The organism is Legionella antarctica (genome assembly GCF_011764505.1).
GTDB lineage: Bacteria > Pseudomonadota > Gammaproteobacteria > Legionellales > Legionellaceae > Legionella > Legionella antarctica.
In genome coordinates, this window is record NZ_AP022839.1 from 1,564,711 (window position 1) to 1,622,381 (window position 57,671).

Sequence of the window (57,671 nt, forward strand, 5' to 3'; positions counted from 1 at the left end):
TCCTATTCTGTATAAAGCCACCGGCGGAGGTCAGGCTGAGTTTAAGAAACAGGCAATGATCGCCAATAATTTGGCGAATGTTAATACGCCTGGTTTTAAAGCAGATTTATATCAAGCACAAACCATGTATATGAATAACAATGCTTCCAATGCAGGTAGTCAAACCTTTAATGTCCAGGGGCCTAATGGGATAGATCTAAGCCCTGGTGGAATAATTACTACAGGCCGTGATTTGGATGTCGCTGTTGATGGAAATGGATGGATTGCACTGAAAGACACTCAAGGCCAGGAAGTATATGCACGAGGAGGGAGTTTGCGTGTAGGGGTCAATGGCCAGTTAACTACTGCTTCTGGTAAGGCTGTCCTGGGGGATGGTGGGCCTATTTCCATCCCGCCCGCGCGATCTGTTGAGATAGGATCTGATGGAACCATTTCCATAATTCCGCTAGAGGGCGATGTCAATGAATTGGCAATATTAGACAGGATAAAGCTAGTTACCCTTGATAAAAATAATATAATTAAAAATGATGAGGGTATGATACAACTTAAGCAAGGAGCGAATGCACCTGCTGCTGATGGATCAGTCAAATTAATTAATGGCGCTATTGAAGGCAGCAATGTTAAGGCTGTAGAGCAAATGGTAGAAATGATCAGCTCTGGTCGAGAATTTGATGCCCAAATGAAAATACTATCAACAGTAGATGATAACTCTCAAAAATTGGCACAAATATTGCACGAGTAGTCCCATTATAATCAAGTATTATTGTAGGAGGCTTTAATGGAACCAGCATTATGGGTCAGTAAATCTGGCTTGGAAGCTCAAGATCAAACTATTGCGACCATTGCAAATAACCTGGCTAACGTTAATACGACAGGTTTTAAAAAAGGCAGAGCTATATTTGAAGATTTAATCTATCAGAACATGCGTCAAGCAGGCGCACAGTCTACTGCCAATTCGCAAATTCCTACCGGTATTAATATGGGAACCGGGGTGCACTTAGTCGCCACCGAGAAATTATTTGCTCAAGGTGGTTTGCAAAATACGCAAAATTCTTTGGATGTGGCTATTCAAGGGGCTGGATTTATGACCGTCATCATGCCTGATGGCACTTTGGCATATACTCGAGATGGTAACTTAAAATTAGATAACGCGGGTCAGATAGTAACCAGCAATGGCTACTTAATCCAACCCACGATGGCTATTCCTGCTCAGACTGAGAATATCACCATAGGTAATGATGGAACAGTGAGTGTTACGGTAGCAGGAAACAACGCACCTTCTGTACTGGGAAACATTCAATTAACCAATTTCATTAATCCAGCAGGATTACAGCCTGTTGGGCAAAACTTGTTTTTAGAAACTCAGGCAAGTGGAAATCCCTTGACCGATAATCCTGGTAACTCCGGGTTAGGTACTTTATTGCAAGGAAACCTAGAGGCCTCTAATGTCAACGTGGTTGAGGAATTGGTTAATATGATACAGGCGCAAAGAAGTTATGAGATTACTGCAAAGAGCATACAGACTGTGGATAGTATGTTGCAATATTTAAACCAAGCACTTTAAGCGGACTATAGTAATGAGATTATTTGATTGTGCCGTACTAACCTTGATTGGAGTTCTTTTAAGCGGGTGTGAGGCTTTAAATCCCCCAGTCCCTGGAGCAAGTCCCGATTATGCTCCTACTTATCCCGATACACCAGACCCAAAGCAACTCAGGAAGGTGAGTGGGGCAATATACAGCAACGAAACGGCCTTACCCCTTTTTGAGACGCCGAGAGCAAGGCATCCGGGTGATATATTGACCGTATTTTTGGTGGAAAAAACCAATGCGCAAAAGAATGCCTCCACTGTTCAAAGGAAAAATGATCAGGAGAAAATCGTTAATGCAGCTTTTTTAGGTAGACCCATTAGCCTGGGTAGTGGGTACAGCATGGACTTTGATTTAAATAATCAACGGCAATTTACCGGTCAGGGACAGTCGTTACAAAATAATCAAATGACGGGAAGTATCTCTGTTACAGTAGCGAAAGTATTTCCTAATGGGAATATGGCGGTACAAGGTGAGAAGTGGATTAACATTAATCAAGGAAAAGAATTTATCCAATTATCTGGTATCGTTCGTCCTCAGGATGTTAAAGCGGATAATTCGATTACTTCTGATCGAGTGGCTAATGCCAGAATTTCTTATGGTGGTACTGGTCAAGTGAATAATGCAAATGCTCAAGGTTGGTTAGCACGCTTTTTGTGGAGTCCGTTATTCCCAACTTAAATTGGATTTAGGCTATGGATGCATCCAGGTTTCATAGACTCAGGCTTGGATCCACCGTCATTGAGAGCCTGCGAAGCAATAAAGAGTCATTGTTTGGTTGTTGCTTGAAGTTCACAATGACGAGAGATTATATAATATTAGTAAATAGTTAACTCGAAATAACAGGACTGAAAATAATAACTTCTACAAGGACAGTAATGCGGCGACAAAGGCTGATTATTACAGGGTTTTTAGCATTATATTTGACTATCGGTCAGGTTTTTGCTGAGCGGATTAAAGATATTGCTACTCTGGCTGGAGTGCGTATTAACCAGTTAGTTGGCTATGGTCTGGTAGTCGGGTTAAATGGCACCGGGGATAAGTCCGGTACGAAATTTACGGAAGACAGTTTTGCCAATATGTTAACTCAGTTAGGGGTAAACATTCCTCCGGGACTCAAACTCAATTCAAAAAATATTGCTGCGGTAATGGTTACTGCAAGTTTGTCCACTTTTATGAAAAAAGGGCAAAATATGGATGTTAATATTTCATCTGTAGGTGATTCAAAAAGTTTATTAGGCGGCACATTACTGCTTACTCCACTTAAAGGAGCTGATGGTCGGGTTTATGCCATGTCTCAAGGGAATGTGGTTGTATCGGGGATAAGTGCTTCTGGAAGTGACGGTTCAAGCGTTACTGTAAACGTACCTAGTGGGGGGCGAATTCCAAATGGAGCTACCGTAGAAGCAGATATTCCCAATCCTTTTTATTTTTCAAAATCACTTACTTATAATTTGCATAGCCCTGATTTTACGACTGCCAAACGGATGAGTGATGCCATAAATGAATTGATGGGACCAGGAACAGCAAGAGCTATGGATGCTACTTCTGTCGTAGTGACTGCCCCTAAAAAATTGAATCAACGGGTAGATTATGTCTCCGTTCTTGAAAATATAGAGTTTAAACCGGGAGAGCCAAACGCTAGAATAATTATTAATGCACGAACGGGAACTATCGTGATATCAAGTAATGTGATCGTGAAATCTGCTGCAGTATCGCATGGTAACCTGGTAGTTAGTATTACGGAGACCCCAGTGATTAGTCAGCCTAATGCTTTTGCAGGAGGTCGAACAGTTCAGACACAGCAATCACAAGTTAATGTGGACCAAAAAAATAATCACGCATTCGTGCTCCCCAAAGGAACCACATTGAAAGATATAGTCAGAGGAATTAATGCTGTAGGTGCTACTCCAGCCGACGTGATATCCATACTTGAAGCACTGCAACAAGCAGGTGCATTAACTGCAACGTTAATAGTTATTTAAAGGTGATAAATATGAAGTTTCAAAGTATTGCTACCAGCGACTTTCAAGGTTTAAATGAATTAAAAGTTCAGGCAAAAAATGATGCAAAACAAGCTCTGCCAGAGGTTGCAAAACAGTTTGAAGGGATTTTTTTACAGTCAATGCTTAAAACTATGAGAATGGGACAACATTTTCTTGATGAATCCAGCCCCTTTAGTGGAAAGAATCAGGCAACATTTCAAGAAATGCTGGATGCACAATATGCTAGCAATATTGCTAATTCTAAGGGTATAGGTTTTGCTTCCATGCTTGCAAAGCAGTTACAAGGGTATGTCGGTGGGGACGATCATAAAACCTCAGATACTGCCCAAGCGAATGTCCCAAATACTTCCTTTCTTAACAAGGCAACAGAAGCAACAGATTCATCCATTAAGGGTATTGATGACTTTATCAAAGCTATTTGGCCTAAAGCAAAAGAAGCTGCATCAGTGATGGGACTTGATCCAAAGATTTTGATTGCTCAAGCAGCCTTGGAAACAGGGTGGGGCAAGTTCATTGCTAAAGATGCTGATGGATCGAGCAGTAATAATTTATTTAATGTTAAAACTGGGAATAATAAAAATCTTGAATCGATTAAAGTTAAAACAACCGAGTTTATTGCCGATACACCTATTAACATGACCGAGTCTTTTAGAAAATATTCATCAATAGAACAAAGTTTTAATGATTATGTTTCCCTAATTAAAGGAAGCGAGCGTTATCAAAGTGCCCTGGCACATGCTGGAAACCCGGAACTTTATGTCAATGAATTACATAAAGCGGGCTATGCCACAGATCCAATGTATGGCAATAAGATCTTATCGATTTATCATGGAGATGATTTGAATCAAGCAATGCAACGATGCGGGATATCAGAGCAGGTTTGATCATTTAAAACTAAATACTTGGTTTAGGGAGTGAACGAATATGTCCATACTGAGCATAGCCAATTCAGGATTGAATGCCTTTCAAACCGCATTAGCTGTAACTGGCAATAACATAACAAATGCTAAAACCAGAGGTTATTCCAGACAAACTATTAATTTTAATCCAAGTCTTTCTCAACGTTACTCCAAATCCTTTATTGGTACTGGGGTAACAGTGGCTTCAATTTATAGGAATGCTGATCAATTTGCTAACTTTCAAGTCAGAAATACTCAAAGTTTTAAATCGCAATATGAAGCTTTTTATCAACAGGCTTCACAGATTGATAAATTAATTTCTCAAGATGGGACCAATGTTTCCGCATCATTACAATCATTTTTTGATGCCCTGAGTCAACTAAATAATTCACCTGATACAGCGGCTTCCAGGGATGTTGCTTTGAAACAGAGTCAATTATTGGTGCAACAGTTTAACTTTTTACAAACGAAACTGGATGAATATCAAAATAATTCGACTGCTCAAATTTCACAAGCCGCACTTCAAATAAACCAAATAACACGGGGTATTGCGGCTGCCAATCAGCAGCTAATGGGATCAGCTAACTCCCCTGAGTTACTCGATCAACGAGATGAGTTATTAAAAGAATTATCCCAATTTGTTGATGTAACCACCTTTGATCAGGGGGATGGAACAATCAGTGTGGGTATTGCCACTGGGGAAATGCTGGTATCTGGAACTCAACAACGAGACCTGGTTGTTTCTTCTGAGCAATCAAATGTATTAGGTACCAAGGTTCTTTTGGGCAATGGTGCTGGTCAACTGGATATTACCTCAAAATTAAACTCAGGCATGATTGGCGGATTGTTGAATTATGAGCAAACCGTATTAGGACAGGCCAGCCAAATGCTAGGACAAATGGCTATAGGTTTGTCGCAGACCTTTAATGCCCAACATCAGTTAGGCATGGATATGAATAATCAACTGGGACAAAATTATTTTACTGATTATAACTCAATTTCCCAACAGTTAAATCGTTCCATTCCTTCAGGCATTAATACGGGCACGGGAGTGCTGTCTGTAAATATCTCGGATATAGCACAAACTCAGTTAAGCGATTATGAGTTGGTAGTTAGTGATGTACTTACAAATCAGATAAGGTTAGTGCGTCAATCAGATGGCACTTCAACGACACTTAACTGGTCTAGTAATCCCCCCGCACCTCCTGCAGGGCAAGTAGTTATTGATGGGATGACCATAACTGTAGATGATATTGCCAACCTTGCCAATAATGATACTTTCAAGCTTACCCCCACTCGTGGTGCGGCGAAAGACTTGGAGTTACAAATTACAAATGCCCGCCAAATTGCCATGGCTTCACCAGTCCGTACCTCGGCTTCCTTAAGTAATTCTGGCATAGGGGAGATCTCTTTAGGAACAATATTTAATACATCGGCGGTATCGAATCAATATAGAATTGAATTTATCTCGGATACTCAATTTAATCTTGTGGATGTAACTAACAGCACGACTACAGGACCGCACCCCTTTGTTCCGAACACTGAAAATACCATCCAGATACCAGATTCTGTTAATCCCTCCTATTCAGTGGTTTTATCAGGCCTGCCAAAAGCAGGAGATGAATTTTCCTCAAATTACAATACTGGAGGAATTGGGGATAACCGTAATGGTTTATTACTTGCCGGCATACAGGGAAATAAATTTTTTTCTGGGGGTACTGAAAGTATTTTTGATAGATATTCCGATTTACTTGTAGATGTAGGTGGTCAAACCAAACTGGCAAAAAATAGTTATGATGCCTCCGAAATATTGTTTCAACAGGCTGTTGGTTATCAGGAAAGCATTAGCGGGGTTAATTTAGATGAAGAAGCAGCGAATTTATTAAAATTTGAACAAGCCTATGAAGCGGCTGGGAAGTTAATGAGTGTTGCCAGCCAGATGATCAATGTTCTATTTGATATGATGAGGTGATAAATGCGTATTTCAACGAACCAGATTTATCAACGTGGATTAAACAGTTTATTAGTACAACAAGAAAAAGCATCAAAACTGCAAGAGAGGCTGGGAAGCGGACTAAGAGTAGAATCACCTGAGGATGATCCTATTGCTGCTGCTCAAATTGAACTGATGAATCAACGAATTAGTACTACTGAATCCTTACAAAAAAATCGACAAAATGCAGTTAGTGCGCTTAGTTTGGAAGAGGGTATTTTAGGAAATACGGTTAATGCGTTACAGCGTTTAATGGAAATCCAGGTTCAAGCCGGAAATGCGGCTTTATCTGAAGCCGATCGGAAGTCTTTAGCTGTTGAAGTCACTAATCTCTTGAGTCAACTTAAGGATTATTCCAATACAAAAGATATCAATGGCAGTTATATGTTTAGTGGCGGCCAATCAGCAACCCAACCCTTTTCTATAAATGGTTCTGGACAATTTATCTATAATGGAGACAGTTCACAGCGCTATCAGGCGGTAAGTGGGAATTTACACATTGCAATCAGTGACACTGGGGATGACCTCTTTATGCGGATACCTGATGGTAATGGGCTGTTCTCTATTTCCCAAACAGTCGCTCCTCCCAACACAGGCACAGCATCGGTGAGTTCTGGGGCAGTAGTGGATACAGCTGCTTATGTACCTGATGATTATACTATGAGTTTTGCTCTCAACACCCAGGGAAATCTGGTGGTCATGGTTAGTGGCACTGCAAGTGGTAATGTAATCCCACCCTCAGGATTACCTGATGATGCGCCATTATATCAGGATGGTTCAACTGTTAGTTTTAATGGTATGGAAATGACCGTGAGTGGTGTGCCACTTCCCGGTGATTCATTTTCTATTAATCCTGCGCAAAATCAATCCATTTTTACAACGGTACAGAACATGATTGCCAATTTGAATCTGCCTTTTGGAACTGCAGTGGAAAAGGCAGCCACATTAACAGAAAACAATCAATTACTCGCTCAGTTAAACAGTGCAACCAACAATATTTTATCATTTCAATCAGATGTAGGAGCCCGCTTAAATCAACTGGATCTGGTGGACGATATAAACAGTAATTTACTCTTGGTAAGTCAAGACGCACGGAAAAAATTAAGAGAGATTGATCCAACAGCTGTAGCAACAGAATATAATATGCAATTAATTAATCTGCAAGCCGCACAACAGAGTTTCGTGCGTATCCAGGGGTTATCTGTTTTTAATTATATATAAAAAGCTCAGTTTTCGTTTGGTTTTGCGTAGGCACTCATTTTTTATCCTGATTTTTAAGCTATTCTATATATGTTAATATAATAGCGTTTGAGTTATGTATGAAAACGGACGCTTTAATTGGTTATAATACCTCAAGCTTTGATTAAATTTAATAGGAATAAAAAACAGGAGAAAGGATATGAGTAACCAACCTGTAGTAGAAACACTAAAATCAGTTTTAGCTGATACTTACATGCTGTACCTTAAAACTCAGAATTATCATTGGAACGTTGATGGGCCTCGCTTTAAAGATCTGCACATGATGTTTGAAGAACAGTATAAGGAACTTGCCGAAGCCATTGATACCGTAGCCGAGTTAATTCGTGGACTTGGCGAGAAAACTCCAGGTACATTTGATGCCTATAATAAGAAAACCATCATTAAATCCGGGGACGAAAGTGCCACTGCTGAGCAGATGGTAAAAGAATTATTGGACGATCAAGAGGCAATTCAGAAAACGTTACATAAAGCTCTTGATGCTGCACAAAAGACAAACGATGAAGTGGTTGCCGGTTTTCTGATTGAGCGGTTAACTGTCCATCGTAAAACTGCCTGGATGTTAAAAAGCAGCTTGTAATAGGAACTTCATTATCTCCATGAACCAGTCGTTTTACGCACTAATGCGTTCAACTGGCGTCCCGGGCAGGATTCGAACCTGCGACCTGCCTTAGGATGGGGATTTACTAAACCAATCACTGAATTTATTCGTTATTAAATAGTATTGAGGGATTTTATTCTAAAATAATAGGTTCAATAATTAGTTGTACATCATAATGCTCTTTAATTTGTGTTTGTATCCAATCAGCAAATTCCAATAACTCTGAATGATGAGCACCACCATAATTTACCATAATCAATGCATGCTGCTGGTAAATGCCAACATTACCTTGTCGCGATCCTTTCAGACCTAAATTATCAATAAGCCATCCTGCTGATAGTTTAAGTTTATCGGGATTGGGTGTGGGGTATATAGGTAAAGTAGGGTGTTGAATACATAAATTCTGCGCCATTTTCTTTGATATAACGGGATTATGGAAAAAACTACCTGCATTACCTAGCTCGTTGGGGTCGGGCAATTTACTTTGACGAATTTTTATAATTATATTACGCAAATCATATGGTGTTGGATTAGTTAAAGATGAAATTTTTTGCGCAACATCACCATAATGTACATTAATATTAGCCTCCGCTGATAAAGTAAACGTGACGTTAATAACGATAAAACGCGAATTATTTTTTAAAATACTGTTCCGATAACTAAATTGGCATTCACTGTTGCTAAGATTAACCAATTTTGCAGTTTGAAGATCAAATACCAAAACATTTTTTATAAAATCTTTAACTTCGATTCCATACGCGCCAATATTTTGAATTGGCGATGCTCCCACCGTGCCGGGGATTAAGCTTAAATTTTCTAACCCAAAAGCACCATGAGTATTACAATAAGCTACAAGCTCATCCCAGTTCTCACCTGCCATTGCTGTAACAATTTGTTCTTGCCCAACCGTATTAATTGTAATGCCACGTAACTCATTATGAATAACTAAACCTTGATATCGAGTGGGTACAATTAAATTACTGCCTCCTCCCAAGACAAAGAATTTTGGAAAATTAGAAATAACTTCTCTAATTTCAGCTAGCTGTTGGATTTTATTTAAGACAACATAGTGAGATGCTGTTGATTTTAAGTGCAATGTATTTAAGGGAGTTAAATCTATATTCTCTAGTATGTTCAGCATCGGTTGCCAGTCAGTGTTTATTAATTATCTATTATCGCGAGTTTAGTTTTGAGGTGCAATGGGATTCTGATGTACAACTCACGAAAATGTTATGCATTTAAAAGCATAAGAAGTGACGTGGTCAATGAATTTGGACACACCAGTTAAGAGATAATGACTTAACTGGAGAGAACAATGGCTAGGAGAAAAAAATATTTAAAAGAGTTCAAACTGGATGTGATTAGTCTGGTTACCAACCAGGGTTACAGCCGCGCAAAAGCAGCGCGCAGTTTATCCATTAACCCCACTCTTCTGAATCGCTGGATAAAAGAAAACGAATCGGATGATGAGCAAGCCTTCAGGGGGCATGGGAAATTAACAGCAGATCAGCTTGAAATACGCCGTTTACGCGAAGAAAACAAAAGGCTCAAGCTGGAGAAAAAAAATCTTGCTAAAATTACACTTTATTTAGGTCTTCCATAATAGGATTATGAGACTTTTCCAAGCTCTCTTCATCTAACGTTGATTATTTCTATTGCATACGCAATTGCTGAAGGAATAGTATCAAAATCACACTACTTGCAAACTAAAATTTGACCTATACAGTTGAACTCTGTCTAAAATTCATGATTTTGTCTTTTTTTGATGTTTGCATCAGCAGTTACCTATTAATCTTAGTAACTGTATATTTTTTAAAGCAATTTGCTCTCGTTCATTTTTTTTTAATTACATTAGTGCTACGATCATGCCCAAAATTAACTATTTAAATTAAGGAAAATATATGGCAACTAGTACAAAAGAGATGATGAAGCTATTGGCACAAATGCACCTGAATTCTTACTCCGAAACAACTACTATTACTTATGAAAATGGAAAAAAAATTATTGTAACTCAACGTAGTGGCATTCATAACAACATATGGGAGAGTAATGGTTATCGCTATTCATTAGATGATCCAACAGCAGCTAATTGTATGTCAGGAAAAGACAGGGAACAATTGTGGGCTATATGTGATGATAAAGCTAAAGATTCGGAATTATATCGTAAGTATGCGCTGGAACGACTAGCAATAGCAAAAATTGATTTAGAAGATTTGTATTATCCTGAATTAAAGCTCTTAGTAATGTAAGCGCCAAAGCAACCCCATCTACACAGGACAAGTGAATTAACTCAAACTCCTTTAAATTACAAACAAAGGAGACATGAGTATGAGTTCAAATCGACAGGCCTATTGGTCAGAGCAAAACAGCCTCTGGGAATCAAGTGGATTAGCGCAACCAAAATTTTGTGAACAACAAGGTCTGGTATATAAGCAATTTGTTTATTGGCGCGGAAGACTTAATAAAAAGATCTCCGGGAACGCTGAGCCGAAGCTGTTGAAGGTATCAACGACCCCAGCACGTGAACTATCCCAAGTTAAAGCTGCGCCGACATCCTGTCTGGAAGTTATCCTACCTACGGGTATTAAATTGCACATTAAAACTGAAGCAGACATCAGCAAAGCCAGTGCGCTTATCCAGCTATTAGGCGATGCACGATGATATCATTTGACCAGCAGCAGATTTATTTATACAGCCAGCCCATAGATATGCGCAAATCAATTAACGGCTTGAGTTATATTATTAGTGACCTATCGAGCCATATAGTACAAGATGGTTCACTGACTCTATTCTATAATCGGGCTCGTGATAAAGTGAAGTTGCTGTACTGGGACAAGAATGGCTTTGTCCTGATTTATAAACGTCTGGAAAAAGGCCGGTTTAAAATCATAAAATATGATGAAAATATGGATGTTGCAACACTTGATAACAAGCAATTAAGTTGGTTATTGGCAGGCCTTGATTATGACCTGATGGCTCAGAATAAAGCCCTTGATTACAGTGGTTTTTATTAATGAAACGTGTTGGTTTTATTGGTGTCATGGGTCACGATTACTAGCCCACCCTCTGGCCACTCAAAGTAGCCCACTTAGGGTAAATTTTTTTAACTCACTTGTCATCTACTAAATTAAATTTCGGTATAAATTTTTTCCTGTATGACTCCCCATCAAGAACAATTCGATAAGCTTTATTTACGATACGATCTAATGCTGCGTTTGCCATAACCGGATCATAAAATAGCTCCATCCATCCTTCTATTTTACGGTTAGTAGTTATAATTAGCATAGAGTTTACATGGATAGCTGCTATTAAATCATACAGATCAGTGGACTGTTCTGGCGATAATGCTTTCAGCCCGAAGTCATCTAAAATAAGCACATCGTATCGTGAGTAACGTTTAAAAAGCGCAGTCCATGTTTCATCCGCTCTTGCTTGGTGGAACTGATTTAACAGTTCATTCGCTCTTATAAAGCAGACTTTTTTATGTCGTTGACATGCCATTAGACCCAGGGCTTGAGCCAGGTGAGTCTTTCCGGTGCCAACAGGTCCCATGATGATGACATGGTTTTTTTCTTTGATAAACTTCCCTGTCATCAGGGTGCGGATGGCTTGTGTGACTTGTGTTGAATATCGAGCCAGTTCAAAATTTTCAAAACACTGAGGCTCCTCAAATCGAGCTTGCCTTACACGCCCAGCAAGCAATTTTTGTTGACGAGCCTCATCCTCATCCTGAAACAACATTGAGAGCAACTCTTCATAAGAGAGGGACGCTGCGCGAGCCTGTTCTACTCTTGCTAGCAGTGTGTCTGGGATCCCTGTCAAACGTAGTTTTTTTGCAAGCTCTAACATATTGATATCACTCATAATGAGCCTCCATCGTTGAGCTGTAATCACTTGCTGCGCGAATATAGGCAAAGTTCTCATGATTGGCCGAGCGCTTAGTGGAGAATGTTCTCGTGTCTTTTTTATCCAGGCCTTCCGTGAGGATTTTTTTCAATGATTGATGAGTATAATTATCAAATAAAATCGCGCGTAAACATGCATTTTCAAGGCGCTCATTACCGTATTCCTCAACCAAGCGGATGATAGCCTGGGCTTTTCTTAAGCTCGTTCTAGAGCCTTCAGCCAGTACCTTTGTGACCATTTCCTCCGTTGCCTGACCAATTGCTTTGGCCGCTTCAATACAAACGCCAGCAGTATTTTCTAAGTAATACTTTGCAGAATTATGGTAGTCATTGGGATCCGTTTCCCACTGTCCACGCCCGTAGTTACGAATATGGGTCTTAATCAAAGCATGATTCACATAGGCCTGAACGGTCTTCAAGCCAACTCTAATTTTAACCTTTGTCCCGATATGTATCGTTGGCACAGAATAAAAATTACCAGCAACAACAAAATGATGGTCACGATGAACTTGAGCATCCATCCAAATGGGCATATCAAAAGCGCCTGCTGGCAGTGGGTTTAATAAATTAAATTCTTCATTTTTAAATACGTCAATTGGCTTTTCACCAGTGGTACTGCAGATGACGTGCGATACCTTATTAGCGCACCAATCACGTGCAAAGGCGTTCCGATAGTGTCGCTAAGCTCGTGATTGATTTTAGCCATCCATGGCTGAAATCGACTCGCAAACGCGACAAGTATGCCTCCGGCGGCCCTGGCCGTCCTGTGTCCGCTTGTTTTTTCACCCCATTCGGGGTTCAAAAACAACGCTACCCCAATGACTGACGCCTTTTCGGATGCCTTATATTTTGCCTGCGGCAAAACATCCGGCTCTAAGGCTACCAGGGACTACCAGCCTCGCTCGTTCCTCGCTTCCTTGGCTGGCAGCGATCGAGGCCAAATCATCATAGGTTATCCCCGCGATAACCTGTTCTTTTACCAATTGAACACTACGCTCAACCTTCCCCTTGTGCTCGGGCGTTCGAGCCTTCGCCGGATCGGCTATAAAGTCATAAAAGCGAGATAACTCTGCATAGGTTTCATTGACCGTTGGATCATAAATATGTGCTTTAATAATTCCCGATTTCAAATTGTCTAAAAGAATGCAGTTGGGCACGCCTCCAAAAAAATGAAAGGCATTGATATGGCTTTGCGCCCATGATTGCTGATTTTGAGAATGTACAAACTCAACATATCGATACCGACTATGTGATAACGTCATAATAAAAGCGTATGTTTTTTTATTATTGATAAACCCAACAAACGCATAGTCAACTTGTGCTTCATGCCCAGGCTTTGTTAACAAATGTACCGTAGCCTTAGGCAACGAGGGGAAATGACGTTCAATATAACGACTAAGACTTCTTCGACTGCTAACAAGACCATTATCGCTTAAAATTCGGTGTATCTGCATATGGGTAATCCACTTCTCAGTGAGGAGTGATGCTATTTTTTCGTGATGCGCCTCAAGTTCTTTTTCTGATTTATTGGGTCTGTTGTTGGCTGTAGTATTAACGATTTTATTATGTATCTGCAAAGCGATAACTTCGAGCTCATCATTGGAAATATCCTCCTGATAACCCAAATCCTTGGCCATTGAAACGTACTTGCGTATGCTCATTCGTGAAACGCTTAGAGACTTTTCAATATTGCGTTGAGTCATCCCTTTTTTGTGCTGATATAGCACCTCTCTAATTTCTGCCATTGTTTTAATCCTCATCTCATAACAAATCCGTTAGTTATTGGTAATGACCAAACTAACACTGTTTATTTGCTACTCAAAGTGGGACTCAGAGATGGCCATGGAGTGGGCCATTAATCGTGGCCAAACCCGACCTTTAGTGGGCTAGTAATCGTGGCCCATGACAATTGGGTCAAATGATGGTTTGGCCACTGGTTTTTTGGTATAATAAGCCCATGAAAAAGACCAATTACATCACTCAAAAAGACTCCAAAACCATGGAACAAATGGTGGCTGATTTACAGCTGAAATTGGTCGAGTCCGAGAAAAAACACCAAGAACATATTCAATCAAAAGACATTATTATTTCTGCGCTGCACCATCAGCTCTTTGTATTAAAAAACGCTAAATTTGGCCGAAAAAGCGAGAAGCTTGAAGAAGACAAACAGCTGGATTTAGGCTTTGATGAAGCAGAACTGTTGAGCTCACAAGATGTTACATCTGAAGAAGTTATTGAAACCAAAACCATTACGATTAAAAAGAAAAAACCTGGCCGCAAGCCACTCCCCTCAAACATGCCTTATATCGAGCACATTCATGACATCAATGATGCAGACAAACACTGTGCTTGCGGTTGTGCCTTAACACACATTGGCAATGAAACCAGTGAGCAACTTGATGTATTGCCTCAAGTCACTTATCGCGTGATTCACATCAGAAGAAAATACGCCTGCAAGTCATGCGAAGATACTATTAAAACAGCCAAGCCACCTAAACAACCTTTTCCAAAGAGCATTGCCACGGCAGGTCTTGTGGCAGCGGTCATTGATGCTAAGTTCAACCGTCATTTACCTCTATATCGCCAAGAGGATATGTTTAAAAGCATGGGCGCTGAGATTAGTCGTACTAATTTGGGTAACTGGGTGGTAAAAGCTGCCGAGCTGCTCAAGCCCATCGTTGATAAAATGGTGACACAAATACAAAGCTATGATGTAGCCTATGCTGATGAAACCGTACTTCAAGTCCTTAATGAACAAGGCAAGTTATCAACCAGCACCTCCTACATGTGGCTTTTTGGTGGGGGTCCACCAGATAAGCGCTGTTTTGTTTATCAATATCATTCGAGTCGCCAAGATGCGATTGCCAAGCAGTTCTTTGATTCGTTTGAAGGCTATCTTCATGCCGATTGCTACAGTGCTTATGTAAATCTTGATAAGTCGCGCATTAAGCATGTTGCTTGTATGGCGCATGCCAGACGTTACTTTGTTGATATTGTCAAAGCCACTAAAAACAAACCCGGTATTGCTAAATCAGCGGTTGAGTGGTTCGCGAAACTTTATGCTATTGAAAAGCGCTTAAAAGAAGACAAGGCAACAAATGAGCAAGTTAAACAGGCACGAATGACTGAAGCCAAGCCGATTTTAAGTGAGTTCAAGCAGTGGTTGTTAACACAACAAAAAACCACCTTGCCAAAGTCGCCACTCGGAAAAGCACTTTTTTATTCAATAAAGCACTGGGATAGTCTCACGCAATACATTAATGATGGTCGGCTTGAAATAGATAATAATCGTTCTGAACGCGCCATCAAACCCTTTGTGATCGGGCGGAAAAATTGGTTGTTTAATACATCAACTAAAGGTGCTGATGCTTCGAGTATTCTCTTTTCTCTAGTGCAAACATGCAAAGAGCATAGCGTGGATGTCTTTGCTTACTTTAAATTCGCGCTTGAGAGTGTCGCCAAATGTAATAATGAGCATGATATTCAACTCTTATTGCCCTACAACGTCAACCCAGAGTTACTCAAGGATCAAAGAATCATTCCTGTTTTACAGTATGAAGACAAGTAGGTCTTTGGTTTGGCGCTTACTTAGTAATCAATAATGCAATATCCTTAGAAGCATTAGCACAATATTGTTTATCGCAAGGATATACGAACTGGTTAAAAGATCTTACAAATCAAGACAAGAAACAGTTAGAAGAAGTAATAAAATATTCTGAACAAATAAAACAATTGCTAGAAGGCCTAAAGCGTTTAGGTTATCAAAATCCATTACTGCAAATAATGCAATTAGACAAAGCTCACCATGAACATTATGAAATAATGCTTAATGATTCATATAATACCGTTGAGACTTTAAAGGGGTTAAAACAACTTGGTTATATGGACCCTCTTTCAACTGCAGTTGAAATTAGCCCCCCTACATTTAAAGACTTTTTGCAAAATCACTACTATACTTTCGAAACGGTCAAAGGTTTATCCAAGTTAGAATATAAAGAAACATTAAAATTATTCCTCTCATTAGAGCCTGAACAAATAAAATTACTAAGTGATATGGGTCCGCATGTCTGGAACAAAATTAAGGAAAAATAAGAGCTATTCATCCATCATTTATAGTTAAAAATTCACTCAAATTAACCTATTTAAACCTACTCAATACCGTATGAATAGTGATTGCTACTACGAATTGTCTTAGGTCATTTTACCACAACTCTATCAGAATGACTTATCCACAAGTCCACAGGTCAGGAGAGCTTCACTTTCTCGTATAGGCCTGTGGGCCTTGTGGGTAAGTCATGACGCTCTCATTTAGGGTTTATGGTCTTTTCCGGCCATAATACACCTCTGCGGGCGTTAAATAATTAAAGGACTGGTGAAGCCTTCGGTTATTATAATACTCAAAATACTCCGTTAAGGCCAGCTCAACCTCTTCAATTGTATCAAAATCATACCGGTAGATTTTTTCTTGCTTAACACTACGCCACAATCGCTCGATAAATATATTATCTAAATAACGTCCTCGCCCATCCATGCTGATAGAAATGTGGTGAGATTTTAGCGTATTTATCCAATCTTTTGAGGTAAATTGAGAACCCTGATCCGTGTTAAAGATCTCACAACGCGAATGCAGCAAAGCGTTTCTAAGCGCCTCAATACAAAATTCAGCCTCCATAGTAGGTGAAATAGCCCATCCAATCACATAACGACTATACCAGTCCATAATAGCTACTAAATACACATGCTTTCCTTTCATGCGGATGTAGGTGATATCTGCGGCCCAAACCTGATTTGGTTTGGTGATATCCACCTCTTTTAATAAATAAGGGAACACCTCATGCTCCTTATTGGGAACGCTTGTATTTGGCTTTGGGTAAACAGTCGATAACCCCATCATTTCCATCAACTTTTTTACTCGACGTTTACCAACAGGATAGCCTACTTCTTTTGACAGCCATCTTGCCCGCTTAATTTTACCTTCACATGGATACTGCAGATAGTGCTCATCAAGTAGCGCCATAAGCGCTTCATCTTCGACAGAAATGGGCTTGGCACTATAATAATAACTTGAAACAGGCAAGTCTAATAGCAAGCATTGTTCACGAATGGTGAGCTCGGCAAGAGGATCAATCATGACGCGCTTTTCATCCAGACTAAAGTTCATGCTTTTTTTTTAGCCAAGATAGCTGCGCTTGAAGTCGACCAATTTCTTGATATAATGCCTCAACAAGCTGCTCTTGGGACTTGGCTTCTTTTTCATTAGCCCCAGAGAATAAATCGTTAATGGCTTTGATGGCCGATTGCTTCCAAGTTTTTACCTGCGTTGCGTGAACACCGTATTCACTGGTAATTTGCGCTTGTGTGAGTTTCCCCTCAATCGCAGCTAGCGTTATTTTTGCCTTCTTGGCCGCCGTATAATAAGCTCGCTTTTTAGACATTTTATTCTCCTCTTTGTATTAAGAAGAATAGCTCTTAAAAAACCTTTTTTTGTGTCCAGAAAACCGCGCCTATATTAAAGAGATAACAGCTACTACAGTTTAGAAGTAATGCAGGGACTCCAGAAAATTGGCCATAAATCCCCTCTAAATACATTTTTAGCATTAGATCCTGTTAAGAGAAAAACACTTTTAAATAATACTTATTATTCATTCGAGTTAATAAAATTCTTCTCAAATAATAAATACCCCGATCCTTTAAAAACTTTTTTAAGTATCCCAGCATCTTCCCTAGTCTTACTTCTTAACAATACTTATTATACGACTGAAGTAATGAAAGCATTAATTTCTCGTGGGAAATCTGATCCTATCTCTTATTTGGAAAAACTTGGTAATGATGCTTTCATTACTATAATGAGTTCACCTGAAGAATACACGAACAGAATAAAGAGAGGAGTCAATTTAGAAGATGAATTTTTACCACCTCCTGTAGATAATGAATTTAGTACTACTCTTAAAGCGTTTATTCAATTTGTTCAACAAAAACCTGAAAATACCTCACGCTTAATTTCCTTATCTATTAGTAAATCACTATTGGAGCAGTTTAAAGATGATAAGACAGGAACAATTTGTAATATTCCTGTAAGACTGGATGGAGACCTATTTGATCTAAATACATTAGAAAGCTTAACACCTAATCGTGAGGGGTATAGAACAAATCCTTTAACAAATGAACAATTCTTATTAAGTGCTCTACAACCAGCTAAAGATATTCAACGTAATATTGAAAAGTTGATTCAATCTACATCATCTGATAAACCTGTCAAAGAGCTAACAAACTTTGCGTTTAATTAATAATTAGGTTATAGGAGCTTATTGCTCCTATAATTCCTATCTAATATGAATTAGTTACAAATTAGTAACTAATTCAGTAGGTATATTCAAGGTAGTGTTTAGATATTCTATGCATAATTGGGCGCCTATTGTATATAAGATCCAAATTTTCTTCGATGGAAGATTGGATTTAGAGTTGAGATGAATCAGAAGCTAACACAGTTAAATGAACACTCTTCTGCAGAACTAGGGATTTTATTGTTTAGACAACCAATCGTTAATGTAGGTACAAGATTCTTCAATGGTCTTAACTGCTTGATGATATAATTGATTGAATAACTTACGTTCGCCTGTTTTCCAATACCGCTCAACATATTGGCAGGCGTATTTTATGCGTGTGAGACCAAGATAAACACAACCACCCTTGATTTTATGAGCTATTTTTTCTATTGTTGTAAATTCCTGTTTTGAGAAGGCCAATTTCATCTGTTCTAAATCAGAGAGCAATTCTTGCGAAATCATCAAAGTGAGCATTTCTTTTAACAAAGATTCATTGCCTCCACAGTTTTTAATACCTTCTTCCCAGTCTAAAAGTGCAAACTGCTCTAATTGAAACAATTCTGCTTCTGTTGGTGGGAGATCGGTTCCTAAAGATGTGGGTGCTTTTTCCACGGTTTCATTCTTTGGCAATGAAGGGTTAGAAAAATAGGTTTCAATTAACGTGTGAATGAGTTGTAAATTGGCGGGTTTTGTAAATACATCGTTCATTCCTGATGCGATGCAGTCGTTGTATATAGTGGACCCCAAAAATGAGACAGTGGTGTAAAATAGAAACCATTGTTAAACGGGGTACCAAGTGGCTAAAAAAAAATTTACATCTGACTTCAAAGCAAAGGTAGCAATTGAGGCATTAAAAAGTCACAAGACGACCAATGAATTGGCATCTGAATTTGAGGTGCATGCAACACAAATCAATCTGTGGAAAAAACAATTACTGGATGGAAGCAAGCAATTGTTTAGCGGCAAGCATGACAAAGACATGGACTCCATCATACAAGAACGAGATCGATTATACACGCAAATAGGCCAGCTAGCGGTTGAGTTAGACTGGCTTAAAAAAAAGACCGGTCATCTAAGTTGAGCGTGCGGGAGAAGCGAGCCATGATTGATGTCAATCACCCTACACTCAGCATCGTACGCCAATGTGCATTGGTTAATTTGTCACGCGCTAGCTACTATCGCACTGCTGGCGAAGGAATATGTACCGAGAGCCCAGAGAATCTGGCTTTGATGGTCTTGATTGATGAGGAATACATGCGCCATCCTTTCTATGGAAGCAGAAAGATGCGTTCTTATTTACGTCGCCTTGGCCATGACGTTAACCGTAAGAGAGTGCAGCGTTTGATGCGGATCATGGGTCTGGTTTCAGTGGCACCAAAGCCGAATACGAGTAAAAAGAACAAGGAACAAAAGGTTTATCCCTACTTGCTACGTGGTTTAGTGATTGATCGACCCAATCAGGTTTGGTGCACCGATATTACCTACGTTAGGATGCAAGGAGGCTTTGTATATTTGGTGGCAATAATGGACTGGTATAGCCGCAAGGTGCTCTCTTGGAAGGTATCAAACAGCATGGATGATGACTTTTGTGTAAGCGCGTTGGAGAGCGCCATCAGGCTCCACGGCAGGCCTGATATTTTTAATACGGATCAAGGCTCCCAGTTTACCAGTAAGGCGTTTACCGATGTTTTAAAAGACCATGACATCAAAATTAGCATGGACGGGAAAGGTCGATGGATGGATAATGTGTTCATTGAACGGCTATGGCGTTCAGTCAAATATGAAGATATTTACATAAAAGAATACGGAACAGTTTTAGCACTACGAAATGGTTTAAGGGTGTATTTCAAGTTTTATAACGACGAAAGACCTCATCAATCATTTGGAATATACACGCCGTCAGAGGTTTATGCTGGCCTATATGAGGCTGCAGCGTAATGGAATGCCTGTGGATATGTGGACGCGTCCTGCGGATCAGCCATCGCCCTTCGGGACATGTGGACAAGCCATGGATAACAAAAAGACGTTATCCACCGCTTGACCACACTCGATGGCTTCGCGCCCACATACCCACAGGCTCAATAACAGGTGTTTCATTAACTGCTATTGTGGTTGACTCGTGTGCTACGCACCCTCGTCAACGAAAGAAAGTAGAATTAAAGTTATATCTTAAATTAAACGGATCGCTGTCTTGACAATGGGGTCCACTGTAGTATGCTGCATCGCGAGCATGTCCCGTTAATCCGATTATCGGTCGTTGTGTTAGATTTTTTTCTTTTTCAAACGCACGCGTTAACGAACACAATTCGGTACCAGAAATCCCGGGAAGACCAATATCAGTTATTATCAGATCGAAATGAGTAGACTTTATGAGATTTAATGCGTCTTCTCCACTTGTTGCCGATAGATAAGCGCATCCTGTCTGAGAGACAAAAGATTCCAACACGATGAGCGCTGTTGGATTATCTTCTATTAATAGACAATAGGGTAATGGTGTTTGGGGTTTATTGATTATTTTGACAGGGGAAAAAGATACGTCCTCTTCACCTTGTTTTAATGAAGGAATGATCTCCTCATCAGGTGTTTTACATTCAAGATCAAACAGGAACGTACTTCCAATTCCTTCGTTACTTATTAAAATAATCTGTCCACCCAATAAATGGACATAGTTTTTTGCAATGTGTAGTCCTAATCCATGACCCTGATAAATCCCTTTGTAAGAGGGAGAGGAACGATAAAACCGCTCAAATACTTTAGTGTGTAGTTCTTTCGGAATGCCTATTCCGGTGTCAGACACACTAAATTGTAGTTTTATCATTTCATTTTTTCGCTCAACACATTTTATCTTAAGGGTAATATGGCCAGATTTGGTAAATTTAATGGCATTACCTAATAAATTTAAAAGAATACGGTGAATTTTTTTCCGATCGCTAATGATTTTTCGAGGAACTGTATCATCTATTTCTGCAAACAACCCTAAATGATTTGCCGTGGTAGTAGGGCGTTCCAGTTTAATTAAATCATCAACACATTGATATAAATCAAAGGATTCCTGGTGTAATTCCAGATCATTGATGCTTCCTGCTTTGATATCATCCAGGATGTCATTGAGCATTGAAAGAAGCTCTTCACCACTATCGTGAATAATGTGAGCCTCTGTTTTATGCTCTATGTTATCTAAAGCGTTTTCTAAAATGTCTGCCATCCCAATCACTCCAGTAAGTGGAGTTCTCAGGTCATGCCCCATGTTCGCTATGAACTCTGTACAGTGGACCCCATTGTCAAGACAGCGATCCGTTTAATTTAAGATATAACTTTAATTCTACTTTCTTTCGTTGACGAGGGTGCGTAGCACACGAGTCAACCACAATAGCAGTTAATGAAACACCTGTTATTGAGCCTGTGGGTATGTGGGCGCGAAGCCATCGAGTGTGGTCAAGCGGTGGATAACGTCTTTTTGTTATCCATGGCTTGTCCACATGTCCCGAAGGGCGATGGCTGATCCGCAGGACGCGTCCACATATCCACAGGCATTCCATTACGCTGCAGCCTCATATAGGCCAGCATAAACCTCTGACGGCGTGTATATTCCAAATGATTGATGAGGTCTTTCGTCGTTATAAAACTTGAAATACACCCTTAAACCATTTCGTAGTGCTAAAACTGTTCCGTATTCTTTTATGTAAATATCTTCATATTTGACTGAACGCCATAGCCGTTCAATGAACACATTATCCATCCATCGACCTTTCCCGTCCATGCTAATTTTGATGTCATGGTCTTTTAAAACATCGGTAAACGCCTTACTGGTAAACTGGGAGCCTTGATCCGTATTAAAAATATCAGGCCTGCCGTGGAGCCTGATGGCGCTCTCCAACGCGCTTACACAAAAGTCATCATCCATGCTGTTTGATACCTTCCAAGAGAGCACCTTGCGGCTATACCAGTCCATTATTGCCACCAAATATACAAAGCCTCCTTGCATCCTAACGTAGGTAATATCGGTGCACCAAACCTGATTGGGTCGATCAATCACTAAACCACGTAGCAAGTAGGGATAAACCTTTTGTTCCTTGTTCTTTTTACTCGTATTCGGCTTTGGTGCCACTGAAACCAGACCCATGATCCGCATCAAACGCTGCACTCTCTTACGGTTAACGTCATGGCCAAGGCGACGTAAATAAGAACGCATCTTTCTGCTTCCATAGAAAGGATGGCGCATGTATTCCTCATCAATCAAGACCATCAAAGCCAGATTCTCTGGGCTCTCGGTACATATTCCTTCGCCAGCAGTGCGATAGTAGCTAGCGCGTGACAAATTAACCAATGCACATTGGCGTACGATGCTGAGTGTAGGGTGATTGACATCAATCATGGCTCGCTTCTCCCGCACGCTCAACTTAGATGACCGGTCTTTTTTTTAAGCCAGTCTAACTCAACCGCTAGCTGGCCTATTTGCGTGTATAATCGATCTCGTTCTTGTATGATGGAGTCCATGTCTTTGTCATGCTTGCCGCTAAACAATTGCTTGCTTCCATCCAGTAATTGTTTTTTCCACAGATTGATTTGTGTTGCATGCACCTCAAATTCAGATGCCAATTCATTGGTCGTCTTGTGACTTTTTAATGCCTCAATTGCTACCTTTGCTTTGAAGTCAGATGTAAATTTTTTTTTAGCCACTTGGTACCCCGTTTAACAATGGTTTCTATTTTACACCACTGTCTCATTTTTGGGGTCCACTATACTGTTTTAGCACGGTCAGCTGCCTCAGCTGCTTCTTTTGCTTGTTTGAGATCATACTCCATTTTTTTTCGTTCTGTAATATCGGTAGAAATGCCAAGCATGCCCATCACATTGCCATTATCGTCATGCAAAGGCACCTTCTTTGATAAATAAATAAGTTTTTTACCATCTGGTTGGTATAAAGGTTCTTCCAGGCTTAATGAAATACCCTGTTCCATCACTGATTTATCAGCTTTTTTATAAAATTCAGCGGATTTTTGGTCATATAAGTCTGCATACGTTTTTCCCACAATCTCATGGCGTGAAGACAAATGGAGTAATTTAGCCATGCTGTTGCTGCATCCGAGATAAACATAATTTCTATTCATCCAATAGACACTTACTGGAATTTCTGAAATGATGGCTTCCAGATAATGGAACGTGTCTTTATTGTCGTTTTGGTTTGATTCTTTAAGTTTCTCAAATTGCTGTATTTCACTAAAATCGGGTTTTATCTTATCTTTTTCAGATATCACTTGAACGATTAAAACATAACAGCGATAGGGCTTTTTCTTTACAAGGAGGTTAATCAACTCTGGATTGGCTTTTCCTATTTTTTTTAATTCATTGTTCGAGCAAAGATGAGTTAATGAAGTGCCAACAATAAGATTTTTCTTAAGACTTAACTTTTTTTCAGCGCTTTGATTGATATCCAGGACAATATACTCTTCAGATACTGCAAGAATTGGTTCTTGAGCCATGTGTAGAAGCATCGAGAATGCTTGTCCATCTAAAGTGGTCAATTGCATAAATATTCCATGATGTTGATATTATTTAGTATAACAACTATCAAAATCTTTATTCTAGGGCAGCCCTGTTTATCGTGTTTAAACTTTCATTGAGTCTCTCAGCTAAAATACTAACGTGTGGCTCAGAAAACATAGTTTCATGATTACCAGGAACTAAATAACAGATAATTTCCTCTGACATATAGTTATCCCACCAATTTAAAGGGGCATCGTAGTTAAAAAGATTAGTCAATGTTTTTGCTTTGAATAAAATTAATTTTGATTTAATCTGGGGTAATTTATAGTGCATAAGCATTTTTTCTCTATGCCATTGCAGTTCTAATAGATTGTCTGAATGCTTAATATCGTGGTGCAGGTGCTGCTCTAATATTCGCGCATTTTGCTCTCTCATCAGCTCTTTAAAATGTTCTTCATTTCTTTGCAGAGCAGGATATTCAGCCCATCCATCCAGTGAGATAATGGCCTTTACTTTCTCATTCATTTCTTGAAGTTGTTTGGCGATTTCAATAGCAACAGTGCTTCCGAAGGATGCTCCTCCAATGATATAAGGTCCATGTGGTTGGATCGTTTGAATCGCTTTTATGTAGGTGGATGCCATCTGTTCAATGCTTTTAAAAAACAACTCATTGTGTTCCAGGCCTGGATCTTGTAGCCCGTATAATGGCACCTCTTTTTCTAGATACATTTCCAGCGATTTATACCAAAAGATGCTTCCTCCAATAGGATGAATGAAGAACAACGGGGTTTGTCTGCCCGATTCTTTAATTGGAATGATAATGCGTTCTGAAAGCGATACTTCATTGGAAAATCCCTGCTTGGTTTGCAGTAACTGTTCTATGTCAATCGCTAAAGAGTGAATCGTAGGAAAATCAAATAACTTTCTCATGCTAAGCTTAATTGAAAAGTGCTCTTGCACACGCGAGATGATGTTCATTGCGGTTAAGGAGTGACCTCCCATTTCAAAGAAATCATCATAGATGCCTAGGTCTTGTGTTTTTAACACAGAGCACCAGATGTCATGCAGTGCCTGCTGTATATCATTCTGAGGAAGAAGATGTTCTTTGCTGGAGTAGAGTTGTTTTAAAGGTACAATAATACTTTTTCTATCTAATTTTCCGCTGGGAGTCGTTAGCAGTTTTTCAACCACAAAAAAGCGGGTTGGGATCATATAATCTGGGAGTTCATTTTTTAAAAAAGAGCGGATATCGGTCGCCGATACATGCTCGTTTTCCAGGAGTATCATATACGCCGACAACGATAATTCCCCATTGGGGGTTGCTTCGGGTTTTACGAGGCATTGATAAATGGCAGGAATTTTATCCAGGCACGATTCAATTTCACTAATCTCTATCCTAAATCCACGAATCTTTATCTGATTGTCACGACGCTCATGATATTCGATGATTCCATTGTTTTGCCATTTCACCAAATCGCCAGTTTTATAAACCCGTTCGTCTTTTTGTGTGCTAAATGGATTAGGTAAGAATTTTTGTATCGTGAGTGCTTCATTATGGAGATAGCCTTTGGCTAGCCCATCCCCTGTGAGATAAAGCTCCCCTATTATTCCTGTAGGAACCAGCTGCATGTGATCGTCTAAAATATAGGCTCTCGTATTTGCAATGGGTTTTCCTATTCGACTGACGTGGTATGTAGCGTCTTGTGGTGAACAGGTGAGGGTCAGTGCATCAATGGTTGCTTCAGTTGGACCATACAAATTATGCAAGGCACATCCAGAAACGTAGTGTTCAAAAAATGCATGAATGGTTTCGGGTAACAAGACTTCGCCACCGCAAAATACATGTCTTAAAGAGGAGCATGATTCAAATTTTGGTGTTAAGGTCATTTCTCGAAGCATGGATGGAACCATTTGGAGTATGCTTACCTTATTTTTTATAACCAGAGCAATTAATTCTTTTGGACTTGCATGAGCATCATCTGGAGCTATCACTAACGTGCTTCCCACCAAAAGAGGCATAAAAAATTCCCAAACTGAGGCATCAAATGAAAAAGGTGTTTTTTGCAAAAACACATCGCGTTCATTAAAATCGTATGCATCTCGCATCCATTCCATGTGATTACACGCTGCTTGGTGTGGAATAGAAACACCCTTTGGTGTCCCCGTAGTTCCTGATTGTCAATCAGCATCCAATTTTGACCCTCAAACCGCATCCAAAATTGACCCTCAAAAACATATCACATTGATTATTTACTTTACTGTTTTAGCTTCGATTTTTAAAGCGATAACTTTCATTTCCAGTCTCAACAATAGAGCAATGATGAGTCAATCTGTCCAGCATGGCTGCGGTCATTTTTGTATCACAAAACACCTTTGGCCATTCACCAAAATTTAAGTTTGTTGTAATGATTAATGATGTTTTTTCATATAATTTGCTAACTAAATGAAACAACAGAGCTCCGCCCGCTTCAGAAAATGGTAAATATCCAAGCTCATCCAGGACAATAGCATCAAAATTTTGCAGGCGATTAGCTAGCCGTCCTGTATTAACTTGTTTTTTTTCTTGTTCTAATTTGTTGACCAGATCAACAACATTATAAAAACAAGCCCGCTTTCCTTGCTTAATTAAATTAGTTGCTATAGCAATAGCTAAGTGCGTTTTACCAGAGCCCGTGCCACCCACAAAAATAATATTGCGCCCAGCATCAACAAAGCTCCCTGCGTGCAATAAACTTATTTCTTCTTCATTAACAGGATGTTGCGTAAAATCAAATTGGCTTAAATTACGATTGACCGGGAATTTTGCGACACTCAGTTGATAATTAATAGCACGCGTTTTGCGTGTTATTTGTTCTGCTTCTAATAGCATAGATAACCACTCATAATGAGTTAGTTTCACCAAAGGCTTCGACTCTTCATAGGCTAGCAACCTATCTAACATGCCTTGTAATTTTAATATCTTAAGCAACTCAGATAATTTAGTGAATGGCATGATTTGCTCCCGTTAAGAGTAAATTATATTTATGACAATTACTTGTGGGTTCTTCCTTTAAGATTAATCCAGCGGGCATTGTCGTTGCTTGAGGAAGTGCTGTAGGCCGTAATCGATGCAACGCATTAAGAATATAATCACGGCTAACCACCTGCTCTGTTAGCGCTAATTCACAGGCTACACTCACCGCCTCAATGCCATGCTCACTCATTGCCAACAGCACCTCAACGCATTCTCTGTCACCACCACGGCGCTTCATGAGAATGCTTTTGATTTTTAAAATGGCTGGTGGTAATTGCCAGTCTTTGAATGGAGCACCATTGCGTAATGCCCCTGGCTTGCGCTCCAGTAAAGGTAAATAATGCCATGGATTAAACAGTGTTTTATTGCGGCCAAAGGTGCGTTGGTGGCAACCGATGGACTCATTACCTGAAAATACCTCTATAGTTAATGCGTATATCCTGAGCGTCACCATCTGGTTGGCATAGGCACAATCAACGCTATAACGATTTCTATCGCAATGAATCAAGCAGGTTGAATGTACTAGAGTTGAAACTTCTTTATACCCATCAAATGGATGATTTAACGCTCTAAAATGAGTTCTTTCTTCTTGAAATACAGCGTCAACAGTTAGTTCTTGTTGTTCTGGGTGATGCCTTTTCTCGGCCAATAATTGGCATTGCTGCTGAAGATGTTCATTTAATAACGACAAGGTTTCATATTTAAGACGTGGTTTAAATACCCAGTCACGTACATTATCAACTTGATTTTCAATCTGCCCCTTTTCCCATCCGGCTGCGGGATTGCAGGCTGTAGGTTCAATTAAGTAATGATCCATTAATGCCAAAAATCGCCGGTTAAAAGCACGCTCCTTACCCTTGAAAACACTATCTACCGCCGTTTTCATGTTGTCATAAATACCTCTTAGCGTTAAGCCACCAAAAAATTTGAAGGCTAAATTATGCGCATCAAATAACATTTCTTGAGTTTCTCGAGGATATGCTACAAGAAAAAATTTACGGCTGTAGCTTAAACGAAATTGAGCTACTTTGATTTTTTGAACAACGCCTGCAAGCTCTACAGTTTCTTCACTCCAATCAAACTGATAGGCCTCTCCGGGATGATAGTATTGTGGAATATAGGCTTTTAATGACTCTCGACTCGTACAGCGCCATACTTTAACAAAACGCTGGACACTATCATAAGAACCGCAATAGCCACTTTCTTTTAGTTGAGTGTAGTACTTCATTGCACTACGGCGTTCCTTTTTCGATAACTTGTGGTCGTTGTTCAACCATGATACCAACGTCTCTTTGAAGATATTCAGTGCAGGTAGTGGTTGAATGGAGCGTTGATAATTTTTCCCAGACTTTTCTGCTCGGATTACCCGTCTAACTGTATTACGCGATAATCCTGTTGTGCGAACAATTTCCGCAATAGTTAATTTTTGCACATGAAACATGCGCCTAATTTTTGCTTCTGTTTCCATGATCAACATCCTCTAATTCCCTCTAGATTATTAAAATCTAGAGTACACGTTTTACTCGATTTTAGAGGGTCAAAATTGGATGCTGATTTACCCTAAAAGGGGGTCATTTTTGCATGCTGATTTACAGACAAGGCCAAAAGCCATCTTTTGCTTGAAGAATTCAAGCAATCCTGCCGTAACTTTGAGTCAAGAATGAGTGCAGGGCTTCAGCTTGAAAGATTGGGAAGCGTAATAGAGGCTGATTCAATTGTTCAGGATAATTTTTTAAGGCATCTGCAATTGTGCATTACAGGGCTTAATCATCCTGTCAATTTGCCAAAAAATCCGATTTATCTTGATGCCCTGCTTGGCGGGCAGGAGTTGGTGACAGGGATTACCCCTAAAATTGGCCGCAAGTTTATTCAATGTGTGGCGATTGAAGGCTTTCCTTGTGTGTCTTACCCGGGAATTTTAACAGCACTCACCCAATTGCCGGTTGAATACCGCTGGAGTTCTCGTTTTATCTTTATGGATACCCATGAGGCAGTCGCCCATTTCACCAAGTATCGTAAAAAATGGAAACAAAAAGTCAGGGGCTTTTTTGATCAGGTTTTTAATACTCACTCAGGCGTGATTGATGAAGATGCCCTGGACATGGTCAAAGATGCTCAATCAGCGATTGCTGAAACCAATTCAGGCATGGTTGGACAGGGTTATTACACCTCGGTTGTCGTCTTGATGGATGAAGACCGGGCTTTGGTTGAAAAGGCAGCCCTAATGATTGAGAAGAATATTAACGCTTTGGGCTTTGCCGCCAGAACCGAAACTATTAATACGCTTGATGCTTTTATGGGTGGCCTGCCCGGCCATGGAATTGAAAACATCAGACGGCCTTTGATTAACACCATGAATCTGGCAGACTTACTTCCTACTTCCAGCATTTGGACTGGCGAGAATAAGGCACCTTGCCCCTTGTTCCCAGCATTGGCACCGCCCTTGATGCACTGTGTCACTAGCGGTAATACGCCTTTCAGACTTAATCTGCATGTCAGAGACTTGGGCCATGGCATCATGTTTGGCCCAACCCGTTCAGGTAAATCAACCCATCTGGGATTAATTGCTCTGTCCTGGCGGCGGTATAAAGAGGCTCGGATTTATTCTTTTGATAAAGGCATGTCGATGTATCCAACCTGTAAGGCCACAGGTGGCGAGCATTACACCATTGCCGATAAATCATCAACACTTGCCTTTGCGCCTTTACAGTTTTTAGCGACCAAAGCAGACAGGGCTTGGGCTATGGAATGGATAGATTCCATACTGGCTTTAAATGGTTTGAATACAACACCAGCTCAGCGCAATGAAATTGGCCATGCCATTGTGAGCATGCACCAGAGTGGCTCTAAAACCTTGTCGGAATTTGTCATGACCATTCAGGATGAGCCTATTCGTGAAACTCTGAAACAATACACTATTGATGGCCTGATGGGGCATTTACTGGATGCAGAAAGTGATGGTCTGGGCTTGTCGTCTTTCATGACTTTTGAAATCGAGCATCTCATGGGTTTAGGTGAGAAATTTGCCTTACCCGTGCTTTTGTATTTGTTCAGACGGATTGAAACCTCCCTCGATGGCAGGCCAACTCTTATCTTATTAGATGAGGCTTGGTTGATGCTTGCCCATCCTGTATTCAAAAGCAAAATCGCCGAATGGTTAGATTCCATGGCCAAGAAAAACTGTGTGGTCTTTATGGCAACCCAGCATTTATCACACGCCGCCAACTCTGGCATTCTCGATATTATCGTTGAATCCACCGCCACCAAAATCTTTCTACCCAATCTCTACGCCCGAGATCCTGAGACAAGGGCTATTTATGAGCGCATGGGCTTAAATCCCCGTCAAATCGACATCATAGCAACTGCCCAGCCTAAGCGTGATTACTACTATGTCAGTGAAAAAGGGCAGCGCCTTTATCAATTGGCTTTGGGGTCTTTGGCTCTCGCCTTCGTCGGGGCAACCGATCCTGATTCCATCGCGCGAATGAAGCAACTTGAGCAGCATCATGGTGAACATTGGGTGGATTATTGGCTCTTGGAAAAAGGTCTCTCAATAAATCAATACGGAGAAGCAGCATGAATAAAATCAAACAATGGCTAAGGCCGGCTAAAAGGGCAGGGTTAACTGATAACCCCTATCTCAACGCCAAAAGAGCCTGGAATACCCACACCGCAGGATTGATGAAGTCAGTACAAATCTGGCAGTTAGTAGGTCTTGGTAGTTTGTTAGTGACCCTGGCTGCAGTTGGCGGATTGATTGCAATTGGCAGCCAGTCGAAGTTTATCCCCCTGGTCTTTCAGCAGGATTACAGCGGCAACACTCTTTCAGTAACACGGGCTGACCGAGTTGGGCAAGCAAACATTGATGATTACCGCAGCACGGCTGCCCATTTCATTGAGAACTTGCGCATGGTGAGTGCGGATAGCGAGCTGCAGAAAAAGGCTGTATTTCAGGTTTACGCCTATTTGAGCCAAAACGATGCAGCACTGGCTAAAGTTCAGGAATTCTATAATGACAAACAACAGGCCAATCCTTTTGAAAGAGCGGCTCATGAGCTGGTTAGTATTGAGATTCGATCAGTGTTGCAAGAGTCTCAGGATACCTGGCAGGTTGATTGGGTGGAGACCATCCGCAATCGCGATGGCACCTTGAAACAAAAGCCTGTGTTGATGAAGGCCATGGTGACCATGTATCAGGAAAATGAGATCAATGACATTGCAAGCGAATCACTCTTAAAAAACCCACACCTGATTTATATCCGCGATTTTAACTGGTCTTATGACTTAAAACATGGGGAATAGTTATGAAAAAATTACTGCTTTCATTGGGCTTATTGCTGCCGCTGTCTGGCTTTGCCCAAGACAATAACGAGCTTGCCAATCTTTATTTTTCTAAAAATATGCCGGAATTCTCCAGCAAAGATAAGTTGGCTTTAAACATTGCTGAGCGCTTTCAACAAGGTGATAAAACCAGCAAGCCCTTTCAATCCTCAGATGGCTCAGTCAGCTTTGTTTATGGTTCTGGTCAAATCAGAGTCGTCTGCGCACCCTTGCAGGTTTGTGATATCGCCTTGCAAGCTGGGGAAGAATTTAACGACATGAATGTAGGCGATCCCCGCTTTATCGTTGAGCCTTCGATTACAGGAGCTGGCCTTAATCAACAAATTCATCTGCTGATTAAGCCAAAAGATGCGGGTCTTGATACCTCGTTGGTGGTGACCACTGACAGAAGAACCTACCATTTTCGCCTAAAGTCTGACCGCTATGACTTTATGCCTTATGTCTCCTTTACCTATCCTGATGAAGCAAAGGCCAAATGGCAGATGCTCAAACGCATGCAAGCAGAAAAGCAAAAGGAAAATACTTTTACTGAAACCAATGAGTATCTTGGCAATCTGAATTTCAATTACCGGATAGGGGGCAATGCCAGATTCAAACCGGTTCGTGTCTATAACAATGGCGTTAAAACCATTATTGAAATGCCGGCAAACATGTCGCAAAACGAAGCACCAGCTCTGCTAGTCTTGCGAGGCGGCGGACTTTTTAAAAAGCCGGAATCGGTAATGGTCAATTATAGACTCCAAGGCTGTCGCTATATTGTAGATAACGTGTTCGATAAAGCCATGCTGGTAATTGGCAGCGGTTCTTCTCAAGAAAAAATTACCATTACGAGGTGCTGAAGATGAAAAAATTATATCTCTTACTCTGGACTTTGGCCATTTTCCAAAACCTGCTATGAGATAATTTAAAACCTCAAGCAATATATCGAACCCAATTCTACTCACCTCGCCTCAACCATAGCATGGAATTCGAAATGATAAATATAAATTCACTATGTACTTTTTTTGTGATACTGGTTATAATATGTGAATTATTATTAAGAGAGAATGGGTATGAAAAAATCAATCTACGATTTACCTTCAGAGATAGGAAAGGAAATTTCGGGTCACCTACCTTCGATAAAAGCCAAAACGAATGCTATATTAGATAAACATACCCGAACCTTATTTCAACCCCCTGCCATTTTATCCAAATTCCTGGAGTTTGTGGCTCATGGAAAGCAAGACCATGCAGAAAAAATATTTACAATAAGGAAAAAAAATCCCCACCAGCTCCAGGAGTTATTACTTGAACGAGGCACAGTGACCGACTATTCAGGTCGAACCTTTACCAATATTTCAGCGTATGAATACGCTTATTGGGCAAAGGACAAGCATATGTGCCGGATGCTTGAATCGCATATGGACGAGAATACAAAAGCGGCGATGCTAAAGCGCTGCGAAGCGATAGAGAGCAATGGGTTAACCTATAAGCAACATGGGGTCGAGGTTAAGAATTCAAAGCATTTTGACTTAACCCCACTCAAAACAGCACTGAACAATTATATTGATGGTTATGATAACTGGGAGAGCTCCCAGAATTGTGACGCCATGAAGGCGGCATGGATGGAGGTTGGAAAAGAGCAGCGCGATGTTCCAGTCCATGTGGCTAATGAATATTGCCGTAAAGACCGCTCGTTTGACCCAACACCTCAGTTTAATGAGGACAAATTACCCCGTAAGTTAGCGTTCCACAATTATAATACAAACAAAGGCGAATCGTGGTTCCCCTTGGTTATTTCTGATTCTTCCGGGCTTGCGGTTGATTTTGCATTAATTAGGGCGGGGCGTGGGGTGGGCGCGGCGGGGCCGTGGGGGTTGGACGCTTTCGGCGGCGCCGGATGATTTGGCGGCTATAATCCGCCTTGATGAAGTAAGAACATTAGATCTCACGCAGTCGCGTAAAAACCTGGAGCCGACAAAACCTGGGCTTGAGATTGATAACCGTATTTTTTAATGGCGTGCGTGAGCAGACCGGCGGCATAGGCCGCCGGGCTAAAATCCCAGCACACATTTAAAAACCATTCAAGTAGCTCCTGGTACTGCCAACTTTCTGTTGTTCTTACCCACCACATGACCCAGAGATGTAGGTACCTTCTGATCTTTTTGGGAGACACCCCATCTTTGACCATAAGATTAATCTGCTCTCGTGCTTTTCGTAACGTCCTTGCGTGCGGGACAATAGTGTCAAGCCCAGGCGTTTGATGATTAATTGCAATCTCTGTACCCCCCCCCACAATGAGGTTAGATTTTGCGCAGTACCCGCCGGGATAACTGCTCTATCATTTGCCTGTATCACATGGGTGTTATCCTGGGTTTGCGTCCCAGGATAGTGTATTCCGAGAAAGTGGAATCCTTTCTCAATGTTGCCTATGCGTGTCTTTTTGCGCGATAAACTGAGCCGTCTTTCATGCAACACCTCCATCATGCGCTGTTTGCAACGGTTAAGCTGACGGCTGGTTTGGCACAGAATAAGAATGTCATCCTGATACCGGATATAGGTTACATCCATCGAATTGAAGGCATCATCCAATGGCTTTAAATAAATGCCACTAAAAAACTGAGACAGCGGCCCACGTAGCGCAATTCCCTGATCGGGATTTTTATATCCGCGAGGGGTTTCAATGGGATTGATAATAATTTGTTCTAGCATGGATTGGACATTGAGATCGTTATAGTGCTTTTTGATATCTTGAATCAATTGGTGATGCGGGATGGACTTGTAAAACGATTTGATGTCAGCGCGGATGATGTATTGTGGTTTTTTTTCCAAAAGCACTTGCCGGATACGCCGCGTGGCAAGCCGTACACCACTTGGTCCATGAAGATGGTAGCAATTGGGGTTCATCACGTAAGGGAAGGTAGGTTTTATTTGTTTGAGCAAAATATTTTGGAAAATCCTGTCCGATAAATGCAGCTGATCAACCATTTCATCTGGAAAATAATGGCGCTTAAGATGGCGCGGTGTATAGCTGCCATTCACCATGGATTCAACACCCCGCACCAGCCAATCATCTATTTCTCGTGCCATGAAATGCACGTCGTGATTAGGGTTTGCATGATGTTTTTGTTTGTGAATTTTGGCGAACAACTTGCGGCCAATATTCACCATGTCGGCAATACTCCATCGTTTCATGTTGATTTTTGTTCTGTATGTTCGTGGTGTGAGGCCAAGAGCGGGATGACTCCTATTTAAAAAAATTGCTAAAGCGGATAAAGCGAGTATCTTGATGTTCGCAAAAACAATAAGGTACAAGGAGTTGCTCAACAATGACACCCGAGATTATATCCGTTTTAGCTGCTTTTGCACCTTTATTTACACGTCCTACCTGGAACAATATCAATACGCTTTTCATTGGTGCCATCCTTTGTCGAGGGGCAAGGCGTATTACGAGTATTTTACGTGTTATGGGCTTAAGCGAGGTTAAAAATTTCTCAAAATATCATCGTGTATTGAGTCGTACACAATGGAGTGGTTTAACTGCCAGCAAAATTTTATTTGGTCTTTTAATCACACTGCTTCCTGAATCATGGCCCAAGATTGTTGCTGTTGATGAAACACTGGAGCGCCGACGCGGAAAGAACATCAAAGCCAAAGGAGCATACCGTGATGCTGTTGCGTCCAGCCAATCACGGGTGGTTATTTGTTTTGGTTTGAAATGGGAATGCATGACCTTGATAGTACCGCTTCCTTGGTGTAAAAGACCATGGGCTTTGCCTTTTATGGTTATCCTTTCACCATCAAAAAAGTCAGATGAGGCCTCAGGAAAAAGACACAAAACATCGATAGACTGGACCATACAAATGGTGCGTTGTGTCAGCCGATGGTTGCACCGTACCCCTTGGATTTTGGTTGGTGATGGCGCCTATGCTTGTATGGCCCTTGCAAAAGTCTGTATAAAAAATGGTGCAACACTCATATCCAGAGTACGAATGGATGCGCAGTTATTTGAATTTCCTGAGGTCAAGCCAGCGGGAAAGCGTGGAAGAAATCAAATTAAAGGACAGCGTATCCGGCTCAAGGAATTACTAGTAGATACTAAGACATGGGATACACTTCAGGTAAAGTGGTATGGTGGTGAACAAAAAACTATTGAGTGCTTAACCTTTGAATGCCTATGGTATCATGCAGGCGTTCCACCAATAAGGCTACGCATAGTGCTTGTTAAAACACCCGATGGTAAGAATGAGGCGGAGACATTTTTCAGCACCAATACGGAAAATTCACCGACACAAATTATTGAGTGGTTTGTTTTACGCTGGAACATTGAAGTTACCTTTGAAGAAACCCGTGCCCACTTAGGCATTGAAACACAGCGTCAGTGGTCAGATAAGGCTATTGCAAGAACTACCCCTCTGCTTATGGGACTACTTTCGATATTGGTACTGGTTGCCATTAAAATGCATGAAACTAAAAAATTGTTAGTGCAAGAAACTACATCATGGTATGACAAAAAGGGCGAGCTCACCTTAGTCGACATTATTACAGCCATAAGAAGATCAATCTGGGTGAAGATGTATTTTTCAATGTCTAAAAATTACGAAAATAATACGGATTCTTTAAAAATAACCGAAAAAACTGCTAACTTATTGATTTATCAACTGGCTTTGGCTGCATAATTGGCTAAAGTCGAGTTACTACTGGTTACTCTATTATCAAGCTGTACGACCATGCGGTATGGCAATTTCACCCAGCCATCACAAGGGCGGGATACTTATCTGGTTCAGGATGCAGTAAAGCAATTAACCCGGACTTATCCGCCAGCGCAGAATACCTTTTGCATCAACCAAAAAGTCAGTGATGGTTTTGGCGTGACTCTCCTGCATGAGATGCGAAAAAAAGGTTATGGCGTAATTGAAAACGTCCAGCCAAGGCAAAAAGCCAATTTTTTCTATGTAGTGGATGAGGTAAAACCCGGCCAATTGGTTCGGGTCAGCCTTTATATCAACACGCAGGCCTTGAGCAGGCTTTATGCCAACAACAAGAACCAGTTCGCCCCGGTTAGTGCCTGGTCACATAAGGAGTAATGTTAATGAAGCCGAATAATGATTTGCTCTCGCCTGATTCTTCGCCCCAAAAACTGAATACTGCAGGAGTGAAACGAGTCAATAATTTACCCTTGGTCATTGCTATTGGGGTTCTGACTGTGTTTGTCCTGCTCATTGCCTTGGTTGCGCATAAGCGTGCCAATGCGCAGAATCAGCCGATAGAGCCAGTAAAAATAGCAAGTGCCAAGAAAAACACACTTAATCTCGCCAATGAAGTCGTGGGCAATCACCACCCTGGAGTCTTGCCTGCTCTGGTAGAAACTCAAACTGCATCTCCCGCTATCCAATTACCTGAGCCCCTGCCAAAGCCAAAGGATATGGAAGATCAAACTGTTTCAGACACCGAAATAGAGCGCATTCGTCAGGAAAAAGCGCAAGAGTTTGAGGAAGCAGTCAAAGCCAAAACCGCCATCATGGTTGATAACTCCCGATTGAACAATAAAGAACGACCAGTCAATCAAGGTGTTGGCGCGGATATGGATGTAGCCTCAACCTTTAAAGTACAACTACAAGCCTTACAACAAAGGCAAAACGCCAAACCTGTCGCGTTGAATCTGGGTGGTGAAGAAAACGAGATGCGCTGGCATTTGAACTCAAAGCTTGAAAATCCCAATAGCCGATTTGAGTTGCGGGCAGGTTCTGTGATTCCCGGGGTTATGATTAGCGGTATTTCCTCGGAGTTGCCCGGGCAAATTATTGGTCAGGTCTCACAGAATGTGTATGACACCCCAACTGGCAAACATCTTCTCATTCCTCAAGGAACGAAACTGATAGGCGTTTATTCCAGTGATGTGAGCTTTGGTCAAAACTCGGTACTGGTTGCCTGGCAACGCCTCGTTTTCCCCGATGGTAAAGCACTGGATATAGGCTCCATGCCCGGGGCGGATAGTGCAGGTTATGCTGGCTATCGTGACGAGGTTAATAATCACTATGCAAGAATTTATGGATCAGCACTCCTGATGTCTGGCATTGTAGCTGGGATTACCTACAGTCAAAACATCAACCAACCCAATCAATACGGCTTTGCGCAACCAACCGCTGGCAGTGTATTAAGCCAGGCTTTAGGCCAGCAATTGGGTGAAGTGACTTCGCAGCTGGTTTCAAAAAATCTGAATGTCGCACCAACCATCAATATTCGTCCTGGTTATCGTTTCAATATCATTGTAGTGAAGGATTTAACCTTTAATCGGCCTTATCGCCAATTTGCTTATTAATGCGGGAGAAATGTTATGAAATTTAAAATCTTGCTTGTTTATCTCTGCTCGCTTTCTGCTTTAGCAACCGGTGCGCCTGTTTTTGATATTGCCAACTGGATTCAAAACGGGCAAATGATCATGAATCAGGCCAGTGAATATAAAACACAAATCGATCAATATGAAAATCAAGTTAACCAGTACCAAAATATGCTGGACAACACCAAGTCACTGAGTTCATTCGAATGGGATAATGCCAACTCAGTGATTAACAATTTGCTTGAATCGACCAACACCATTGATTACTACAAGCAGGAAGCAGGTAGTTTACAAAACTACCTCGACCGATTTCAAAGTCAGGAATATTACCAAAAGACCGCCTGTTTTAACGGCAGCGGTCAATGTACAGCCGAGGAACTTAGAAAAATCAAACAAACAAGATTGGCAGCATCAGTTGCCGAGAAGCGTGCCAATGATGCCATGCTCAAAGGCATCGATAAGCAGCAACAGAGCTTAAAAACTGACTCAACTAAACTTCGCACCTTGCAATCCCAGGCGCAGACTGCCGAAGGGCAAAAGCAGGCACTACAAGCTGCTTCCCAATTGGCCAGTCAACAAAATCACCAACTCATGCAGATTCGGGGTTTATTAATGGCGCAACAAAATGCCCAAGCGGTGAAAGATGCAGCAAGTGCTGACAAGGAGGCCATTCAAGCGGCTGGAGATGAGCGTTTTCGTGCAGGGAGCTTCCACAAGAGTTCAGGAAAAAAATGGTAATTCAATTTAAACAACAAGGAGAAATAATGAAGAAATTAGGTCTATCTATAGCAATTTTGGCTTGCTTGCTGTCTGGCTGTGACAGCGCAGAAACAAAGGCCAAAAAGAAAGCCGCGCATTTGGCCTCGCTCACCTGTGAAAGCAGTAGAGAAGATCGAAGCACTGAGGAACTGCAAGCCATTGGGGATGCCTGCTTCAAGCGAGGCTCTTATACCAAAAGTTCCGGTCATAAATGGTGATCTTATGAAAAAAACGACAATCACTTGGTTAATCACACTCTTTCTCTTAAGTTTTTCAATTAATAGTTATGCCCAGGGAGGTGGTTTAGATAGCCGGGATTTGCTGGACAATATTTTATTTCGATTTTCCAGCACTGCATCTATGTGGAGCCAGACCTTACTGAGTTATGCCCGATACCTCTTTTGGTCTTTGGCCTTAATCAGCATGGTCTGGACTTATGGGCTTATGGCCTTACGCCGGGCTGATATTCAGGAATTTCTGGCTGAAACGGTACGGTTTTTTGTGGTTGTCGGCTTTTTCTATTGGCTATTGGACAATGGGCCTGCCATTGCCACGGCCATCATGGATTCCATGCGCAAACTCGCTGCCAATGCTTCTGGTATTGATGCGCATGTGTCGCCTTCTGATATTGTCGATGTAGGCTTTGATATAGTCTCAAAAGCCATCGATAACTCATCCATTTGGTCGCCGGCCGCAACAACGGTTGGCTTGATTGTCGCCGGTCTTATTTTGGTGGTTTTGGCATTAGTCAGTATTAACATGCTGATTGTGCTTATTACCGCCTGGATTTTGACCTATGGCGGGATCATTTTATTGGGATTTGGTGGTGGACGGTGGACACAGGATATTGCCATTCAATACTATAAAACCGTGCTGGGTATCGCCCTACAGGCTTTTGCCATGATTTTAATTATCGGCATTGGTAAATCTTTTGTTGATCAGTATTACGCCGCCATGGCCAAGGACATTTTATTAAAAGAAATGTTCATCATGCTGGTTGTGGCCATTCTTTTGCTAGTCCTTATTAATAAGATTCCCCCGGTCTTAAGTGGCATTGTCACTGGTGGCTCAAGTGGCGGCGGTGGGCTTGGCTTAGGCGGTGCTTTGGGTGCAGCGGGTATTGCCGGAGCTGCCTTGGCAAGTGCTGCAGGTGCAGCAAGTACAGAAGGCGCAGGCGGTTTATCGGCTTTGCAGTCAGCTTTCAAAGCCGCCTCGCAAAGTACCAGCGCAGGTGGAACAGGCAATGTTTCAGGTGGAGGCTCTAGCGCTAAATCAGGTGGTTTGGCTGAAGCCATGGGGAGGGCAACTCAATTTGCCGGTTCATTCGGCTCTCATTTGGCCTCGGGTGCTGCGGATGTAGCACGTGAAAAAGCCAACTCTATGCGAGAGGCCTTTTCGGCGAAAGTGGCTGAAACCACTGGGGGCAAAGTTGCCGATGCCATTCATCAACGCATGGACGCCAATAATGACTCGTCACCACCTGAGCCACCAGACTCACCCGGCTCAAATGTCAGATCTATGGGCGTGCCGGAAGGAAGTTTTAGTGCAGGCAATGATGAAGTCAGTCAATTTGTTAATAGCAAGGTTGCAGGAGATGATCAATGACTCCGAATAAAGCCATTGGCCCACAGGTAAGGCAAAGGCCTCATAAGCGGTTTAACCTGCCGCTGATTGGATTAGCCTTGCTTTCATTGATAGTCAGCCTGCAAATCGGCACACAATACCTGGCCTATAAATTTTATTATCATGAGAGCCTTGGCGTATCGGTGGGGCATCTATATCTACCCTGGCAGCTGTTTTTGTGGAATCTGAAATACCATGCCTTTTACCCGGATTATTTTAACGCCGCATTTGGTCTGGTAGTGATGATTAGTAGCCTGCTGTTAATGATGCTGATCCTTGTCAGTCAACAGCTTAAAAAAGGTGGGGTCAGCGAGTACCTGCACGGCTCTGCCAGATGGGCGAATAGGGAGGATTTAAGAAACGCCAGCCTCATTGGTCATGATGAAGGGGTCTATGTGGGGGCTTTTGAAGATGAACAGGGAGAGATTCATTATCTGCGCCATAATGGCCCAGAACATATTTTAACCTATGCCCCCACTCGCTCTGGTAAAGGGGTGGGGCTTGTGATTCCCACACTCTTATCCTGGAAGCACTCCTGTGTCATTACCGATTTAAAGGGCGAGCTGTGGGCAATGACAGCTGGCTGGCGGCAGCAACATGCCAATAACAAAGTAATCCGCTTTGAACCGGCCACATTAAAAGGTTCAGCCCGATGGAATCCATTAGATGAAATCCGGGTAGGCACGGAATCAGAAGTGGGTGATGTCCAAAACCTCGCGACACTGGTCATTGATCCTCATGGAAAAGGACTTGAAACCCATTGGCAGAAAACCTCGCAGGCGCTGTTGGTGGGCTTTATCCTTCATGCCATTTACAAACTAAAAAATCAGGGGGAACCAGCCACCTTTCCCAATATTGACTACATGTTAGTTGATCCTAATACCAATATTGCTGATTTATTAATTGAAATGACCCAATACCCACATATTGAAGGTAAAACCCATCCTGTCATTTCTGCCTCTGCCCGCGATATGATAGACCGACCCGAGGAAGAAGCAGGCTCTGTGCTATCAACATTGAAATCCTATCTGGCTTTATATCGTGATCCGGTGGTGGCGTTTAATGTTTCAGATTCGGATTTTTGTATCCGCGATTTAATGAACTATGAAAGTCCTGTGAGTCTTTATATCGTCACCCAGCCTAATGACAAAGCCAGACTTCAACCCTTAGTTCGGGTCATGATTAATATGATCGTGCGCTTATTAGCAGACAAGATGGAATTTGAGCGTGTGTCTGATGATAAGGGGCTCTCTTATGTCCGCAGCAAAAAAACCTATAAACATCGTCTGCTTTGCATGATTGATGAATTTCCAAGTCTGGGAAAACTTGATATTTTGCAGGAGTCCTTAGCCTTTGTTGCAGGCTATGGCTTAAAGTTCTATTTAATCTGTCAGGACATCAATCAGCTAAAAAGCCGTGAGCGTGGTTATGGTTCTGATGAAACCATCACATCCAATTGCCATATTCAAAATGCCTACCCACCAAACCGGGTTGAAACGGCAGAGCATTTATCCAAACTAACTGGCCAAACTACCATTGTTAAAGAACACATCACCACCAGTGGTAAACGCATTTCAACCTATCTCTCGCAAATATCCAAAACCATTCAGGAAGTATCGAGACCTCTATTAACCGTGGATGAGTGTTTACGGATGCCGGGGCCAAAAAAAGATGCTGATGGCATGATTGTTGAGGCTGGAGATATGGTGGTTTATGCGGCGGGCTTCCCGGCAATCTATGGCAAACAGCCCCTTTATTTTAAAGATCCGGTGTTTATCGCCCGATCATCCATCGATGCACCGGAAGTGTCCGATATCTTGCGCCTGCGATTAAGCAAAGATGAGGAAATCAGACTATGAAGTGCTTGTCTGTATGCCTGATTAGTCTGATTGGCCTGGCGTTTTTGTTAATCGCTATGGGATTTCGGATTAATCTCACCGATTCAATCCCTGTTGGTTTATATCGCATCACCCATGAGGGCAATCTCAAGAATACCTTCGTCATCTTTTGTCCCGATGACAGACAGGCTTTCAGGGTTGGCTTAAGTAGAGGTTATATAGACCATGGCCTTTACTGCGGGGGATATGGCTATTTGATGAAAAAAGTAGTGGCTTCGCCTGGCGATATTCTTTCGGTCACAGATACCGGAGTCTTTGTAAATCAAGATCGCATCCCTTTCTCTAAACCTAAATTAAAAGACGGGCTAAACCGCCCCTTACCACAATGGCATGCCACAAATTATCAACTGAAAGAAGACGAATTACTGACCATGACCAGTCAAAGCGAATGGTCGTTTGATGGTCGCTATTATGGCCTTGTTCACTCAGGGCAAATCAAGGGAATGTTAAGACCCCTATGGGTTATCAATAAACAGGAGAACAATCATGAGAAATAAAAACGAGCTAATGGATGTAATTTCAGAAAAGTTAGAGGATTTGGTCATCCCCGGCTTTCTGGTTGAGGTCAGTCCAATTGAGGCGGATATTATGGGGGCATTTGTCGAGGATGCTCTTAGTGAAGTTGAGGCGTTGGAGGCTGCCTATGACTAAGATGCCCTACCACCAAATCGTTGCTAACCAGATTATTGAAGGCTTAAAAGCAGGAACGGCTCCCTGGCTCAAGCCTTGGGAACCAGGCATAGGTAATGGCCAGGTTCCCTTTAATCCCGTCACAGGTAAACGCTATCGTGGCATTAATGCCCTGTATTTAATGCTCAATCAAAGTGATGATAATCGCTGGCTCACCTACAAACAGGCGCAAAGTATTGATGCCCAAATTCGCAAAGGTGAAAAAGGCACGACCATTCAGTACTGGAAATTTAACGAGGAACGAGTCAAAGAAGATGAGTCCGGTCGTCCTGTTCTTGATGAACAAGGCAATTCAGTCAAAATTCAAGTCAACCTTGAAAGACCCAAAGTCTTTTATGCAACGGTGTTCCATGCCTCGCAAATTGATAATATGCCAGAGCTTGATATAAAAGCACCAGACTGGTCTGTGGTGGAAAGAGCTGAGAACCTTCTACTGCATTCGGGTGCTACTATTATTCATTCCGAAGCTGACAGAGCCTTTTACAGATTATCCACTGATAGTATTCATTTACCACCCAAAGAGCAATTCAAATCCGCCGCCAATTATTATGCAACTGCACTTCATGAACTCGGTCACTGGAGCGGTCATTCTTCAAGGCTTGATCGGAATTTAGGGCATCCTTTTGGTTCTGAAGCCTATGCCAAGGAAGAGTTGAGGGCAGAAATTGCCAGCATGCTCTTAGGCGCAGAACTCGGCATTGGTCACGACCCATCGCAACATACTGCCTATATCAAGTCATGGATTCGTGTTTTGGAGGATGATCCCCTTGAAATATTCAGAGCCGCTGCAGACGCAGAAAAAATAGTTAATCACATCTGCGCGTTGGATCAAGTCCAGCAAATCCAACAGCCCAAGTCCATGGAAATCAAGGAAGGCACAACCATTGAGAAATCGATTATGGAAAATGAAACATGCACCACTGAAAAAACCTGGTTAAGTATACCCTTCAAGGAAAAAGATGCAGCCAAAGCAAAGGCTGGAAAATTGCCCGATGGCACGGCTGCCATTGCCTGGGATAAAGCTGAGAAATGCTGGTATGTAAACCCCGGAGTTCCGATTGAAAAAATCAAGGCATGGCTTCCAGATGCGCAGGTATTAAGACAAGACAAAGCCACCTCTTCTGAAGATGAATTCAAAGAGGCGTTAATTAGCATGGGGGCAATCGTATCAAGCAAACACCCAATTATGGACGGCAAGCCGCACCGAATTGAAATGGAGGGTGATAAACACGGTGAAAAGGCCGGATTTTATGTGGCTCACTTAGACGGTATTCCTGCGGGCTATATTAAAAACAATCGCACAGGTATTGATCTGAAATGGAAAAGTAAAGGCTATGTCTTAACCGATGAACAAAAGACAGCACTCAAATCACAGGCACTGCAAAATCAAAAAAATCGTGAGATTGAGATTGAAGAACTGCAAAGAAACACTGCCTTAAAGCTCAAGCAAAAATTATCCCTGATGAATGAGATAACGGAGCCAACTCCTTATCTAACAGCAAAAGGAATCCAGATCCATTCTGGCGTTTACACCAATGAGACTAAAAATGTAACCTGCATCCCCGCCACCGACATTGAAGGCACCCTCTGGACTGTCCAATACATCACCGAGGATGGCACCAAACGCTTTGCAAAAAACTCAAGAAAGGAAGACTGTTTTCATGTGTTGGGTGGATTAGATAAACTGGCCGTTGCACCTGTAATCGTTATCGCCGAAGGCTACGCCACTGCTGCAACGATAAAGGAAGCAACAGAACTGCCAGCAGTTGTTTCAGCCTTTGACTCAGGCAATCTTAAGTCAGTAGCCAAGGTCTTGCATGAAAAATATCCGCATATCCCAATTATGATTGCTGCAGATGATGATAAACACCTTGAGCTAACCAATGGTGTTAACCCCGGCAAAGATAAAGCCATGGAGGCTGCCAAGGCAGTCAATGGCGTGATTATCCTGCCAACCTTTGCACCTAATGAGCAGTCTGAAAACCCCAGGAAATTTAGCGATTTTAATGACCTGGCTACCAACAGTAAGCTGGGAATCGAGGGAGTGAAACGGCAGTTAAAATCAAAAATTGATAGTGTTGCTAAGCAAAATAGTCGCGTGCAATTAACGCAAAAGCCGAATGTGGTTCGTATCTCCTAGATTCAATTAAATATGGCAGCAATTGACGGGTTCAAATGTTGCCAATATCTGGCTCCCTCTCTTTATGTTGTAATTTCTGAATTTCTTAATGTATACTTCCGCCAGGTTTGTCTACATCCCTGGTTATGAGTGGCCAAAAAACGATTTTTCAAAAAACGTAATCTGTATTGTAGTTAATCTTTATTAACTGCTGGCAGTTTTCCTTAAACACTCATGAAAACAAAATTAAGCCCAGCATATTTAATAAGGAATCTACAAATGTCCATTGCAAAGCTGTGCGCAGATCAACTTCGTGCTATTTCCAATAATTATGGTGTTAAACTAAAATCTAGCCATGCTCATGAGCTTGTCGCCGCATTTTTTGGGTATAGATCAAAAGCAGCCTTGTTGTCGGATACCCTCTCATCCATAGAGAATATTAGTCGAGCACAAATTTTTGTTCTAATCCCATCCGCATTTACAGAAGAACGTCGGAAATGCCTTGTGGATTTACCATTTGACTTACCAGATACCAATACCTTAGGTAAGGAAATGTTTACTTTCCTGGTAACTCAAAAAATGCTTGTAAGTAATTCCTTTCCGTCATGGGTACATCTTTCTGAAGCACTCAGCAAAGATTATTTGCAAAAGAATGGCCATTTAATATTACCAAGCAATTTTGGTCCTTTTGAAAAAGCACGCAATATTTTTAACAAACCTTTATATGAATTTAATCCTAAGATAGAAACTACAGATAACGGCATAAAATTAACGGTATTTAATAGATACTACGATTCAAGTCATATACATTTTCAACCAATCGATGTTGTCCTAACAATCACACTGCAGCGTATTGCTGGCCATTTTGGTTATGCAAAGCCAGAAATCTCCTTAATTGATATTTCTAGTCAGCCAGTTCGTTAAGTTAGGAGTCATAATGAAATCTTTAAAAATAAAACTTCCTTTTGGGTTAAATGAAAATAATGTCATTGTTCATATTACTAGTGTTGAGAGTGGTAAAAATTGCAATTGTATTTGTCCTTCTTGCCACTCTCCACTAATCGCAGCCAAAGGCACTAAAAATCAACACCACTTTAAACATGCAACTACCATCGAATGTGAAGGTGGATTGGAAAGCGCTATCCATATGGCTGCTAAGCAGATTATAAAGGAACGAAAGCAAATAAAGCTCCCTGAATATACCATCACCAAAGAAGTAACCGATTCGAAAGGAAAAATGCACCCCGAACGCAAAATTATTGTAGAGAAAGGAAGGATTATTTCCTTTGACATGGTGGAGGAAGAACAAGCGCTAAATGAAATACGGGCTGATATATTAGCAATAACACGCAACCATAAGCTCATCATAGAAATTTTTTATCGGCATAATGATATGGGTCCGCATGTCTGGAACAAAATTAAGGAAAAATAAGAGCTATTCATCCATCATTTATAGTTAAAAATTCACTCAAATTAACCTATTTAAACCTACTCAATACCGTATGAATAGTGATTGCTACTACGAATTGTCTTAGGTCATTTTACCACAACTCTATCAGAATGACTTATCCACAAGTCCACAGGTCAGGAGAGCTTCACTTTCTCGTATAGGCCTGTGGGCCTTGTGGGTAAGTCATGACGCTCTCATTTAGGGTTTATGGTCTTTTCCGGCCATAATACACCTCTGCGGGCGTTAAATAATTAAAGGACTGGTGAAGCCTTCGGTTATTATAATACTCAAAATACTCCGTTAAGGCCAGCTCAACCTCTTCAATTGTATCAAAATCATACCGGTAGATTTTTTCTTGCTTAACACTACGCCACAATCGCTCGATAAATATATTATCTAAATAACGTCCTCGCCCATCCATGCTGATAGAAATGTGGTGAGATTTTAGCGTATTTATCCAATCTTTTGAGGTAAATTGAGAACCCTGATCCGTGTTAAAGATCTCACAACGCGAATGCAGCAAAGCGTTTCTAAGCGCCTCAATACAAAATTCAGCCTCCATAGTAGGTGAAATAGCCCATCCAATCACATAACGACTATACCAGTCCATAATAGCTACTAAATACACATGCTTTCCTTTCATGCGGATGTAGGTGATATCTGCGGCCCAAACCTGATTTGGTTTGGTGATATCCACCTCTTTTAATAAATAAGGGAACACCTCATGCTCCTTATTGGGAACGCTTGTATTTGGCTTTGGGTAAACAGTCGATAACCCCATCATTTCCATCAACTTTTTTACTCGACGTTTACCAACAGGATAGCCTACTTCTTTTGACAGCCATCTTGCCCGCTTAATTTTACCTTCACATGGATACTGCAGATAGTGCTCATCAAGTAGCGCCATAAGCGCTTCATCTTCGACAGAAATGGGCTTGGCACTATAATAATAACTTGAAACAGGCAAGTCTAATAGCAAGCATTGTTCACGAATGGTGAGCTCGGCAAGAGGATCAATCATGACGCGCTTTTCATCCAGACTAAAGTTCATGCTTTTTTTTTAGCCAAGATAGCTGCGCTTGAAGTCGACCAATTTCTTGATATAATGCCTCAACAAGCTGCTCTTGGGACTTGGCTTCTTTTTCATTAGCCCCAGAGAATAAATCGTTAATGGCTTTGATGGCCGATTGCTTCCAAGTTTTTACCTGCGTTGCGTGAACACCGTATTCACTGGTAATTTGCGCTTGTGTGAGTTTCCCCTCAATCGCAGCTAGCGTTATTTTTGCCTTCTTGGCCGCCGTATAATAAGCTCGCTTTTTAGACATTTTATTCTCCTCTTTGTATTAAGAAGAATAGCTCTTAAAAAACCTTTTTTTGTGTCCAGAAAACCGCGCCTATATTATAAAGTAGACAATCAAAAAATTGAAAAAATTAAGGCAGCTAATATATCTACCATTGAAATTGACCTATCTGATCTCACGTCGGACGATGTGAAGGACTGGGAAAATTTTTGGTTCTGTATCAACGATCCAAATCGTGCTCAATGGTTGTATAATGCCAAAGCAACTACTGAAAGTGTAGAACTTGAAAAAAAATTGAGAGAAAAGGTTCAGAAAATAGAAAAAGAATATGAACAGGAAGAAATTAGGAGATTAAAACAAGAGCAAGAAGCAAAACCAGTACTTGAAAAGGCTCTAGAGGAATTAAATATACTTCGTATTAAGAAATATGGAGTCCGGCTCGAACAAAAAGCAGAAAATCATCCCGCATGGGAATTTTATAGTAAGTATCTTCAGCTTTCAGCTGGTGAATTGCCGAATTTTCTGAATGTAGATGTATCTGACGGAGATTGGATTTTCGGTTGCGATAAACGTGTATGGCAAACTGCTTTTTATTATAATTTCTTCATTCTGAATGAAAAAAACCAAAATTATTTCTCTATTAAGCAGGTAGATGATTGGCTTCAAAAAACAGCTAAGTGTAAAATCCCTCCTTGTGCTCAGATTGTAGGGAAATATGGAAGACGCTTTCCTAGTCTTATTCTCACCGATATTTCAAGAAATATGCCCTCATCATGGAAAACCCTGAGGGAATATTGTAATCATCTCGACAAATTAGGAATGCTTATATATTCGGGCAATGATCGCCGCCATAAAGGAAGTTGCTGGTTTCAAATTTTCAGCAAAGATCTCAATTCCTATAACCCTTACCCTTCGTCTTTAATCGATAAGTTTTCCGTCGCACATGGTTATCAAGTTTGATTCTTTTGCACTCCAGCTTATTAGGTGCATTACTCTGCAGTAGCACTTCACCTCTTGAGGCGAGCTGAACCACATCGAGTTGGGACAGGTCTCGCAGGCTGTTTTGATCTTCGGCCGGCGTGCCGCGTCCAGTGCGGTGAGGGTTGGGCTTTGCTCTTGTTTTGCCTCGGTTTTTTCTGCTTCTTGTTCTAATAGCTTCATCGTTTTCAGTAGTTCTTCTTCCATGGCTTGTAAATCAGCATGCAAAAATGACCCCCTTTTAGGGTAAATCAGCATCCAATTTTGACCCTCTAAAATCGAGTAAAACGTGTACTCTAGATTTTAATAATCTAGAGGGAATTAGAGGATGTTGATCATGGAAACAGAAGCAAAAATTAGGCGCATGTTTCATGTGCAAAAATTAACTATTGCGGAAATTGTTCGCACAACAGGATTATCGCGTAATACAGTTAGACGGGTAATCCGAGCAGAAAAGTCTGGGAAAAATTATCAACGCTCCATTCAACCACTACCTGCACTGAATATCTTCAAAGAGACGTTGGTATCATGGTTGAACAACGACCACAAGTTATCGAAAAAGGAACGCCGTAGTGCAATGAAGTACTACACTCAACTAAAAGAAAGTGGCTATTGCGGTTCTTATGATAGTGTCCAGCGTTTTGTTAAAGTATGGCGCTGTACGAGTCGAGAGTCATTAAAAGCCTATATTCCACAATACTATCATCCCGGAGAGGCCTATCAGTTTGATTGGAGTGAAGAAACTGTAGAGCTTGCAGGCGTTGTTCAAAAAATCAAAGTAGCTCAATTTCGTTTAAGCTACAGCCGTAAATTTTTTCTTGTAGCATATCCTCGAGAAACTCAAGAAATGTTATTTGATGCGCATAATTTAGCCTTCAAATTTTTTGGTGGCTTAACGCTAAGAGGTATTTATGACAACATGAAAACGGCGGTAGATAGTGTTTTCAAGGGTAAGGAGCGTGCTTTTAACCGGCGATTTTTGGCATTAATGGATCATTACTTAATTGAACCTACAGCCTGCAATCCCGCAGCCGGATGGGAAAAGGGGCAGATTGAAAATCAAGTTGATAATGTACGTGACTGGGTATTTAAACCACGTCTTAAATATGAAACCTTGTCGTTATTAAATGAACATCTTCAGCAGCAATGCCAATTATTGGCCGAGAAAAGGCATCACCCAGAACAACAAGAACTAACTGTTGACGCTGTATTTCAAGAAGAAAGAACTCATTTTAGAGCGTTAAATCATCCATTTGATGGGTATAAAGAAGTTTCAACTCTAGTACATTCAACCTGCTTGATTCATTGCGATAGAAATCGTTATAGCGTTGATTGTGCCTATGCCAACCAGATGGTGACGCTCAGGATATACGCATTAACTATAGAGGTATTTTCAGGTAATGAGTCCATCGGTTGCCACCAACGCACCTTTGGCCGCAATAAAACACTGTTTAATCCATGGCATTATTTACCTTTACTGGAGCGCAAGCCAGGGGCATTACGCAATGGTGCTCCATTCAAAGACTGGCAATTACCACCAGCCATTTTAAAAATCAAAAGCATTCTCATGAAGCGCCGTGGTGGTGACAGAGAATGCGTTGAGGTGCTGTTGGCAATGAGTGAGCATGGCATTGAGGCGGTGAGTGTAGCCTGTGAATTAGCGCTAACAGAGCAGGTGGTTAGCCGTGATTATATTCTTAATGCGTTGCATCGATTACGGCCTACAGCACTTCCTCAAGCAACGACAATGCCCGCTGGATTAATCTTAAAGGAAGAACCCACAAGTAATTGTCATAAATATAATTTACTCTTAACGGGAGCAAATCATGCCATTCACTAAATTATCTGAGTTGCTTAAGATATTAAAATTACAAGGCATGTTAGATAGGTTGCTAGCCTATGAAGAGTCGAAGCCTTTGGTGAAACTAACTCATTATGAGTGGTTATCTATGCTATTAGAAGCAGAACAAATAACACGCAAAACGCGTGCTATTAATTATCAACTGAGTGTCGCAAAATTCCCGGTCAATCGTAATTTAAGCCAATTTGATTTTACGCAACATCCTGTTAATGAAGAAGAAATAAGTTTATTGCACGCAGGGAGCTTTGTTGATGCTGGGCGCAATATTATTTTTGTGGGTGGCACGGGCTCTGGTAAAACGCACTTAGCTATTGCTATAGCAACTAATTTAATTAAGCAAGGAAAGCGGGCTTGTTTTTATAATGTTGTTGATCTGGTCAACAAATTAGAACAAGAAAAAAAACAAGTTAATACAGGACGGCTAGCTAATCGCCTGCAAAATTTTGATGCTATTGTCCTGGATGAGCTTGGATATTTACCATTTTCTGAAGCGGGCGGAGCTCTGTTGTTTCATTTAGTTAGCAAATTATATGAAAAAACATCATTAATCATTACAACAAACTTAAATTTTGGTGAATGGCCAAAGGTGTTTTGTGATACAAAAATGACCGCAGCCATGCTGGACAGATTGACTCATCATTGCTCTATTGTTGAGACTGGAAATGAAAGTTATCGCTTTAAAAATCGAAGCTAAAACAGTAAAGTAAATAATCAATGTGATATGTTTTTGAGGGTCAATTTTGGATGCGGTTTGAGGGTCAAAATTGGATGCTGATTGACAATGGCTATATCGGTTTGATCTTGTGTATTCATTGTCTTTCTCCTGTTTCAGTTTAGTTCTTTGGGCTTCCATGTCCACATCAGCAAAGTTAATTGGCAGATTATGTTGAATCACGATTTGCAGGATGATTTTTTTAAATAGAGGGGAGCCATTGACGCGAATACAGTCGCCATATTGGTGTCGCGCCACTTTCAGTGCCTTTATTAATGTCTCAATCGAACCACCTTTAGAAATACTGATCTCATGGCCATTATTTCTGATGACTGCCTTATCAAATTTGAATATTTCAGTGCCTTCTTTGGTGATTGAGTCAAGAATATTAAAGTCGGCTGGGGAGTTATCTGACCCGCTCCCGGAAAAAGAATATTTGCCTTTGTTCTGTCGGTTTTGAAAACGCAGTGCGGTTAACGCATCCTGATCACCATTCTCTGCTTTAAACTTAAGCCAATCAGCCCAGGTTCGGTTCTGATGGCCGTCAATGTGCTGTTGGCGTTGGGCGGAATAGTTGTTGCGGATTTTCGCAATTTCATCTAAGAGGGTCTTGCTGATTTGCCCATAAAGCAGTTTCTTTTGAATGGTAGGCATTTTCATCAACTTCAATGCCTTTCTTTTTAACCTGGCTCGTTTTTTGGCTTTCTCAATGGCATAGGTCTTGGCTGTTCGTAGCACCTTGAGCTTTTCTGACAGGATGATTTTGTTATTCAGCCTTTCATCACGGTAGCGAGCATATAGCTCGGAATTGGATATGGCCTTGTTAAGCGGTTCATAGCGATAGGTATTTTGTTGTGAATCGGCTTCACCCTGAAATGAGGTGGGTATAAATTCCCCCAGTTTGGGCAATAGGTTCTTTTTGGAAAAGTTTCGGGAAATGGAACTGGCTTTAACCATCAATCCCTTCTGATCACAGAAAACAAATCCATTGGCTCTGGGTTGAATAGTCAACCCGTGCACTGCTAATATCCGATGAAACTCATCCCAGCTCTTAGCTGCCTCTATTTGATCTTTACAATGGCGTTTCATCCAGTTAATCAGGCTTTCAATGCCGGAATGTTGCTCCATGTCATCAGCCAAATTTTCAGACCGCCCCTTACGCGTTTGATGATTGGTAATTTCTAGTCCGAACTCAATTTCCAGCCTGGTAGCGACTTCGGCAAAAACTTTGTAAGCCCTGTATGGCTCAATCATATTATGGGTTTCGGGATGGATTTTATTGATGGCGACATGGATATGAAGATTATCAGTATCATGGTGTATGACGCTGACTCTTTGATGATCCCTGAACCCAATAGACGATACAACCCTGTCTTCTATGGTGTTTAACAGGTTATCAGAAAGTATTTCTCCCGGGGCGAAAGAGATCAATAAATGATAGGTTTTATCGGCAATAGCGCGTTGATTTTTAGCTTGTGTCGCTAAGATCTCCTGAACCGCCCAGTTGGAATCGATACTGTTGCAATTGGACAAGCTAACCTTACCCACCCGTTCCTGTTTATCCTGGGGATCAGTGATGTATTGGACGAGGCCTGAAAAGCTGCTCAAGCGTGCTTTTTTCATAGGGATATGGCGAATAATCATAGCTTTTTCACCACATCAAACATGGCCTCTTGTAAAACCATGATTTTCTTTAGCAGGGTCATTACCGTGGCATGGTCAAAATGGGCAACGCGCTTATCCTGAGTCAACCACATTTTTAACAGCCCACCAAGCCTGCCGGCATCGGCATTGATTTTGGCAAGCTGGATTACTTGATCTTTATCAATAGCACTTTGAAGGGGATAACCAAGACTGATTCGTCTCAGATATTCCGCGATAGATAAACCGGCATTAGCCGCATTGGCTTTAATTTGCGTTTCTTCATTAGGCAAAACAGGCACACGAAGATGGCGACCGTTTTTTCTGGTGGGGGATTTGATTTTATCGTCCATAAGGATGCTGACCTCTTGATAAAGTGGTTATGCAATCCTTTGGGTATCTGTTTATGACTTCAAAGCGCAAGCTTTTCGTTGAGCACCGAAGGTGCGAATAAGGCTTGTGAAATTTGGTAACCAGCTTGCTGGTTAGCTAACTTCACCTATCTTGCCCTGTATTTTGAGATCCGTTTTTAGAATCATAACAGGAACTTTTTGGAACTTGCAACGATTTTTCTGGAATTTTCTAGCTCAAGGTACCGAAAAATTCCAAATTATTCCTAAAAGTTCCATTATCATATAAAAAGAATATTTATTATATTCCAATAAATTCTTAATAGTTCCAAAATATTCTCATTTTTCTTGTTTCAACCCAAATTATGATTTAGAATTTTTAGAGAAAACAAAGTTGACGCCAAAGAAAAATGAAAAAATCACTTTCAGAACGAGTAATTCAAAACCTGTCAGAAAAACAGACAGGGCGAACCAATGCTAAAATTGAATTTATCGCGCTACAAGAGGACATTCGAGAAGCCCTTGATAAGGGATGTTCGATGAAAGCAATTTGGGAAACATTGTCTGATGAAGGTCAAATTTCATTCGGTTATAAAGCATTTAGACACTACGTACTTAAGTTAATTAAGTCAGTGCAGGAAAACACCAGGGATGACAAACAGAGCAAAAGTAAACCTATAACTACAAATGAAATCAAAGGTTTTACTTTTAACCCAATACCCAACCCGGAGGAACTCTTGTAATGGCAAAAATACATATAACGATGCAGGGCAAAGGCGGCGTCGGCAAATCCTTTATCACAGCCACTACCGCTCAATATAAATTCCAAAAAGCGCAATCACCACTTTGTATCGATACCGATCCCATTAACGCCACTTTTCATGGCTTTAAGTCACTTAACGTCGAACGCCTCGATATTATGGACGGTGATGAAATCAATCCACGCCATTTTGACGCTTTAGTTGAAAAAATCGCAAACACGCAAGATGATGTGATTATTGACAATGGTGCCAGCTCATTTGTGCCTCTATCACATTACCTCCTGACCAATCATGTTCCCGCCTTGCTTAAGGACATGGGACATGAACTGATAATTCACACTGTTATCACTGGTGGTCAAGCTCTGCTAGATACAATAAACGGCTTTGCTCAGCTGGTAAAACAATTTCCAGAAGATGTTCGCTACGTTGTATGGCTAAATCCCTACTGGGGAAAAATTGAAAGTGAAGGAAAGCCTTTTGAGCAAATGAAGGTATACAAAGAAACAAAAGACCGAATAGCGGCAATAATCAACATCCCCGACTTAAAGGAAGAAACCTTTGGTCATGACCTATCAAACATGCTTCAACAAAAAATGACATTTAATGAAGCAATTGACTCTCCTGAGCGAAATATTATGACCAGGCAGCGTTTAAAGCTGATACGAGATCAACTATTTGACCAGATTGATAACGCCATGGTGATCTAGTGTCTACAGCTATCGATGAAATAATAAAAGATATTTCGATTATTCACGGTGTTGCCCTTGGCAAAGATGACCCGATACTGATGTTACACACCGTGAATAAAAAATTAATCGAAGATAATAAAAAATCTCATCAAGAGATGTTAGCTCAATAATATAGGCGCGGTTTTCTGGACACAAAAAAAGGTTTTTTAAGAGCTATTCTTCTTAATACAAAGAGGAGAATAAAATGTCTAAAAAGCGAGCTTATTATACGGCGGCCAAGAAGGCAAAAATAACGCTAGCTGCGATTGAGGGGAAACTCACACAAGCGCAAATTACCAGTGAATACGGTGTTCACGCAACGCAGGTAAAAACTTGGAAGCAATCGGCCATCAAAGCCATTAACGATTTATTCTCTGGGGCTAATGAAAAAGAAGCCAAGTCCCAAGAGCAGCTTGTTGAGGCATTATATCAAGAAATTGGTCGACTTCAAGCGCAGCTATCTTGGCTAAAAAAAAAGCATGAACTTTAGTCTGGATGAAAAGCGCGTCATGATTGATCCTCTTGCCGAGCTCACCATTCGTGAACAATGCTTGCTATTAGACTTGCCTGTTTCAAGTTATTATTATAGTGCCAAGCCCATTTCTGTCGAAGATGAAGCGCTTATGGCGCTACTTGATGAGCACTATCTGCAGTATCCATGTGAAGGTAAAATTAAGCGGGCAAGATGGCTGTCAAAAGAAGTAGGCTATCCTGTTGGTAAACGTCGAGTAAAAAAGTTGATGGAAATGATGGGGTTATCGACTGTTTACCCAAAGCCAAATACAAGCGTTCCCAATAAGGAGCATGAGGTGTTCCCTTATTTATTAAAAGAGGTGGATATCACCAAACCAAATCAGGTTTGGGCCGCAGATATCACCTACATCCGCATGAAAGGAAAGCATGTGTATTTAGTAGCTATTATGGACTGGTATAGTCGTTATGTGATTGGATGGGCTATTTCACCTACTATGGAGGCTGAATTTTGTATTGAGGCGCTTAGAAACGCTTTGCTGCATTCGCGTTGTGAGATCTTTAACACGGATCAGGGTTCTCAATTTACCTCAAAAGATTGGATAAATACGCTAAAATCTCACCACATTTCTATCAGCATGGATGGGCGAGGACGTTATTTAGATAATATATTTATCGAGCGATTGTGGCGTAGTGTTAAGCAAGAAAAAATCTACCGGTATGATTTTGATACAATTGAAGAGGTTGAGCTGGCCTTAACGGAGTATTTTGAGTATTATAATAACCGAAGGCTTCACCAGTCCTTTAATTATTTAACGCCCGCAGAGGTGTATTATGGCCGGAAAAGACCATAAACCCTAAATGAGAGCGTCATGACTTACCCACAAGGCCCACAGGCCTATACGAGAAAGTGAAGCTCTCCTGACCTGTGGACTTGTGGATAAGTCATTCTGATAGAGTTGTGGTAAAATGACCTAAGACAATTCGTAGTAGCAATCACTATTCATACGGTATTGAGTAGGTTTAAATAGGTTAATTTGAGTGAATTTTTAACTATAAATGATGGATGAATAGCTCTTATTTTTCCTTAATTTTGTTCCAGACATGCGGACCCATATCACAATTTAAAGAAGAAATTGAGCAAATTTCCAATCAATGGAAGGATAACGCCAAAGAAAAATCCGAAAAAATATTAAACAGAACGCTCTCAGTAAGCAAAGAAGTCATGGCCAAAACGTTGCATGATGCCACTATACAATCAGTTGATACCATTCAGAAGGCGATATTTTATGCGCTGGAAGAGTCGCGAAGGCTTACTGAAAGGGCTGAAAGAATAAGTTTCTTTGCTATGGTGTCAGCTGGTGCTGCGATTTTTGGTTTGTTGTGTGTCTTGGCTCTGTTTTTTTTTAAGTAAGAGTTATTTCTCAAACTATTCTCAAGTGCAATAAATTCTTTTTCGTTACCAAATGATCGGCTTAAATCGGCAAAGATCGTTTGACATCTGTTGGTCGGTTTGTATACTTTAAAAATAATTTCCTCAGGGAGGCTTTACAGTTCCCTTTTTTCGGTTTTGGCAATTGCATGATTTAACCGCATGGCCCACGAGGAGTTTAAAAATGGAAGAGATGGAAGATCGTTGGTTATCGATAAGTGAGATCTGTAAATACCTCGGTGTAAGCAATGACACCGTATATAAGTGGATTGATAAACATGAAATGCCCGCACATCGAATGGGGCGGCTTTGGAAACTCAAGAAAGCTGAAGTGGATGAGTGGGTAAAGGCTGGTGGTGCACTGAACACATAAAGTTAGCCGAAAAAGCGGCCTACAGATTATCCTCCGATGGGAAGTTACCCGGTTTTAAGGTCGGTGGTAGTTGGCCCTTTAAAAAGATGATATCGAAAGTTGGATTGAAAAGAGTAAAGCAAACCCAAAAAATAGAGGACCGCACGCGTGTTATTAGACAATAAAAATAACGGATATGTAGGCCACGAGCTTAAAAAGCACTCATTCGATGGAAGTAAACTATCCGTGCTTTCAAGCCTATTCACTCTTTATGGATTCGCCTCACTCAAAAAAGAGCTAACTAAACTGCAACATACACGCTTATTCATAACCGACTGGCAAGGTCAAAGCCTTCAATCCCTAGTTGGTAATGAGCAAGAGGTCAGGCTTATAAACCAGTTAAATCAAAAGCATGTAGCAACAGAATGTGCCAAGTGGTTGCGTGGAAAAGTGTATGTTAAAGCAAGCAAGAAGCCCCAAGCTGCACAAAATTTAATACATCTTCAATCAGATGATAACAGTTTTGCCGTTCATGGAAGTGCCACACTGTCTCCGATTGGGCTGGGTGATGTGCGGTCAGATAACCTTCAAATGAATACCGGAATATCAGATGCCGAGACCACTAAACAGCTAATAACTTGGTTTGATGGAATATGGTCTGACAAAACAACTACGCAAGATATAAAAGCCGAGCTAATTGAAAAACTCGATTTTATAGCAGCAGATCAACCTGCCAATTTTATATATTACCTAACTCTTTACAATATTTTTAAAGACTTTCTTGAAGACATTGATGAAGAAAATATCAT

General features: G+C 41.1%; 58 protein-coding genes and 5 pseudogenes (2 of these 63 only partly in view). 43 read left to right on the plus strand and 20 right to left on the minus strand.

The window, feature by feature from the left end:
- The 8 genes from HRS36_RS07530 to HRS36_RS07565 form a co-directional block, all read left to right on the plus strand.
- Positions 1–742, plus strand: the 3' portion of a protein-coding gene (locus tag HRS36_RS07530) for a flagellar basal body rod protein FlgF (protein ID WP_173238490.1). The gene continues 5 nt to the left of window position 1, outside the view; the window shows 742 of its 747 coding nt (coding positions 6–747); its start codon lies off the left edge, out of view; the stop codon is at positions 740–742.
- A gap of 36 nt (positions 743–778) precedes the next feature.
- Positions 779–1,564, plus strand: a complete 786-nt coding sequence (gene flgG / locus HRS36_RS07535; protein WP_173236827.1) for a flagellar basal-body rod protein FlgG — start codon at positions 779–781, stop codon at positions 1,562–1,564.
- A 13-nt stretch (positions 1,565–1,577) separates the two neighbouring features.
- Complete coding sequence (locus tag HRS36_RS07540; RefSeq protein ID WP_173236828.1) at positions 1,578–2,270, plus strand: flagellar basal body L-ring protein FlgH; 693 nt, start codon at positions 1,578–1,580, stop codon at positions 2,268–2,270.
- A 197-nt stretch (positions 2,271–2,467) separates the two neighbouring features.
- On the plus strand, positions 2,468–3,574 hold the full coding sequence (locus tag HRS36_RS07545; RefSeq protein ID WP_173236829.1) for a flagellar basal body P-ring protein FlgI: 1,107 nt from the start codon (positions 2,468–2,470) through the stop codon (positions 3,572–3,574).
- An 11-nt stretch (positions 3,575–3,585) separates the two neighbouring features.
- A complete protein-coding gene (locus tag HRS36_RS07550) occupies positions 3,586–4,479 on the plus strand; it encodes a glucosaminidase domain-containing protein (protein ID WP_173236830.1) in 894 nt (297 codons plus the stop codon).
- A gap of 40 nt (positions 4,480–4,519) precedes the next feature.
- Complete coding sequence (gene flgK, locus HRS36_RS07555) at positions 4,520–6,466, plus strand: flagellar hook-associated protein FlgK (protein ID WP_173236831.1); 1,947 nt, start codon at positions 4,520–4,522, stop codon at positions 6,464–6,466.
- A 3-nt stretch (positions 6,467–6,469) separates the two neighbouring features.
- A complete protein-coding gene (flgL, locus tag HRS36_RS07560; protein WP_173236832.1) occupies positions 6,470–7,708 on the plus strand; it encodes a flagellar hook-associated protein FlgL in 1,239 nt (412 codons plus the stop codon).
- Between the two features lie 178 nt (positions 7,709–7,886).
- Positions 7,887–8,324, plus strand: coding sequence for a Dps family protein (locus tag HRS36_RS07565; protein ID WP_173236833.1), 438 nt, complete (start codon positions 7,887–7,889; stop codon positions 8,322–8,324).
- A 154-nt stretch (positions 8,325–8,478) separates the two neighbouring features.
- On the opposite strand, the gene murB is transcribed toward HRS36_RS07565, so the two are convergent.
- Positions 8,479–9,486 carry a UDP-N-acetylmuramate dehydrogenase gene (gene murB / locus HRS36_RS07570; RefSeq protein ID WP_173236834.1) on the minus strand — a complete coding sequence of 336 codons (1,008 nt, stop codon included), beginning with the start codon at positions 9,484–9,486 and terminating at the stop codon, positions 8,479–8,481.
- A gap of 174 nt (positions 9,487–9,660) precedes the next feature.
- On the opposite strand from murB, the pseudogene HRS36_RS07575 reads away from it, so the two are divergent.
- The 4 genes and pseudogenes from HRS36_RS07575 to tnpB all read left to right on the plus strand — a co-directional run.
- Positions 9,661–9,921, plus strand: a pseudogene (locus HRS36_RS07575) (transposase); the annotation flags it as partial.
- 325 nt (positions 9,922–10,246) lie between these two features.
- Positions 10,247–10,594, plus strand: a complete 348-nt coding sequence (locus HRS36_RS07580; protein ID WP_173236836.1) for a hypothetical protein — start codon at positions 10,247–10,249, stop codon at positions 10,592–10,594.
- A gap of 79 nt (positions 10,595–10,673) precedes the next feature.
- Positions 10,674–11,006: an IS66 family insertion sequence element accessory protein TnpA gene (tnpA, locus tag HRS36_RS07585; RefSeq protein WP_173236269.1), complete on the plus strand. Its 333-nt coding sequence runs from the start codon at positions 10,674–10,676 to the stop codon at positions 11,004–11,006.
- Positions 11,003–11,359, plus strand: a complete 357-nt coding sequence (gene tnpB, locus HRS36_RS07590; RefSeq protein WP_173236292.1) for an IS66 family insertion sequence element accessory protein TnpB — start codon at positions 11,003–11,005, stop codon at positions 11,357–11,359. Before tnpA ends, tnpB begins: the two co-directional genes overlap by 4 nt.
- 94 nt (positions 11,360–11,453) lie before the next feature.
- Here the strand turns inward: tnpB and istB (HRS36_RS07595) are convergent, their stop codons facing one another.
- From istB (HRS36_RS07595) to istA (HRS36_RS07605), 3 genes are all read right to left on the minus strand, one after another.
- On the minus strand, positions 11,454–12,209 hold the full coding sequence (gene istB / locus HRS36_RS07595) for an IS21-like element helper ATPase IstB (RefSeq protein WP_173235440.1): 756 nt from the start codon (positions 12,207–12,209) through the stop codon (positions 11,454–11,456).
- The gene (locus tag HRS36_RS07600; RefSeq protein ID WP_173235513.1) at positions 12,202–12,783 is read right to left on the minus strand and encodes a Mu transposase domain-containing protein; all 582 of its coding nucleotides are present in this window, start codon (positions 12,781–12,783) and stop codon (positions 12,202–12,204) included. The genes istB (HRS36_RS07595) and HRS36_RS07600 overlap by 8 nt, the downstream gene beginning before the upstream one ends.
- 309 nt (positions 12,784–13,092) lie before the next feature.
- Positions 13,093–14,010 carry an IS21 family transposase gene (istA, locus tag HRS36_RS07605; RefSeq protein ID WP_173235511.1) on the minus strand — a complete coding sequence of 306 codons (918 nt, stop codon included), beginning with the start codon at positions 14,008–14,010 and terminating at the stop codon, positions 13,093–13,095.
- A 158-nt stretch (positions 14,011–14,168) separates the two neighbouring features.
- Between istA (HRS36_RS07605) and tnpC the strand changes: the two genes are divergently transcribed.
- Both tnpC and HRS36_RS07615 read left to right on the plus strand, forming a co-directional pair.
- Positions 14,169–15,818, plus strand: coding sequence for an IS66 family transposase (tnpC, locus tag HRS36_RS07610; protein WP_226905466.1), 1,650 nt, complete (start codon positions 14,169–14,171; stop codon positions 15,816–15,818).
- Between the two features lie 164 nt (positions 15,819–15,982).
- Positions 15,983–16,342: a hypothetical protein gene (locus HRS36_RS07615; RefSeq protein WP_173236837.1), complete on the plus strand. Its 360-nt coding sequence runs from the start codon at positions 15,983–15,985 to the stop codon at positions 16,340–16,342.
- Between the two features lie 223 nt (positions 16,343–16,565).
- Here HRS36_RS07615 and HRS36_RS07620 read toward each other — a convergent pair whose 3' ends face one another.
- Both HRS36_RS07620 and HRS36_RS07625 read right to left on the minus strand, forming a co-directional pair.
- Positions 16,566–17,411 carry an IS3 family transposase gene (locus HRS36_RS07620; protein ID WP_173235473.1) on the minus strand — a complete coding sequence of 282 codons (846 nt, stop codon included), beginning with the start codon at positions 17,409–17,411 and terminating at the stop codon, positions 16,566–16,568.
- Complete coding sequence (locus HRS36_RS07625; protein ID WP_173235475.1) at positions 17,401–17,685, minus strand: transposase; 285 nt, start codon at positions 17,683–17,685, stop codon at positions 17,401–17,403. The genes HRS36_RS07620 and HRS36_RS07625 overlap by 11 nt, the downstream gene beginning before the upstream one ends.
- A gap of 108 nt (positions 17,686–17,793) precedes the next feature.
- Between HRS36_RS07625 and HRS36_RS07630 the strand changes: the two genes are divergently transcribed.
- The gene (locus HRS36_RS07630) at positions 17,794–18,537 is read left to right on the plus strand and encodes a hypothetical protein (RefSeq protein WP_173236838.1); all 744 of its coding nucleotides are present in this window, start codon (positions 17,794–17,796) and stop codon (positions 18,535–18,537) included.
- Between the two features lie 234 nt (positions 18,538–18,771).
- Here the strand turns inward: HRS36_RS07630 and HRS36_RS07635 are convergent, their stop codons facing one another.
- The gene (locus HRS36_RS07635) at positions 18,772–19,284 is read right to left on the minus strand and encodes an Hpt domain-containing protein (RefSeq protein WP_173236839.1); all 513 of its coding nucleotides are present in this window, start codon (positions 19,282–19,284) and stop codon (positions 18,772–18,774) included.
- A gap of 88 nt (positions 19,285–19,372) precedes the next feature.
- Here HRS36_RS07635 and HRS36_RS07640 point away from each other — a divergent pair.
- A pseudogene (locus HRS36_RS07640) lies at positions 19,373–20,514 on the plus strand (IS3 family transposase).
- A 199-nt stretch (positions 20,515–20,713) separates the two neighbouring features.
- Here HRS36_RS07640 and HRS36_RS07645 read toward each other — a convergent pair.
- The 6 genes and pseudogenes from HRS36_RS07645 to istA (HRS36_RS07670) all read right to left on the minus strand — a co-directional run bounded on the left by HRS36_RS07645 (position 20,714) and on the right by istA (HRS36_RS07670) (position 28,553).
- Positions 20,714–21,781, minus strand: a complete 1,068-nt coding sequence (locus HRS36_RS07645; RefSeq protein ID WP_267313943.1) for an ATP-binding response regulator — start codon at positions 21,779–21,781, stop codon at positions 20,714–20,716.
- Positions 21,782–22,114: 333 nt separating this feature from the next.
- A pseudogene (locus tag HRS36_RS07650) lies at positions 22,115–23,256 on the minus strand (IS3 family transposase).
- Between the two features lie 59 nt (positions 23,257–23,315).
- Complete coding sequence (locus tag HRS36_RS07655; protein WP_173236841.1) at positions 23,316–24,107, minus strand: PAS domain-containing protein; 792 nt, start codon at positions 24,105–24,107, stop codon at positions 23,316–23,318.
- A 49-nt stretch (positions 24,108–24,156) separates the two neighbouring features.
- The gene (locus tag HRS36_RS07660; RefSeq protein WP_267313944.1) at positions 24,157–26,178 is read right to left on the minus strand and encodes an AMP-binding protein; all 2,022 of its coding nucleotides are present in this window, start codon (positions 26,176–26,178) and stop codon (positions 24,157–24,159) included.
- Between the two features lie 148 nt (positions 26,179–26,326).
- Positions 26,327–27,055, minus strand: a complete 729-nt coding sequence (istB, locus tag HRS36_RS07665) for an IS21-like element helper ATPase IstB (protein ID WP_173235816.1) — start codon at positions 27,053–27,055, stop codon at positions 26,327–26,329.
- Positions 27,042–28,553, minus strand: a complete 1,512-nt coding sequence (istA, locus tag HRS36_RS07670) for an IS21 family transposase (RefSeq protein WP_197933184.1) — start codon at positions 28,551–28,553, stop codon at positions 27,042–27,044. Before istA (HRS36_RS07670) ends, istB (HRS36_RS07665) begins: the two co-directional genes overlap by 14 nt.
- Before the next feature lie 114 nt (positions 28,554–28,667).
- On the opposite strand from istA (HRS36_RS07670), the pseudogene HRS36_RS07675 reads away from it, so the two are divergent.
- From HRS36_RS07675 to HRS36_RS07690, 4 genes and pseudogenes are all read left to right on the plus strand, one after another.
- Positions 28,668–30,656: pseudogene (locus HRS36_RS07675) on the plus strand (VirB4 family type IV secretion/conjugal transfer ATPase); the annotation flags it as partial.
- Complete coding sequence (locus HRS36_RS07680) at positions 30,653–31,378, plus strand: conjugal transfer protein TrbF (protein WP_173236842.1); 726 nt, start codon at positions 30,653–30,655, stop codon at positions 31,376–31,378. The pseudogene HRS36_RS07675 and the gene HRS36_RS07680, both read left to right, overlap by 4 nt.
- 2 nt (positions 31,379–31,380) lie before the next feature.
- Positions 31,381–32,256 carry a P-type conjugative transfer protein TrbG gene (trbG, locus tag HRS36_RS07685; protein ID WP_173236843.1) on the plus strand — a complete coding sequence of 292 codons (876 nt, stop codon included), beginning with the start codon at positions 31,381–31,383 and terminating at the stop codon, positions 32,254–32,256.
- A gap of 213 nt (positions 32,257–32,469) precedes the next feature.
- Positions 32,470–33,300, plus strand: coding sequence for a hypothetical protein (locus HRS36_RS07690; RefSeq protein ID WP_173235463.1), 831 nt, complete (start codon positions 32,470–32,472; stop codon positions 33,298–33,300).
- A gap of 44 nt (positions 33,301–33,344) precedes the next feature.
- Here the strand turns inward: HRS36_RS07690 and HRS36_RS07695 are convergent, their stop codons facing one another.
- Both HRS36_RS07695 and HRS36_RS07700 read right to left on the minus strand, forming a co-directional pair.
- Complete coding sequence (locus HRS36_RS07695) at positions 33,345–33,530, minus strand: hypothetical protein (protein WP_173235382.1); 186 nt, start codon at positions 33,528–33,530, stop codon at positions 33,345–33,347.
- The gene (locus tag HRS36_RS07700; RefSeq protein WP_173235461.1) at positions 33,518–34,591 is read right to left on the minus strand and encodes a reverse transcriptase/maturase family protein; all 1,074 of its coding nucleotides are present in this window, start codon (positions 34,589–34,591) and stop codon (positions 33,518–33,520) included. The genes HRS36_RS07695 and HRS36_RS07700 overlap by 13 nt, the downstream gene beginning before the upstream one ends.
- Positions 34,592–34,725: 134 nt before the next feature.
- On the opposite strand from HRS36_RS07700, the gene HRS36_RS07705 reads away from it, so the two are divergent.
- The 12 genes from HRS36_RS07705 (at position 34,726) to HRS36_RS07760 (ending at position 46,257) form a co-directional block, all read left to right on the plus strand.
- Entirely contained in the window at positions 34,726–36,075 is a 1,350-nt protein-coding gene (locus HRS36_RS07705) for an IS701 family transposase (RefSeq protein WP_173235460.1), read from the plus strand.
- Between the two features lie 51 nt (positions 36,076–36,126).
- A complete protein-coding gene (locus HRS36_RS07710) occupies positions 36,127–36,483 on the plus strand; it encodes a conjugal transfer protein TrbH (RefSeq protein WP_420814318.1) in 357 nt (118 codons plus the stop codon).
- 5 nt (positions 36,484–36,488) lie between these two features.
- Complete coding sequence (locus HRS36_RS07715) at positions 36,489–37,718, plus strand: TrbI/VirB10 family protein (protein ID WP_173236845.1); 1,230 nt, start codon at positions 36,489–36,491, stop codon at positions 37,716–37,718.
- A 15-nt stretch (positions 37,719–37,733) separates the two neighbouring features.
- A complete protein-coding gene (trbJ, locus tag HRS36_RS07720) occupies positions 37,734–38,474 on the plus strand; it encodes a P-type conjugative transfer protein TrbJ (RefSeq protein WP_173236846.1) in 741 nt (246 codons plus the stop codon).
- 26 nt (positions 38,475–38,500) lie between these two features.
- Positions 38,501–38,713 carry a hypothetical protein gene (locus HRS36_RS07725; RefSeq protein ID WP_173236847.1) on the plus strand — a complete coding sequence of 71 codons (213 nt, stop codon included), beginning with the start codon at positions 38,501–38,503 and terminating at the stop codon, positions 38,711–38,713.
- Positions 38,714–38,717: 4 nt separating this feature from the next.
- Complete coding sequence (gene trbL, locus HRS36_RS07730) at positions 38,718–40,100, plus strand: P-type conjugative transfer protein TrbL (RefSeq protein WP_173236848.1); 1,383 nt, start codon at positions 38,718–38,720, stop codon at positions 40,098–40,100.
- Positions 40,097–41,977, plus strand: a complete 1,881-nt coding sequence (locus HRS36_RS07735) for a type IV secretory system conjugative DNA transfer family protein (RefSeq protein ID WP_173236849.1) — start codon at positions 40,097–40,099, stop codon at positions 41,975–41,977. Before trbL ends, HRS36_RS07735 begins: the two co-directional genes overlap by 4 nt.
- Complete coding sequence (gene traF, locus HRS36_RS07740) at positions 41,974–42,513, plus strand: conjugative transfer signal peptidase TraF (RefSeq protein WP_173236850.1); 540 nt, start codon at positions 41,974–41,976, stop codon at positions 42,511–42,513. The genes HRS36_RS07735 and traF overlap by 4 nt, the downstream gene beginning before the upstream one ends.
- Positions 42,503–42,667 carry a hypothetical protein gene (locus HRS36_RS07745; protein ID WP_173236851.1) on the plus strand — a complete coding sequence of 55 codons (165 nt, stop codon included), beginning with the start codon at positions 42,503–42,505 and terminating at the stop codon, positions 42,665–42,667. Before traF ends, HRS36_RS07745 begins: the two co-directional genes overlap by 11 nt.
- A complete protein-coding gene (locus tag HRS36_RS07750) occupies positions 42,660–44,846 on the plus strand; it encodes a zincin-like metallopeptidase domain-containing protein (protein ID WP_173236852.1) in 2,187 nt (728 codons plus the stop codon). Before HRS36_RS07745 ends, HRS36_RS07750 begins: the two co-directional genes overlap by 8 nt.
- 258 nt (positions 44,847–45,104) lie before the next feature.
- Positions 45,105–45,749, plus strand: coding sequence for a hypothetical protein (locus HRS36_RS07755; protein ID WP_173236853.1), 645 nt, complete (start codon positions 45,105–45,107; stop codon positions 45,747–45,749).
- 13 nt (positions 45,750–45,762) lie between these two features.
- Positions 45,763–46,257: a DUF7828 domain-containing protein gene (locus HRS36_RS07760; protein WP_173236854.1), complete on the plus strand. Its 495-nt coding sequence runs from the start codon at positions 45,763–45,765 to the stop codon at positions 46,255–46,257.
- 223 nt (positions 46,258–46,480) lie between these two features.
- On the opposite strand, the gene HRS36_RS07765 is transcribed toward HRS36_RS07760, so the two are convergent.
- Complete coding sequence (locus HRS36_RS07765; RefSeq protein WP_173235473.1) at positions 46,481–47,326, minus strand: IS3 family transposase; 846 nt, start codon at positions 47,324–47,326, stop codon at positions 46,481–46,483.
- Positions 47,316–47,600, minus strand: coding sequence for a transposase (locus tag HRS36_RS07770; RefSeq protein ID WP_173235475.1), 285 nt, complete (start codon positions 47,598–47,600; stop codon positions 47,316–47,318). Before HRS36_RS07770 ends, HRS36_RS07765 begins: the two co-directional genes overlap by 11 nt.
- A 51-nt stretch (positions 47,601–47,651) precedes the next feature.
- Here HRS36_RS07770 and HRS36_RS07775 point away from each other — a divergent pair, with 51 nt between their 5' ends.
- Entirely contained in the window at positions 47,652–48,536 is an 885-nt protein-coding gene (locus tag HRS36_RS07775; RefSeq protein ID WP_173236855.1) for a WVD2 family protein, read from the plus strand.
- Here the strand turns inward: HRS36_RS07775 and HRS36_RS07780 are convergent.
- Positions 48,495–48,782: a hypothetical protein gene (locus HRS36_RS07780; protein ID WP_197933217.1), complete on the minus strand. Its 288-nt coding sequence runs from the start codon at positions 48,780–48,782 to the stop codon at positions 48,495–48,497. The two genes, HRS36_RS07775 and HRS36_RS07780, sit on opposite strands and share 42 nt — an antisense overlap.
- A 100-nt stretch (positions 48,783–48,882) precedes the next feature.
- On the opposite strand from HRS36_RS07780, the gene istA (HRS36_RS07785) reads away from it, so the two are divergent.
- Together istA (HRS36_RS07785) and istB (HRS36_RS07790) are read left to right on the plus strand one after the other, a co-directional pair.
- Positions 48,883–50,394 carry an IS21 family transposase gene (gene istA, locus HRS36_RS07785; RefSeq protein WP_197933184.1) on the plus strand — a complete coding sequence of 504 codons (1,512 nt, stop codon included), beginning with the start codon at positions 48,883–48,885 and terminating at the stop codon, positions 50,392–50,394.
- Positions 50,381–51,109 (plus strand): IS21-like element helper ATPase IstB, encoded by a 729-nt coding sequence (istB, locus tag HRS36_RS07790; protein ID WP_173235816.1) that lies wholly within the window; start codon positions 50,381–50,383, stop codon positions 51,107–51,109. Before istA (HRS36_RS07785) ends, istB (HRS36_RS07790) begins: the two co-directional genes overlap by 14 nt.
- A gap of 93 nt (positions 51,110–51,202) precedes the next feature.
- Here istB (HRS36_RS07790) and traI read toward each other — a convergent pair.
- Together traI and traJ are read right to left on the minus strand one after the other, a co-directional pair.
- Positions 51,203–52,771, minus strand: a pseudogene (traI, locus tag HRS36_RS07795) (TraI/MobA(P) family conjugative relaxase); the annotation flags it as partial.
- Positions 52,768–53,121, minus strand: coding sequence for a conjugal transfer transcriptional regulator TraJ (gene traJ, locus HRS36_RS07800; protein ID WP_173236856.1), 354 nt, complete (start codon positions 53,119–53,121; stop codon positions 52,768–52,770). The gene traJ and the pseudogene traI, both read right to left, overlap by 4 nt.
- A gap of 407 nt (positions 53,122–53,528) precedes the next feature.
- On the opposite strand from traJ, the gene HRS36_RS07805 reads away from it, so the two are divergent.
- From HRS36_RS07805 to HRS36_RS07840, 8 genes are all read left to right on the plus strand, one after another.
- Entirely contained in the window at positions 53,529–53,861 is a 333-nt protein-coding gene (locus tag HRS36_RS07805; RefSeq protein ID WP_173236857.1) for a TraK family protein, read from the plus strand.
- Positions 53,861–54,586 carry a P-loop NTPase family protein gene (locus tag HRS36_RS07810; RefSeq protein ID WP_173236858.1) on the plus strand — a complete coding sequence of 242 codons (726 nt, stop codon included), beginning with the start codon at positions 53,861–53,863 and terminating at the stop codon, positions 54,584–54,586. The genes HRS36_RS07805 and HRS36_RS07810 overlap by 1 nt, the downstream gene beginning before the upstream one ends.
- Positions 54,586–54,738 carry a hypothetical protein gene (locus HRS36_RS07815; protein ID WP_173236859.1) on the plus strand — a complete coding sequence of 51 codons (153 nt, stop codon included), beginning with the start codon at positions 54,586–54,588 and terminating at the stop codon, positions 54,736–54,738. Before HRS36_RS07810 ends, HRS36_RS07815 begins: the two co-directional genes overlap by 1 nt.
- Before the next feature lie 74 nt (positions 54,739–54,812).
- On the plus strand, positions 54,813–55,097 hold the full coding sequence (locus HRS36_RS07820; protein WP_173235475.1) for a transposase: 285 nt from the start codon (positions 54,813–54,815) through the stop codon (positions 55,095–55,097).
- Positions 55,087–55,932, plus strand: a complete 846-nt coding sequence (locus tag HRS36_RS07825) for an IS3 family transposase (protein ID WP_173235473.1) — start codon at positions 55,087–55,089, stop codon at positions 55,930–55,932. The genes HRS36_RS07820 and HRS36_RS07825 overlap by 11 nt, the downstream gene beginning before the upstream one ends.
- Before the next feature lie 212 nt (positions 55,933–56,144).
- Positions 56,145–56,492 (plus strand): hypothetical protein, encoded by a 348-nt coding sequence (locus HRS36_RS07830; RefSeq protein WP_173236860.1) that lies wholly within the window; start codon positions 56,145–56,147, stop codon positions 56,490–56,492.
- A 202-nt stretch (positions 56,493–56,694) separates the two neighbouring features.
- A complete protein-coding gene (locus HRS36_RS07835) occupies positions 56,695–56,883 on the plus strand; it encodes a helix-turn-helix domain-containing protein (RefSeq protein WP_173236861.1) in 189 nt (62 codons plus the stop codon).
- Between the two features lie 147 nt (positions 56,884–57,030).
- A protein-coding gene (locus HRS36_RS07840; protein WP_173236862.1) for a helicase-related protein crosses the window boundary here: on the plus strand, positions 57,031–57,671 show its beginning. 2,629 nt of this gene lie beyond the right edge of the window; 641 of the gene's 3,270 nt are visible here — the first part of the coding sequence; its start codon is at positions 57,031–57,033; its stop codon lies off the right edge, out of view.

Coding starts and splice junctions, on each gene's coding strand:
- HRS36_RS07625 (WP_173235475.1), bottom strand. CDS start 17,685: ATGTCTAAAAAGCGAGCTTATTATACGGCGGCCAAGAAGGCAAAAATA.
- HRS36_RS07540 (WP_173236828.1), top strand. CDS start 1,578: ATGAGATTATTTGATTGTGCCGTACTAACCTTGATTGGAGTTCTTTTA.
- flgL (WP_173236832.1), top strand. CDS start 6,470: ATGCGTATTTCAACGAACCAGATTTATCAACGTGGATTAAACAGTTTA.
- HRS36_RS07750 (WP_173236852.1), top strand. CDS start 42,660: ATGACTAAGATGCCCTACCACCAAATCGTTGCTAACCAGATTATTGAA.
- HRS36_RS07715 (WP_173236845.1), top strand. CDS start 36,489: ATGAAGCCGAATAATGATTTGCTCTCGCCTGATTCTTCGCCCCAAAAA.
- HRS36_RS07630 (WP_173236838.1), top strand. CDS start 17,794: ATGCAGGGACTCCAGAAAATTGGCCATAAATCCCCTCTAAATACATTT.
- trbJ (WP_173236846.1), top strand. CDS start 37,734: ATGAAATTTAAAATCTTGCTTGTTTATCTCTGCTCGCTTTCTGCTTTA.
- HRS36_RS07770 (WP_173235475.1), bottom strand. CDS start 47,600: ATGTCTAAAAAGCGAGCTTATTATACGGCGGCCAAGAAGGCAAAAATA.
- HRS36_RS07545 (WP_173236829.1), top strand. CDS start 2,468: ATGCGGCGACAAAGGCTGATTATTACAGGGTTTTTAGCATTATATTTG.
- HRS36_RS07565 (WP_173236833.1), top strand. CDS start 7,887: ATGAGTAACCAACCTGTAGTAGAAACACTAAAATCAGTTTTAGCTGAT.
- tnpA (WP_173236269.1), top strand. CDS start 10,674: ATGAGTTCAAATCGACAGGCCTATTGGTCAGAGCAAAACAGCCTCTGG.
- HRS36_RS07825 (WP_173235473.1), top strand. CDS start 55,087: ATGAACTTTAGTCTGGATGAAAAGCGCGTCATGATTGATCCTCTTGCC.
- istA (WP_197933184.1), top strand. CDS start 48,883: ATGTTGATCATGGAAACAGAAGCAAAAATTAGGCGCATGTTTCATGTG.
- traJ (WP_173236856.1), bottom strand. CDS start 53,121: ATGGACGATAAAATCAAATCCCCCACCAGAAAAAACGGTCGCCATCTT.
- istB (WP_173235816.1), bottom strand. CDS start 27,055: ATGCCATTCACTAAATTATCTGAGTTGCTTAAGATATTAAAATTACAA.
- HRS36_RS07550 (WP_173236830.1), top strand. CDS start 3,586: ATGAAGTTTCAAAGTATTGCTACCAGCGACTTTCAAGGTTTAAATGAA.
- traF (WP_173236850.1), top strand. CDS start 41,974: ATGAAGTGCTTGTCTGTATGCCTGATTAGTCTGATTGGCCTGGCGTTT.
- tnpC (WP_226905466.1), top strand. CDS start 14,169: ATGATGGTTTGGCCACTGGTTTTTTGGTATAATAAGCCCATGAAAAAG.
- HRS36_RS07700 (WP_173235461.1), bottom strand. CDS start 34,591: ATGAAACGATGGAGTATTGCCGACATGGTGAATATTGGCCGCAAGTTG.
- HRS36_RS07710 (WP_420814318.1), top strand. CDS start 36,127: ATGCGGTATGGCAATTTCACCCAGCCATCACAAGGGCGGGATACTTAT.
- istA (WP_173235511.1), bottom strand. CDS start 14,010: ATGAGGATTAAAACAATGGCAGAAATTAGAGAGGTGCTATATCAGCAC.
- HRS36_RS07620 (WP_173235473.1), bottom strand. CDS start 17,411: ATGAACTTTAGTCTGGATGAAAAGCGCGTCATGATTGATCCTCTTGCC.
- HRS36_RS07695 (WP_173235382.1), bottom strand. CDS start 33,530: ATGTGGTGGGTAAGAACAACAGAAAGTTGGCAGTACCAGGAGCTACTT.
- flgG (WP_173236827.1), top strand. CDS start 779: ATGGAACCAGCATTATGGGTCAGTAAATCTGGCTTGGAAGCTCAAGAT.
- HRS36_RS07600 (WP_173235513.1), bottom strand. CDS start 12,783: ATGCCCATTTGGATGGATGCTCAAGTTCATCGTGACCATCATTTTGTT.
- HRS36_RS07765 (WP_173235473.1), bottom strand. CDS start 47,326: ATGAACTTTAGTCTGGATGAAAAGCGCGTCATGATTGATCCTCTTGCC.
- trbL (WP_173236848.1), top strand. CDS start 38,718: ATGAAAAAAACGACAATCACTTGGTTAATCACACTCTTTCTCTTAAGT.
- HRS36_RS07820 (WP_173235475.1), top strand. CDS start 54,813: ATGTCTAAAAAGCGAGCTTATTATACGGCGGCCAAGAAGGCAAAAATA.
- HRS36_RS07580 (WP_173236836.1), top strand. CDS start 10,247: ATGGCAACTAGTACAAAAGAGATGATGAAGCTATTGGCACAAATGCAC.
- istB (WP_173235440.1), bottom strand. CDS start 12,209: ATGAGTGATATCAATATGTTAGAGCTTGCAAAAAAACTACGTTTGACA.
- HRS36_RS07635 (WP_173236839.1), bottom strand. CDS start 19,284: ATGAACGATGTATTTACAAAACCCGCCAATTTACAACTCATTCACACG.
- HRS36_RS07660 (WP_267313944.1), bottom strand. CDS start 26,178: ATGGAATGGATGCGAGATGCATACGATTTTAATGAACGCGATGTGTTT.
- flgK (WP_173236831.1), top strand. CDS start 4,520: ATGTCCATACTGAGCATAGCCAATTCAGGATTGAATGCCTTTCAAACC.
- HRS36_RS07835 (WP_173236861.1), top strand. CDS start 56,695: ATGGAAGAGATGGAAGATCGTTGGTTATCGATAAGTGAGATCTGTAAA.
- HRS36_RS07655 (WP_173236841.1), bottom strand. CDS start 24,107: ATGCAATTGACCACTTTAGATGGACAAGCATTCTCGATGCTTCTACAC.
- tnpB (WP_173236292.1), top strand. CDS start 11,003: ATGATATCATTTGACCAGCAGCAGATTTATTTATACAGCCAGCCCATA.
- HRS36_RS07645 (WP_267313943.1), bottom strand. CDS start 21,781: ATGGCAGACATTTTAGAAAACGCTTTAGATAACATAGAGCATAAAACA.
- HRS36_RS07680 (WP_173236842.1), top strand. CDS start 30,653: ATGAATAAAATCAAACAATGGCTAAGGCCGGCTAAAAGGGCAGGGTTA.
- HRS36_RS07760 (WP_173236854.1), top strand. CDS start 45,763: ATGAAATCTTTAAAAATAAAACTTCCTTTTGGGTTAAATGAAAATAAT.
- HRS36_RS07745 (WP_173236851.1), top strand. CDS start 42,503: ATGAGAAATAAAAACGAGCTAATGGATGTAATTTCAGAAAAGTTAGAG.
- HRS36_RS07755 (WP_173236853.1), top strand. CDS start 45,105: ATGTCCATTGCAAAGCTGTGCGCAGATCAACTTCGTGCTATTTCCAAT.
- HRS36_RS07690 (WP_173235463.1), top strand. CDS start 32,470: ATGAAAAAATCAATCTACGATTTACCTTCAGAGATAGGAAAGGAAATT.
- HRS36_RS07830 (WP_173236860.1), top strand. CDS start 56,145: ATGAATAGCTCTTATTTTTCCTTAATTTTGTTCCAGACATGCGGACCC.
- murB (WP_173236834.1), bottom strand. CDS start 9,486: ATGCTGAACATACTAGAGAATATAGATTTAACTCCCTTAAATACATTG.
- istB (WP_173235816.1), top strand. CDS start 50,381: ATGCCATTCACTAAATTATCTGAGTTGCTTAAGATATTAAAATTACAA.
- istA (WP_197933184.1), bottom strand. CDS start 28,553: ATGTTGATCATGGAAACAGAAGCAAAAATTAGGCGCATGTTTCATGTG.
- HRS36_RS07735 (WP_173236849.1), top strand. CDS start 40,097: ATGACTCCGAATAAAGCCATTGGCCCACAGGTAAGGCAAAGGCCTCAT.
- HRS36_RS07805 (WP_173236857.1), top strand. CDS start 53,529: ATGAAAAAATCACTTTCAGAACGAGTAATTCAAAACCTGTCAGAAAAA.
- HRS36_RS07725 (WP_173236847.1), top strand. CDS start 38,501: ATGAAGAAATTAGGTCTATCTATAGCAATTTTGGCTTGCTTGCTGTCT.
- trbG (WP_173236843.1), top strand. CDS start 31,381: ATGAAAAAATTACTGCTTTCATTGGGCTTATTGCTGCCGCTGTCTGGC.
- HRS36_RS07810 (WP_173236858.1), top strand. CDS start 53,861: ATGGCAAAAATACATATAACGATGCAGGGCAAAGGCGGCGTCGGCAAA.
- HRS36_RS07705 (WP_173235460.1), top strand. CDS start 34,726: ATGACACCCGAGATTATATCCGTTTTAGCTGCTTTTGCACCTTTATTT.